This window comes from Bacteroidales bacterium, assembly GCA_014860575.1.
In the GTDB taxonomy this organism is placed as follows: Bacteria; Bacteroidota; Bacteroidia; order Bacteroidales; family JAAYJT01; genus JAAYJT01.
Genome location: JACZJK010000019.1, coordinates 1 through 57671 on the forward strand (window position 1 = coordinate 1; position 57671 = coordinate 57671).

General features: G+C 43.0%; 52 protein-coding genes and 2 tRNA genes (1 of these 54 running past the window's edge). 31 read left to right on the top strand and 23 right to left on the bottom strand.

Features of this window, described 5'->3' with window-relative positions; genetic code table 11:
• The first annotated feature begins 123 nt into the window (after positions 1 to 123).
• Both IH597_04545 and IH597_04550 read left to right on the top strand, forming a co-directional pair.
• The gene (locus IH597_04545) at positions 124 to 1287 is read left to right on the top strand and encodes an IS4 family transposase (protein MBE0661718.1); all 1164 of its coding nucleotides are present in this window, start codon (positions 124 to 126) and stop codon (positions 1285 to 1287) included.
• A 227-nt stretch (positions 1288 to 1514) separates the two neighbouring features.
• A tRNA-Phe gene (locus IH597_04550) sits at positions 1515 to 1587 on the top strand.
• Between the two features lie 80 nt (positions 1588 to 1667).
• Here the strand turns inward: IH597_04550 and IH597_04555 are convergent.
• The 3 genes from IH597_04555 to IH597_04565 all read right to left on the bottom strand — a co-directional run bounded on the left by IH597_04555 (position 1668) and on the right by IH597_04565 (position 6289).
• The gene (locus IH597_04555; GenBank protein ID MBE0661719.1) at positions 1668 to 2378 is read right to left on the bottom strand and encodes a lipoprotein signal peptidase; all 711 of its coding nucleotides are present in this window, start codon (positions 2376 to 2378) and stop codon (positions 1668 to 1670) included.
• 103 nt (positions 2379 to 2481) lie between these two features.
• Positions 2482 to 2865 carry a TraR/DksA family transcriptional regulator gene (locus IH597_04560; protein ID MBE0661720.1) on the bottom strand — a complete coding sequence of 128 codons (384 nt, stop codon included), beginning with the start codon at positions 2863 to 2865 and terminating at the stop codon, positions 2482 to 2484.
• Positions 2866 to 2920: 55 nt separating this feature from the next.
• Complete coding sequence (locus IH597_04565; protein MBE0661721.1) at positions 2921 to 6289, bottom strand: isoleucine--tRNA ligase; 3369 nt, start codon at positions 6287 to 6289, stop codon at positions 2921 to 2923.
• 195 nt (positions 6290 to 6484) lie between these two features.
• On the opposite strand from IH597_04565, the gene IH597_04570 reads away from it, so the two are divergent.
• From IH597_04570 to IH597_04580, 3 genes are all read left to right on the top strand, one after another.
• On the top strand, positions 6485 to 7201 hold the full coding sequence (locus IH597_04570) for a hypothetical protein (protein ID MBE0661722.1): 717 nt from the start codon (positions 6485 to 6487) through the stop codon (positions 7199 to 7201).
• Positions 7202 to 7478: 277 nt separating this feature from the next.
• Positions 7479 to 8534 (top strand): histidine kinase, encoded by a 1056-nt coding sequence (locus IH597_04575; GenBank protein ID MBE0661723.1) that lies wholly within the window; start codon positions 7479 to 7481, stop codon positions 8532 to 8534.
• Positions 8521 to 9276, top strand: a complete 756-nt coding sequence (locus IH597_04580) for a response regulator (protein ID MBE0661724.1) — start codon at positions 8521 to 8523, stop codon at positions 9274 to 9276. Before IH597_04575 ends, IH597_04580 begins: the two co-directional genes overlap by 14 nt.
• A gap of 15 nt (positions 9277 to 9291) precedes the next feature.
• Here the strand turns inward: IH597_04580 and IH597_04585 are convergent, their stop codons facing one another.
• The 7 genes from IH597_04585 to menD form a co-directional block, all read right to left on the bottom strand.
• Positions 9292 to 10320 (bottom strand): AMP-binding protein, encoded by a 1029-nt coding sequence (locus tag IH597_04585; protein ID MBE0661725.1) that lies wholly within the window; start codon positions 10318 to 10320, stop codon positions 9292 to 9294.
• 39 nt (positions 10321 to 10359) lie between these two features.
• Positions 10360 to 10542 (bottom strand): hypothetical protein, encoded by a 183-nt coding sequence (locus IH597_04590; protein ID MBE0661726.1) that lies wholly within the window; start codon positions 10540 to 10542, stop codon positions 10360 to 10362.
• 60 nt (positions 10543 to 10602) lie between these two features.
• On the bottom strand, positions 10603 to 11634 hold the full coding sequence (locus IH597_04595) for an o-succinylbenzoate synthase (protein MBE0661727.1): 1032 nt from the start codon (positions 11632 to 11634) through the stop codon (positions 10603 to 10605).
• Between the two features lie 22 nt (positions 11635 to 11656).
• A complete protein-coding gene (locus IH597_04600; protein MBE0661728.1) occupies positions 11657 to 12550 on the bottom strand; it encodes a 1,4-dihydroxy-2-naphthoate polyprenyltransferase in 894 nt (297 codons plus the stop codon).
• 147 nt (positions 12551 to 12697) lie between these two features.
• A complete protein-coding gene (locus tag IH597_04605) occupies positions 12698 to 13159 on the bottom strand; it encodes a hypothetical protein (GenBank protein ID MBE0661729.1) in 462 nt (153 codons plus the stop codon).
• 109 nt (positions 13160 to 13268) lie between these two features.
• Positions 13269 to 14093 (bottom strand): 1,4-dihydroxy-2-naphthoyl-CoA synthase, encoded by an 825-nt coding sequence (gene menB, locus IH597_04610; protein MBE0661730.1) that lies wholly within the window; start codon positions 14091 to 14093, stop codon positions 13269 to 13271.
• Entirely contained in the window at positions 14090 to 15778 is a 1689-nt protein-coding gene (gene menD, locus IH597_04615) for a 2-succinyl-5-enolpyruvyl-6-hydroxy-3-cyclohexene-1-carboxylic-acid synthase (protein ID MBE0661731.1), read from the bottom strand. The genes menB and menD overlap by 4 nt, the downstream gene beginning before the upstream one ends.
• Positions 15779 to 16107: 329 nt before the next feature.
• On the opposite strand from menD, the gene IH597_04620 reads away from it, so the two are divergent.
• Complete coding sequence (locus IH597_04620; protein ID MBE0661732.1) at positions 16108 to 16554, top strand: nucleoside deaminase; 447 nt, start codon at positions 16108 to 16110, stop codon at positions 16552 to 16554.
• 1 nt (position 16555) lies between these two features.
• Here the strand turns inward: IH597_04620 and IH597_04625 are convergent, their stop codons facing one another.
• From IH597_04625 to purH, 5 genes are all read right to left on the bottom strand, one after another.
• Positions 16556 to 17668, bottom strand: a complete 1113-nt coding sequence (locus IH597_04625) for an AhpC/TSA family protein (GenBank protein MBE0661733.1) — start codon at positions 17666 to 17668, stop codon at positions 16556 to 16558.
• A 37-nt stretch (positions 17669 to 17705) separates the two neighbouring features.
• The gene (gene mreD / locus IH597_04630) at positions 17706 to 18212 is read right to left on the bottom strand and encodes a rod shape-determining protein MreD (protein ID MBE0661734.1); all 507 of its coding nucleotides are present in this window, start codon (positions 18210 to 18212) and stop codon (positions 17706 to 17708) included.
• A complete protein-coding gene (gene mreC, locus IH597_04635) occupies positions 18209 to 19030 on the bottom strand; it encodes a rod shape-determining protein MreC (protein MBE0661735.1) in 822 nt (273 codons plus the stop codon). The genes mreD and mreC overlap by 4 nt, the downstream gene beginning before the upstream one ends.
• A gap of 93 nt (positions 19031 to 19123) precedes the next feature.
• A complete protein-coding gene (locus IH597_04640; GenBank protein MBE0661736.1) occupies positions 19124 to 20146 on the bottom strand; it encodes a rod shape-determining protein in 1023 nt (340 codons plus the stop codon).
• A gap of 210 nt (positions 20147 to 20356) precedes the next feature.
• Positions 20357 to 21874 carry a bifunctional phosphoribosylaminoimidazolecarboxamide formyltransferase/IMP cyclohydrolase gene (gene purH, locus IH597_04645; GenBank protein MBE0661737.1) on the bottom strand — a complete coding sequence of 506 codons (1518 nt, stop codon included), beginning with the start codon at positions 21872 to 21874 and terminating at the stop codon, positions 20357 to 20359.
• A gap of 189 nt (positions 21875 to 22063) precedes the next feature.
• On the opposite strand from purH, the gene IH597_04650 reads away from it, so the two are divergent.
• The 5 genes from IH597_04650 (at position 22064) to IH597_04670 (ending at position 25540) form a co-directional block, all read left to right on the top strand.
• On the top strand, positions 22064 to 23314 hold the full coding sequence (locus IH597_04650; GenBank protein MBE0661738.1) for an ABC transporter permease: 1251 nt from the start codon (positions 22064 to 22066) through the stop codon (positions 23312 to 23314).
• A gap of 35 nt (positions 23315 to 23349) precedes the next feature.
• Positions 23350 to 24489 carry an iron-containing alcohol dehydrogenase gene (locus IH597_04655; protein ID MBE0661739.1) on the top strand — a complete coding sequence of 380 codons (1140 nt, stop codon included), beginning with the start codon at positions 23350 to 23352 and terminating at the stop codon, positions 24487 to 24489.
• Between the two features lie 78 nt (positions 24490 to 24567).
• Entirely contained in the window at positions 24568 to 24873 is a 306-nt protein-coding gene (locus IH597_04660; protein MBE0661740.1) for a hypothetical protein, read from the top strand.
• Positions 24874 to 24946: 73 nt separating this feature from the next.
• Entirely contained in the window at positions 24947 to 25303 is a 357-nt protein-coding gene (locus IH597_04665; GenBank protein MBE0661741.1) for a nucleotidyl transferase AbiEii/AbiGii toxin family protein, read from the top strand.
• 6 nt (positions 25304 to 25309) lie between these two features.
• Positions 25310 to 25540, top strand: a complete 231-nt coding sequence (locus tag IH597_04670) for a hypothetical protein (protein ID MBE0661742.1) — start codon at positions 25310 to 25312, stop codon at positions 25538 to 25540.
• Positions 25541 to 25621: 81 nt separating this feature from the next.
• Here IH597_04670 and IH597_04675 read toward each other — a convergent pair whose 3' ends face one another.
• Entirely contained in the window at positions 25622 to 27754 is a 2133-nt protein-coding gene (locus IH597_04675; GenBank protein ID MBE0661743.1) for an elongation factor G, read from the bottom strand.
• Between the two features lie 451 nt (positions 27755 to 28205).
• Here IH597_04675 and IH597_04680 point away from each other — a divergent pair, with 451 nt between their 5' ends.
• Positions 28206 to 29981: a T9SS type A sorting domain-containing protein gene (locus IH597_04680; GenBank protein ID MBE0661744.1), complete on the top strand. Its 1776-nt coding sequence runs from the start codon at positions 28206 to 28208 to the stop codon at positions 29979 to 29981.
• Positions 29982 to 30143: 162 nt separating this feature from the next.
• Here the strand turns inward: IH597_04680 and IH597_04685 are convergent, their stop codons facing one another.
• Positions 30144 to 30836: a Crp/Fnr family transcriptional regulator gene (locus tag IH597_04685; GenBank protein ID MBE0661745.1), complete on the bottom strand. Its 693-nt coding sequence runs from the start codon at positions 30834 to 30836 to the stop codon at positions 30144 to 30146.
• 199 nt (positions 30837 to 31035) lie between these two features.
• Here IH597_04685 and IH597_04690 point away from each other — a divergent pair, with 199 nt between their 5' ends.
• From IH597_04690 to IH597_04755, 14 genes are all read left to right on the top strand, one after another.
• Complete coding sequence (locus tag IH597_04690) at positions 31036 to 31419, top strand: hypothetical protein (protein MBE0661746.1); 384 nt, start codon at positions 31036 to 31038, stop codon at positions 31417 to 31419.
• Between the two features lie 18 nt (positions 31420 to 31437).
• The gene (locus IH597_04695) at positions 31438 to 32301 is read left to right on the top strand and encodes a hypothetical protein (protein MBE0661747.1); all 864 of its coding nucleotides are present in this window, start codon (positions 31438 to 31440) and stop codon (positions 32299 to 32301) included.
• 37 nt (positions 32302 to 32338) lie between these two features.
• Positions 32339 to 32755 carry a c-type cytochrome gene (locus IH597_04700; GenBank protein MBE0661748.1) on the top strand — a complete coding sequence of 139 codons (417 nt, stop codon included), beginning with the start codon at positions 32339 to 32341 and terminating at the stop codon, positions 32753 to 32755.
• Positions 32756 to 32827: 72 nt separating this feature from the next.
• A complete protein-coding gene (locus IH597_04705; GenBank protein MBE0661749.1) occupies positions 32828 to 33832 on the top strand; it encodes a cytochrome c3 family protein in 1005 nt (334 codons plus the stop codon).
• Entirely contained in the window at positions 33819 to 34505 is a 687-nt protein-coding gene (locus tag IH597_04710) for a cytochrome b/b6 domain-containing protein (protein ID MBE0661750.1), read from the top strand. Before IH597_04705 ends, IH597_04710 begins: the two co-directional genes overlap by 14 nt.
• A gap of 19 nt (positions 34506 to 34524) precedes the next feature.
• Entirely contained in the window at positions 34525 to 35565 is a 1041-nt protein-coding gene (locus IH597_04715) for a cytochrome c3 family protein (GenBank protein MBE0661751.1), read from the top strand.
• A 121-nt stretch (positions 35566 to 35686) separates the two neighbouring features.
• Positions 35687 to 37189: a NapC/NirT family cytochrome c gene (locus IH597_04720; GenBank protein ID MBE0661752.1), complete on the top strand. Its 1503-nt coding sequence runs from the start codon at positions 35687 to 35689 to the stop codon at positions 37187 to 37189.
• Positions 37190 to 37517: 328 nt separating this feature from the next.
• Positions 37518 to 38198 carry a hypothetical protein gene (locus IH597_04725; protein MBE0661753.1) on the top strand — a complete coding sequence of 227 codons (681 nt, stop codon included), beginning with the start codon at positions 37518 to 37520 and terminating at the stop codon, positions 38196 to 38198.
• Between the two features lie 33 nt (positions 38199 to 38231).
• Complete coding sequence (locus tag IH597_04730; protein MBE0661754.1) at positions 38232 to 39101, top strand: 4Fe-4S dicluster domain-containing protein; 870 nt, start codon at positions 38232 to 38234, stop codon at positions 39099 to 39101.
• Entirely contained in the window at positions 39098 to 40327 is a 1230-nt protein-coding gene (nrfD, locus tag IH597_04735) for a polysulfide reductase NrfD (GenBank protein ID MBE0661755.1), read from the top strand. The genes IH597_04730 and nrfD overlap by 4 nt, the downstream gene beginning before the upstream one ends.
• Before the next feature lie 62 nt (positions 40328 to 40389).
• Complete coding sequence (locus IH597_04740; GenBank protein MBE0661756.1) at positions 40390 to 41109, top strand: hypothetical protein; 720 nt, start codon at positions 40390 to 40392, stop codon at positions 41107 to 41109.
• Positions 41110 to 41369: 260 nt separating this feature from the next.
• Positions 41370 to 43034: a hypothetical protein gene (locus IH597_04745; protein ID MBE0661757.1), complete on the top strand. Its 1665-nt coding sequence runs from the start codon at positions 41370 to 41372 to the stop codon at positions 43032 to 43034.
• 3 nt (positions 43035 to 43037) lie between these two features.
• Entirely contained in the window at positions 43038 to 44378 is a 1341-nt protein-coding gene (locus IH597_04750) for a sigma-54-dependent Fis family transcriptional regulator (protein ID MBE0661758.1), read from the top strand.
• Between the two features lie 79 nt (positions 44379 to 44457).
• Positions 44458 to 44994 carry an archaemetzincin family Zn-dependent metalloprotease gene (locus IH597_04755; GenBank protein MBE0661759.1) on the top strand — a complete coding sequence of 179 codons (537 nt, stop codon included), beginning with the start codon at positions 44458 to 44460 and terminating at the stop codon, positions 44992 to 44994.
• Between the two features lie 272 nt (positions 44995 to 45266).
• Here the strand turns inward: IH597_04755 and IH597_04760 are convergent.
• From IH597_04760 to IH597_04775, 4 genes are all read right to left on the bottom strand, one after another.
• Positions 45267 to 45340, bottom strand: a tRNA-Asn gene (locus IH597_04760).
• A gap of 113 nt (positions 45341 to 45453) precedes the next feature.
• Entirely contained in the window at positions 45454 to 46155 is a 702-nt protein-coding gene (gene tsaB / locus IH597_04765; GenBank protein ID MBE0661760.1) for a tRNA (adenosine(37)-N6)-threonylcarbamoyltransferase complex dimerization subunit type 1 TsaB, read from the bottom strand.
• 3 nt (positions 46156 to 46158) lie between these two features.
• Positions 46159 to 47508, bottom strand: a complete 1350-nt coding sequence (locus IH597_04770; GenBank protein ID MBE0661761.1) for an efflux RND transporter periplasmic adaptor subunit — start codon at positions 47506 to 47508, stop codon at positions 46159 to 46161.
• Positions 47509 to 47577: 69 nt separating this feature from the next.
• A complete protein-coding gene (locus tag IH597_04775; GenBank protein ID MBE0661762.1) occupies positions 47578 to 48993 on the bottom strand; it encodes a TolC family protein in 1416 nt (471 codons plus the stop codon).
• Positions 48994 to 49436: 443 nt separating this feature from the next.
• On the opposite strand from IH597_04775, the gene IH597_04780 reads away from it, so the two are divergent.
• The 5 genes from IH597_04780 (at position 49437) to IH597_04800 (ending at position 55556) form a co-directional block, all read left to right on the top strand.
• The gene (locus IH597_04780; GenBank protein MBE0661763.1) at positions 49437 to 50729 is read left to right on the top strand and encodes a NapC/NirT family cytochrome c; all 1293 of its coding nucleotides are present in this window, start codon (positions 49437 to 49439) and stop codon (positions 50727 to 50729) included.
• A gap of 77 nt (positions 50730 to 50806) precedes the next feature.
• Positions 50807 to 51994: a hypothetical protein gene (locus tag IH597_04785; GenBank protein ID MBE0661764.1), complete on the top strand. Its 1188-nt coding sequence runs from the start codon at positions 50807 to 50809 to the stop codon at positions 51992 to 51994.
• A gap of 17 nt (positions 51995 to 52011) precedes the next feature.
• Positions 52012 to 54327 (top strand): T9SS type A sorting domain-containing protein, encoded by a 2316-nt coding sequence (locus IH597_04790; GenBank protein MBE0661765.1) that lies wholly within the window; start codon positions 52012 to 52014, stop codon positions 54325 to 54327.
• A gap of 9 nt (positions 54328 to 54336) precedes the next feature.
• Complete coding sequence (locus tag IH597_04795; GenBank protein ID MBE0661766.1) at positions 54337 to 55020, top strand: DNA alkylation repair protein; 684 nt, start codon at positions 54337 to 54339, stop codon at positions 55018 to 55020.
• Entirely contained in the window at positions 55017 to 55556 is a 540-nt protein-coding gene (locus tag IH597_04800; GenBank protein ID MBE0661767.1) for a GNAT family N-acetyltransferase, read from the top strand. The genes IH597_04795 and IH597_04800 overlap by 4 nt, the downstream gene beginning before the upstream one ends.
• A 278-nt stretch (positions 55557 to 55834) precedes the next feature.
• Here IH597_04800 and IH597_04805 read toward each other — a convergent pair whose 3' ends face one another.
• Entirely contained in the window at positions 55835 to 57199 is a 1365-nt protein-coding gene (locus IH597_04805) for a hypothetical protein (GenBank protein ID MBE0661768.1), read from the bottom strand.
• A gap of 235 nt (positions 57200 to 57434) precedes the next feature.
• Positions 57435 to 57671, bottom strand: partial view of a T9SS type A sorting domain-containing protein gene (locus IH597_04810; GenBank protein MBE0661769.1) — the 3' portion only. The gene runs 1641 nt beyond the window's last position; the window shows 237 of its 1878 coding nt (coding positions 1642-1878); its start codon lies off the right edge, out of view — the gene reads right to left on this strand; its stop codon occupies positions 57435 to 57437.

The window sequence follows — 57671 nt, forward strand, 5'->3', positions numbered from 1 at the left end:
CATTACTGTCCCATTAAAATCTAAAAAAGTTCTTTGATATATTTGAAATTTAGTTTGTTACAGGCGTTTTTCAATTAAACGGATTTCAATTTGCATTTTCGCTATTCTTAAAGAGAATAGCAAATGCATAAGGATAAATACGTTTTCGCTCAATTAGCATTCTTCCTGGATAGGAATAAGTTCAATTACATCGTTCGCAAGTATGACGGTGACAAATATGTGAAACATTTCACTTGTTGGAACCAGATGCTTGCTCTGATGTTCGGACAACTGTCGAATCGTGAGAGTCCTAGAGATTTGATTGTCGCACTTGATGCTCATCACTCCAAATCTTATCATTTAGGCTTGGGCAAGAGTGTTTCTAAATCATCTCTGGCAAGAGCTAATCAAGATAGAGACTATCACATCTTTGAAGAATATGCTTACTATTTGGTAAACCAAGCAAGGCAGAAACGGGTTTCTGACATCTTCAAACTTGATGGTAACATCTATGCTTTTGATTCAACAACAATTGACTTATGCCTTTCCGTATTCTGGTGGGCGAAGTTTCGCAGGAAAAAAGGGGGTATCAAAGTGCATACATTATATGATGTAGAGACACAGATTCCTACATTTTTTCACATCACCGAAGCTTCTGTACACGACTCTACGGCAATGAAAGAAATCCCTTATGAATCAAGCTCATATTACATATTTGACCGTGCGTATAATCACTTCAGGATGTTGTATAAGATTCATCAAATAGGAGCTTTCTTCGTTGTCAGAGCAAAAAAGAATCTCCAATACAAGATAATCAAATGGAAACGAAGATTGCCCAAGAACGTACTTTCAGATGTAATGATTGAATTGACTGGGTTTTATCCTAAGCAATACTATCCAGAACATCTTAGGTTGGTCAGATATTGGGATGAAGAACAAAAGCGTGAGCTTGTATTTTTAACCAATGCAGTTCACATTTCTGCACTTCAAGTTGCTGAACTTTACAAGAACCGCTGGCAAGTCGAGCTCTTCTTTAGATGGCTAAAGCAACATCTGAAAATTAAAAAATTCTGGGGAACTACTGAAAATGCTGTTCGGATTCAAATCTACGTTGCCATGTGCACTTACTGCTTGGTGGCGATCGTCCAAAAAGATATGCAAATTGACAGAAGTACATATGAGGTTTTGCAGATCTTGAGTATATCATTAACCGATAAAACGCATCTTCGTGACCTATTCCATAGAACTAAATTTCAAAATGACAAAGAACGATTTAGGCTTAATGAGCCAAATTTGTTTAATTTTTAATAGCGTCCCAATTTTAATGGGACACTAGTGCACAGATATAGTAAATACGCCGTTCAATCAGCTTGCTCCCGGGGATAAAATGCTAAAACCAGTTCTTTTGTAAACAACTTAGCATATTGCACTCGATTCATCAGCATGTTTTGTCTTCAGAACAAGGAATCATTTGCCGAAATAAAAAAAACATTTTGAAAGTTGAAATTCTTCTTATCTTTGCAGCCTCAACAGGCGGTACCATAGCTCAGCAGGTAGAGCAACGGACTGAAAATCCGTGTGTCACTGGTTCGATTCCAGTTGGTACCACCGCCAATAAAAAACCCCGATAATCCGGGGTTTTTTTATTGCTGTTTTATGCAAATTAGATTCGTGACGATTTTTCAGTTTCAGGTATCATTTTTAAGCGTATCGGGATATGATTCCTTTGGATTCTCTGTGTTTTCCTCAATAATTTGCTCTTGGGTTTCTTCCTGTGATTCACTCATGATAGGTTCTTCCTGGGTTTCCTTAAAAAACTTCCGCTGGAAAATGATCAGGATGAAAACGCCAATTGAAATGGCTGAATCGGCAACGTTAAATACGGGCCTGAAAAAAATAAAGTCCTGTCCGCCCCAGAATGGGAACCAGGAAGGATAGTGCCCCTTGATGATAGGAAAGTAAAACATATCCACAACCCTGCCGTGGAAAATGGCAGCATAACCGCCTTCTTCAGGAAGAAACCGGGCAGCTTCGAAAAAGGTGCTGCTGCTGAATAGTAGTCCGTAAAAAACACTATCAATGATATTACCCACAGCCCCAGCAAAAATTAATGAGATGCTGAAAATTAGCAAAGTGTGCTCACGGCGTTGTGTGAGCCGGTAGAGATATACCAGGATAAGGGTGGCTGCGACAATGCGGAACAATGTAAGAATAAGTTTGCCACTCTCGCCGGCAAACTCCAGCCCGAAGGCCATGCCATAGTTCTCAGTAAAATGGATGATGAACCAATCGCCCAGCACCTTGAATTCCTGTGCAAGGGTCATATTGGTTTTAATCCAGAACTTGGAAATCTGATCGACTAGAAGGATTAAAATTATAAGAATTGCCGGCTTTCTCAATGAAGATACATTTTAGTAGTGTTCACAGTTCACCCATGATCAGTCAAATAGCATGAAGCTGATTGCTTCTGCATTGTTGCTGAATGGGACGACACGGTTCATGTTATTTTTGCGCGCCTTGATTAAGCTTGGCTTCAATGCTAAGGGTAGCGTGAGGTACACTGCGTAGCCGTTCCTTAGCTATCAGCTTTCCGGTAACCCTGCAAACGCCGTAGGTTTTGTTCTGGATACGGATCAAAGCAGCCTCAAGCGATTTAATGAACTTGTCCTGGCGGGCAGCCAAACGACTGTTTTCTTCTTTTGATAACACCTGGTAACCTTCTTCCAGCACCTTAAAGGTGGGCGAAGTATCGTTGGTGTCGTGCTCGTTATTAAAAGTATAGGCTTCAGTGAGCATTTTAAGGTCACGTTCTGCTTTTTCCAATTTGCTAAGGATAATTTGTCTGAACTCCTCAAGTTCTTCATCCGAATAGCGGGTCTTTGTCATTTCTTCCTTCATAATTCATGTCCTCCTCATTGTTTAATGCTTTTCACGAAGCTGTTTAGCTGGTTGATTTGCTTACCAGAATATTTGTTGAAATATCATCAGTTAATTCAACCAACACTTTTTCTTCACTATTTATTGTTTCGCCGAGTGTAAGTTTTTCGGCCAGCGTTTCCGAACAAATATATGCAAAATTGTTTTCAATGGCCGAAACAAGGCCATTCTTTTTCTCAATCGTAAGGTGAATGGTATCAGTGACATCAAAACCATTGTCTTTCCTAAGGTTCTGAATGCGATTGATAAGTTCGCGGGCGATGCCTTCTTCCTGCAATTGCTCGGTAATTGTAATATCGAGCGCCACGGTAAGGTTGCCCATATTGGTTACAACCCAGCCGGGAATGTCTTCTGTAATTATTTCCACATCGCTGAGCAGAAGCTCAATCTCTTCTCCATCAACAGTAATTTTGTGCGAACCCAACGTTTCTATTGCCTGTATTTCCTGCTGGCCGAAACCGTTGAAAAGATTAGCAATGGCTTTCATCAATTTTCCGAACCGTGGGCCCAGGGTCTTGAAATTGGGTTTAATCCTTTTAACCAACAATGTGTTGTCTTCGCCCAGGTATTCAATCTCTTTCACGTTTACCTCACTAATTATAAGCGTTTTCATTGAATCAACATGGTTCCTGAACTGCATGTCAGATATGGGAATCATGATTTTATTCAATGGCTGCCTTACCCGTATATTGGTTCGTTTACGAAGTGAAAGTACCATTGATGAAATTTTCTGGGCCAGTTGCATCCTTTCTTCCAGCTCCTTGTCAATCAAATTAGTGTCTGCCCTCGGGAAATCTGTTAAGTGAACCGACATAGCTTTCTGGCACTTGGTGGCTTGGTTCAGATCCATAAACAGCCTGTCCATGAAGAAAGGTGCAATAGGAGCTGCAAGGCGGGCAACAGTTTCCAGGCAACGATAAAGTGTCTGGTATGCCGAAATTTTATCTTCTGTGTATTCACCTTTCCAGAAACGGCGGCGCGAAAGTCGCACATACCAGTTGCTCAGATGCTCGTCAACAAAATCCTGAATGGCGCGGCCTGCCTTTGTAGGCTCATAATCGTTGAGGCTCTCATCCGTAAACTGAACAAGCGTATTGAGTTCTGATAAAATCCAGCGATCAATTTCCGGGCGGCGCTCATGAGGGATTTCGTCTTCTTTATAGGTGAACCCATCTATGTTAGCATAAAGTGCGAAGAAATTATAGGTGTTGTAAAGTGTGCCGAAAAATTTGCGTTGTACCTCGGCTACACCTTCAATGTCGAATTTCAGGTTGTCCCAGGGCTGCGAATTGGTAAGCATGTACCAGCGGGTGGCATCAGGGCCGTACTTTTCGATGGTAGCAAACGGATCAACAGCGTTACCAAGGCGTTTCGACATTTTATTGCCGAGTTTATCAAGTACCAGTCCGTTGGAAACTACTGTTTTGAATGCTACATTGTCGAACGCCATGGTAGCGATGGCATGCAGTGTGAAAAACCAGCCGCGGGTCTGATCCACACCTTCTGCAATGAAATCGGCAGGGAAATATTCATCCAGCTCTTCGCCGCGTTCAAAAGGAAAGTGAAATTGTGCATATGGCATAGCTCCGGAATCAAACCACACATCAATCAGATCGGCTTCACGACGCATCGGGTTGCCTGATGGAGAAACCAGCACAATGTCATCCACATAAGGTCTGTGAAGATCAAAAGTTTTATAATTTTCATCAGATTGATCATCCGGTTCAAAATTGGCCATCGGATTTAATTGCATAAAACCGGCGGCAATAGCCTTTTCAATTTCTTCTTTAAGTTGCCTTGCCGACCCGATACAAATACGCTCGCTGTTGTCGTCGGTTGACCAGATTGGCAAAGGGGTTCCCCAGAAACGTGAACGGCTGAGGTTCCAATCCACAAGGTTTTCAAGCCAGTTTCCGAAACGGCCAGTGCCGGTGGCTTCTGGTTTCCAATTGATGGTCTTGTTCAACCCGATCATGCGATCTTTAAAAGCAGTTGTTTTAATGAACCATGAATCGAGCGGATAGTAAAGTATGGGTTTATCGGTACGCCAGCAATGCGGGTAGGAGTGTTCGTATTTCTCAGCTTTGAATGCCTGGTTTTCCTTTTTTAGTTTAACAATGATGTCAATGTCAACATTGTCATCTTTGGCGGGGTCAAAATTTGGATCGTATTCCGATTTTACATAACGACCTGCAAATTCTCCCATTTCCTCAATAAAGCGGCCTTGTTTGTCCACCATTGTCAATGAACCAAGTCCGTATTGCTTTCCGGTGCGAAAGTCATCAGCTCCGAAACTGGGCGCAATGTGCACTACGCCGGTTCCGTCTTCGGTGGTAACAAAATCACCGGCAACGATAACAAATGCATCACCGGTTTCGGGTTGGGCATATGGCATGAGTTGCTTGTATCGAATACCTTCAAGTGCCTTGCCTTTGAATTCGGCAGTAATTTCAAACGGGATGTTTTTCTGGCCAGGTTCATAATCATTGAATTTCAGCTCTGTGTTTTTTTCAGGGAAAAAGCGACCAAGCAGGTCTTTGGCTAAAATGACGGTTATGGGCTGGAAAGTGTAAGGATTGTAGGTTTTAACGCTTACATAATCAATTTTCTTCCCGATCGCCAATGCTGTATTACTCGGCAAAGTCCAGGGTGTAGTTGTCCATGCCAATACGAAAACATCGCCAAAAGCATCATTGAAAAGGAATTCGCTTTTCAGGTCGCGGGTCACTTTAAACTGTGCAGTAACGGTGTTGTCTTTTACATCGCGGTAGCAACCAGGCTGGTTCAGCTCATGCGTGCTGAGGCCGGTTCCGGCAGCCGGGGAATATGGCTGAATTGAATAACCTTTGTATATCAGGCCTTTTTCATACAATTTTGAAAGCAGATACCATACCGACTCAATATACTTGTTTTCGAAAGTAATGTAGGGATGATCGAGGTCAACCCAATAACCGATCTTACGGGTGAGGTCGTCCCAAAGGTCTTTGTATTTCATTACTTCCTCGCGGCACTGGTTGTTGTAGTCAGCCACGGAAATTTTTTTACCAATGTCGTCTTTTGTGATTCCCAGGGTTTTTTCCACAGCCATCTCAATGGGCAGGCCATGGGTGTCCCATCCGGCTTTGCGTGCGACATGAAAGCCCTTCATGGTTTTGTAACGGCAGAAAATATCTTTAATGGCGCGTGCCATTACATGGTGAATGCCCGGAATACCATTGGCAGAAGGTGGACCTTCGTAAAACACATAAGGAGGATGGCCTTGGCGAATTTCAAGGCTTTGATCAAAAATATTATGCTCTTCCCAATATTTGAGTATATCCTTGCCAATGTTGGTAAGATCGAGTTGCTTGTATTCCTTGTACCTGAGCTTCATCTGGTATAGCTTTTTACCCTGATTTGTAAATAGTTTGCAAAAGTAGTAAAAAAACCTTTTTGAAAGGGCAAGAGGATACGGCGGGCAATTGCACTAAACAGCTATCCACCGGGTTAAAACACGCATTCGCCGATTTCCGCTTACTGAAAGTTGCCGGATGGTCTTACATTTGCTGAAAATTTAAACGATATAATTATGGAAACGAATAACACAGAACTCAGGCAGAAAACCTGGAAGAACAAAACTGTTGCTTTCGGGATTTTGGTAATGTTAGCGGGTCTTGCCCTGATGCTTCGTAATTTGGGAGTGATGGATCGCTCAGTATCAAATATTATATTTTCATGGCAAATGCTTATCATAGTAATCGGTTTTATCAACACTTTCGGGCATTCCAAAGTATGGGGTTTATTGTTGATGACAGTTGGGGGGGCTTTCCTGATTGCAAAAATCTACGGGGTCCCTTTGAGCTTCTGGCAAGTGGCGTTGCCATCCCTGGTAATACTCGTTGGTGTGGCATTGCTCTTCTCTTCCCTCAACTTTTTTTCAAAACGCAGAACAGTTAGGATTAGCGCAAGCGATGATGTGATTGAAGATGTAGCAGTTTTTGCAGGATCAGAGCGCTCCATCCATTCCGAATCCTTTAAAGGGGGTAAAATACTGGCCATTTTTGGAGGTTCGAAACTAAACATGAGCAAAGTGGTTCTGGCCCCAGGCGTTAATGAGCTTGAAATTGTTTGTGTTTTTGGCGGTGTGTCATTGATTGTTCCGCACGATTGGAACATCAAAGTGGAGGTATTCAACATCTTTGGAGGCTATGAAGACAAACGTAGTGTGAGCCTGGTTGACATGAACAAAACCCTTATTATCAAAGGAGTTACCGTATTTGGTGGTGGAGAAGTGAAAGGTTATTGAGAAACAAGCCCAAAAACCAAAGTCAAAAACTAAAGACACAAGAAACAAGACACGAGAGTTATGGGGTAATGGAGTACTGGACTAATGGAAAATGGAAAATGGAAAAGTGAGAAAGTGAGAAAACGAGAAAATGAGAGCGCTGTTTCAACTGTATTACAATGTATGACAACTGCATGACCATGAATGACAATTGTATGACTATTTTATAGCATCCACACTACATAACAAACCGATTACCGAATACTGAAAACAGATTACTGCCAACTGATTACCTACCATGAGTGCAATTCTTAAAAAGTTTCAGCTTCAGTTTCTATATATAATGATGTGGGTCGTGCTTGCCATATTCCATCTGTTTGTTTTAAACTGGGGTTATAATATCCGGTTTTCATCAGCACTTGCCGATAGCATGGTTTTTAATTTCATGTTTGCTATCCTGGGAGTAGGACTTTGGTTTAGTGTGAAATTCGCACAGTTGCAAAAGAAAAACGTTTTTGAAATTTTATTCCAGCACCTCACTACAAGCACCATCCTGCTGCTCTTATGGATGCTAATTTCCAAAGCGCTACTGGGCGTTATGCTCAAGTCAGATGTATTTTATATCGAATTCCTGGATCGCTCTATAACTATGCGTATTTTCAGTGGCATACTTTTCTATGGTCTGCTTGTGTCAATTTATTATCTGATCGCAAGTTTTCGTGAACTCAATGAGAAGGCCAAAAAAGAAGCCCTACTTACAACCATGTTAAAAGAGGCGGAACTGGATATGCTTCGTTCGCAGATCAGGCCGCATTTTTTGTTTAATAGTTTGAACGCCATAAGTTCATTAACCATCAGCCGGCCGGAACAAGCACAGGAAATGGTGATCAAACTTTCGGAGTTTATGCGCTATTCCCTGAGCCAGCAAGGTGAGATGATGAGCACACTTGAAAAGGAACTTTACCACATCAAGCTTTATCTTGATATTGAGCAGGTGAGGTTCTCTGGCAAGTTGAAAATCAGCCATGAGGTTGATGAAAATGTGCTGGCATGGAAAGTTCCTTCCATGCTCTTGCAACCCCTGGTTGAAAACGCTATTAAATATGGTGTATATGGTTCAGAAGGCCAATCAAATATTAGCCTGAAAGCCTTTGCTGAAAGCAATCATCTGCAAATTTCCATTTGCAATAATTTCGATCCGGATGATACGCCCAGAAAAGGCACCGGAACGGGTCTGAGAAATGTGGCACGAAGGCTCGAAACCATTTATAGCCAAACCGGCTTGATGCAAGTAAAAAACAACGGTTCAGATTTTGAAGTTTTATTAAAAATACCCTCACATGCCAACAATTAGAGCCATTATAGTTGATGATGAAGTACTGGCCCGCGAGCTCGTAAGAAATTACCTGAATGATATTGAAGAAGTTGAGGTTATTGCTGAATGTCAGAATGGGTTCGATGCGTTGAAAGTAATTCATGAACAAAAGCCCGATCTTGTTTGCCTTGATATCCAGATGCCAAAGATTGACGGTTTCGAACTGCTGGATGTGTTGGAAACCAAGCCGGAAATCATTTTTACCACTGCTTTCGACCAGTATGCCCTGAAAGCTTTTGAACAAAATGCTGTGGATTACCTGCTAAAACCCTTTTCAAGGGAAAGGTTAAAACAAGCTGTTGAGAAAGCAAGGGCAAGAATCCTGGCTGCATTAGCCGGGTCAACATCGCAACCTTTGGAATCGCTTCAGCAGCACCTGGATGAAAGCGATAAAACCTTGAACCGTGTAGTGGCCAGGTTGGGTTCAAAAATCATTGTTATTCCGGTTGAGAAAATTTATTACCTCGAAGCGCAGGACGATTATGTGATGATTTATTCGGAGTTGGGCAGGCATTTGAAAGAAAAAACCATGAAATATTTTGAAGCGCACCTGCCGCAGGATGGTTTTATCCGCATACACCGGAAATACATTGCCAATCTTGCATTCATAAGTTCGGTGGAGTTGTATGAGAAAAATACACACCTTGTGCTGATGAAAAATGGCGACAAAATCCGTGCAAGCCAGGAAGGATATAAAAGGCTACGCGGAATATTTTCTTAAGAACCTCTCAGATTATTACCCATTCAATAGTTTTTGAATTTCACTGCGATTGATTTTGCCGGTGGAAGTTTCAGGGAATTTTGCAAGAAAAATTATTTCGCGGGGTTTTTCGTAAGATCCCAGGTTTTCAGCGATGAAACCCGGCAAAGTTTCAAACTCTTCCGGAGTTGTCGTTTCTATCACCAAAACAAGCTTTTCCCCAAGTTTCCCGTCTGGCATTCCAGCAACGATGAAGCGTTCCTTGATTAGGCCTTCCAATTTTTTCTCAACTTGTTCCGGGAAGATTTTAATTCCTCCGCTGTTAATCACGTTGTCAGCCCGGCCCAACCAACGAAATTGTGTTGGACTGATGATTTCGACCAAATCGTTTGTGCTCACATCCTGATCATCGAGATGCGGGGCTTGTATGATCAGGCATTCTCTGCTGTCGGTGCTGATTTTAATTCCGGGCAAAACGCTGAAAAATTCACTTCGCTTGCTTCCATTTAGTTTTCTCAGGGCAATATGGGTAAGGGTTTCGGTCATGCCATAGGTTTCGAAAATCTCGCCTGGCAGTTGCCGTAGTTCATCTTCAAGTTGCCGGCTCACAGGCGCTCCACCAATGATCAGCTTCTTAATTTGACTTAACTTCTTAAATGTTTCAGATTCCTTCAACGTTTCCTGTACCTGCATGGGTGTCATAGCTGCAAAATCTATATTGGATTCTGATGACACTTCCTTCAGCGGATGGGAGGAGGGTTTTACGGCCACCAGGTTGAGGCTAAGAACCAGAGCACGTACCAGCATCATTTTCCCGGCAACGAATTCCAAAGGCATGCATAACAAAGCAGTATCACCTTTCTTTAAGTCAAGAACCTGCCCGGTCAGTTGTGCAGACCGGATCATGGATTGCCGGCTCACCCAGATTTGTTTAGGTTTTCCCGTGGAACCAGAGGTTTGGAGGGCGAAATAATCCAGATCGGATTTCCATTGTTTGATGAAATCTTTTAGTGCAGGTGGAATTTGAAATCCGTCTGGGATTATTTGAATGTTTGATTCATTCATTACTGTTTTCAATGACTTCCAACGACTGAACAGTCCACTTTATGTTAACCATTTTTTCAGATTTTCCTTTGCCTCTTCAGTGGAATATGTCTTTCCTTTTTGCGATTGTTCCAAACCTGTTTCTACCTTATTCAGCAGCACAATCCTGTCCAGCACATCGTCAATTGAAAATTTATCTGGCATTTCATTGATGCTTTGCAGCAGTTTTTCTTTTGTAATCATGTGATTTTTTTTCAAAGTTAGGTCAATTTTATGAATGGTGGATTAATTGTCAATCGAGGTTTAATACCGTTCCGGATCAAATTTTAGTATTCCGTGTTCAATAATTGATTTCGATGGGAAATTATTCACAAACAATTTCCCGGTTCCCAATCCATGATGCATTGGGTTATTCAGGGTGTATGTCCATTGCGCGAGGGCGTTCAGGCCGATGTTGGATTCCAGCGCCGAAGTAATCCACCATCCAATGTTCAAGGTTTTTGCGGCATCAATCCATTCCTGTGTTTTTGCGAACCCCCCCAACATGGATGGCTTAAGCACAAGGTATTGGGGCTTGATGGTTTGCAGGAGATTAAATTTGCTGCGGTCAGAATCCGGTGCGAACAGTTCTTCGTCGAGGGCGATAGGCAAAGGTGTTTTATCACACAGAGCGGCCATTGCCGGCCAGTTTCCTGGTTTGATGGGTTGTTCAATGGAATGCAGCTTGAAATCTGATAAGCGCTTTAGTTTCTCCAACGCTTCCGATGGTTCAAATGCACCGTTGGCATCCACACGCAGTTGAATTGCATCAGCATTGAATTTTTTTCTTATTGCTCTCAACAAATCAATCTCTTCCTCGAAATCCATTGCCCCGATTTTCATTTTTATGCAATCGAAACCTTCGTCAACGCGCTTTCTTATTTGTTGAAGCATATTTTCTTTCGAATCCATCCAGATCAAGCCATTGATCGGTATTCCCATGTTGTCTTCAGTAAATTCTGATTTGTAGAGTAAACCGGAACCGCCCTGCCTTAAATCCTGCCACGCCATTTCAAGTCCGAAGCGGATAGATGGAAAGCGATCCAGTTGTGGGTCAGAAAAAGAAAGAAAATGCGCCGGGTTGGAGCATATTTTGTCCAGCATCGCTTCATAACCCTCGTTAGAGTCAGGACTTAGACCATTGATAATGCTACATTCTCCTGTTCCAATAATATCGGGGTTTGCCGTGTCAAACAGTTTGATAATCCAGGAGGTTTTTTCGGTTAGCACACCGCGGGACGTCCCGGCCGGGTAATTGAAAGTGAGGATATGCTTATGATAACTGGCGCTTAGCATGGCTGAAGGTTCGAAAAAATAATCAGAAAACCAGGCTCAGCCCGAAGATGATTGAAAATGCAAATGTGGTGAGGGCAAGGCGTTTCAGGTAGGGGTCAAGCTCGGCAGGAATGGTATGGTGGAACACATTGTAAACATTCATCCAGAAAAACGGGACCGTTATCAGGAAAAACATCTGGAACGGTGAACGGTAATTGATGATCATGTATAATAGGCCAAAAACAACCGAAGCGCTGATGAGCACAAGATGATAAATACGTGCTGCACGAATTCCATGCCTCACCACCAGTGTATATTTACCCGAGCGGGCATCATTCTCACGGTCGCGCATGTTGTTGAGGTTCAACACTGCTACACTGAGAAATCCAACAGCAGCGGCAGGCAATAGCACTTCGGGCTCAAAACGGTTGGTGATCAGAAAATAGGTTCCCATCACACCCACCAGGCCAAAAAATACGAACACGAATAAATCGCCGTAGCCGTAGTATCCATATGGCTTCCGGCCAACAGTATATTTAATGGCTGATACAATGGCCAATAAACCAAGTGCAAAAAAGAAAATTTTACCTCCTGGAGCGGCTCCCTGCAAGCCCAGAAAAACCAAGGGTATTCCTGCTGCAAGCGACAAGATTGTGAAAATGATAATAGCAACCTTCATCTGGCCGGCGCTGATTTTACCGCTTTGCACAGCCCTTTTGGGCCCTACCCGGTTTTCATTATCCACACCGTGAGTTGAATCGCCATAATCGTTGGCAAGGTTTGAAAGTACCTGCAAGAAAAGAGTCGTGAGCAAAGCAAGAATGAAAACCGGCCAGTTTCTGGCCCCGTCAAAATATGCCAGGAAAGTGCCGAGTGAAACCGTTGAAAGCGCCAGCGGCAAGGTTCTTAACCTGAAAGCAGAAAGCCAGTATTTTATTTTATTTTCCAACAGTGTATTTTTTAACGGTTTGCAGCTACATGAGGGTGGCGATTTCGGAGACGAAAACTGTTTGCCACCACTGTACTTATTACGAACCACAAAACTTCATTTAACCTCTGAACCGCCAATTTCTTGTAGGTGCTGTTATAGGGCGTTTTTCTTCTTGTCAATTCGTTTTAATTCTTTAGTTTCAATGTCATGAAATGTAATTGTCAGATCGTATGCGTTTGTGTCAAAGTATATTTCGTAAAATTTCAGTCCGTAAGTTTTTTCTAACTTTTTTAATTCGTCTGTGTCTTGCTTGAGTGTCCAGCCTGGATAAACAACTGCAAAATTTGCACCCCAAATAAATCCTTCGGGATAGTCAGGTTCGTCTTGTCGGTCAAGGTCGAGAAGTCTATCGTCCATTGAAAAATTCTCTGGAGCAACTTTTACTTTGTAGTCAACTTTGATACAGCCCTTTAAAATAAATTGAACTTCAGAGTCGAAGTCCATACCTGATAAATAACCTATAATTTCATAGTCACGGATGCATTCTAACATTCCGTGTCGGGTTATTGCTTGGTCAAACAAGTCGTATTCCTCTAACTTTTCTTTTATCGTCATTGTCTGTCTTAAAATGCCCTATAACTTTTGTGGAACCTCATCTTTGAATTTTGGATTTTGATCTTTGGATTTGGGTTTTAAAACTTGCGTCTCGTGTCTTGTCTCTTTTTCACGGAAACTTGGGATATTTCTGAAAATCCGGGTCCCGCTTCTCCAGAAATGCATTTTTCCCTTCCTGTGCTTCTTCGGTCAGGTAATACAGCAGGGTCGCGTTGCCAGCCAACTCCTGTATACCGATTTGTCCGTCAAGTTCGGCGTTAAAACTGTATTTCAGCATTCGTATGGCCAGTGGACTGCGTTTCATAATGGTTTTACACCAATCCACAACTTCGTCTTCCAGTTGCGCAAATGGCACAACTTTGTTTACCAATCCCATATCCAGGGCTTCTTTTGAGGAATACTGGCGACACAAGAACCAGATTTCACGGGCTTTTTTCTGGCCGACTATTCTTGCAAGGTATGACGAACCAAAACCTCCGTCAAAACTTCCAACTTTTGGCCCAACCTGCCCGAAAATGGCATTATCAGAGGCTACAGTCATATCGCAAACCACGTGCAGCACATGGCCACCACCGATGGCATAGCCATTCACCATTGCAATTACGGGTTTTGGCAACGAACGGATAAGTTTTTGCAAATCCAGTACATTCAGGCGTGGGATTCCATCTTTTCCGATATATCCGCCGTGGCCTTTTACATTTTGATCGCCGCCACTGCAGAAAGCTTTATCGCCTGCCCCGGTTATGACCACTACTCCAATGTCATTGTTATCGCGGCAGGTTTGCATAGCATCAATCATTTCCTTTACGGTATCGGGTGTAAAAGCATTGTGATACCTTGGGCGGTTGATAGTGATTCGGGCAATTCCGTCAAAGAAATCAAACAGGATTTCTTCGTAATCTTTCAGTTTTGTCCATTCTCGTTTGGTGGTCATGACCTTAAATATTTAAAGTATTCTCTTAACACGGCAGCGCTTGTTTTGTTTGGGGTTTTGATCTCAAGTATCGCTGGTTTCCTGATATTTAAATCCAGGAAAGTTGGCAGGCAGGCTTTCAATCCACTTTCGTCGGAAGCAGCGTAATAATCAAGTCCAAACATACGTGCCAAATGTTGGATTTCGGGGATATATGGGGTTTCGATGAATTGCTCAAATTCGGGCATTGTACCAGGCCCTTCGATGATGCGGAAAATATTTCCCCCGCCATTGTTCATCACAATGATGCGCAGGTTAGGCGTTAGGAGCTGGTTCCATAGGGCATTAGAATCGTACATGAAAGCAACATCCCCAGTGATAAGAACCGTAAGCGCAGGGTTTGCCCAGGCTGCCCCGGCAGCGGTTGACATGCACCCGTCAATGCCACTAACACCTCTGTTGCCAAAACAGTTTGTGCTATTGGGTGGATCGAATAATTGCAGGTATCGCACCGGAGTGCTGTTTCCAGCCTGGATCATCGTTCCTGCAGGAATATATTCCAGGATAATTTCAAATGCCTTGAGATCGGACCAGGTGCATTGACTGAGAAAGCTATTGTGTTTTTCAGTTCTTATTGCATGGCGTTCAGACCATAATGGGTGATAGCTTCCAGACGTCGGTTTTATCAATTGTATTAAATCACCGAAAAACGCACTTGCATTCATTGGAATACTGATACTGAGGCTCCGGAAAGCATCCATATGAAACCCCTCGGGTGATATGTGCCAATGGGCATTGGGTTTTTGCTTTTGCAGCCAGGCCTTCACCTTGCGGGAAACTATATTTCCACCCAGCGTAACAAGCAAGTCCGGTGTAAGATGATTTTCGGGTTCATTCTCAATTCCATCAACAAGCCGGTCAATATGCGGAAAGAATTTTTTATTGCTCAGGTTTGAAGTTGATTCAGTAAAAATCACGACACTTGGGTCTTCGGCTAATTTGGCCAAAAGTAGATTCAATTTATTATCTGGCGGCAATAAGCCTGTTATGATCAGTTTTGATCTGGCTTCATTCCATGACTCTGCAAGCCTTAACAAATCATCTTTTCCGGCTTGTGGTTGAACATTGAGAATTTGCATTAGCGGCACATCCAAAGGAAGGTTCTCATTTTCATTGTATAGCGGCTCACTTAATGGAATGTTGATATGCACTGGGCCGCATATCGGATAAGTAGCAGCATCAATGGCTTCGTTGATCAATCGAGCGTTGAAACGCAGCGTAGTTTCGTTCCAGGGTTCGGAAGGGAGTTGTATACTTTTTCGAATACAATTTGCGTACAATTCATGTTGACGGATGGTCTGCCCGTCGCCCTGGTCAATCCACTCGGGTGGACGGTCGGCAGTGAGGACAATAAGGGGGATTTGCTGGTAATAAGCTTCTGCAATAGCCGGGGCATAATTCAAAGCGGCAGTTCCCGAAGTGCAGGAAATGGCAACCGGCTTGCGTATTTGCTGTGCTATTCCCAAAGCAAAAAATGCTGCCGAGCGTTCATCAACAATGCTCAGGCATTCAATGCCTTCCTGCCTATTTAATGCGGCAATCACTGGTGCATTGCGCGAACCCGGGGAAACAACAGCTGTGCTGACACCTTTGGCAGCCAGTAGTCGTGCCAGTTGAATGAGCGATTCTTTGCCTTTGTAAAGCATCGTAAATTGGAAAATTGAGAAATTGAGAATTGAAAACTTACTGCCAATGCACAAAAGTAGGGAAATTCTTATTCTTCCTTGAAAGACAATTTTGCAGGCGCGAGATTTTTACGGGTCATACGAGGTCATACAGTTGTCATACGATGGTTATGCAGTTGTGATTCGTGGTCACACGGTTGTCATACAATTGTGAAGTAGTAGTCATGCAGTTGTATCAGCGCTTCTCATTTTCTCATCTTCTCACTCTCCCTTTTTCCATTACTCCCTTTCTACTTGTTTCTTGTCTCTTGTCTTTTGATTCTTTAGTTTTGCACTTCAAACCGCAGGCAATGGGATTAACTGTTTTTTCTGATGAAAGCTATATGAAGGAAGCATTAAAAGAGGCTCAGAAAGCTTTTGACCTTGATGAAGTTCCGGTGGGTGCGGTAATCGTTTGCGATAACCGGATCATAGCAAGAGCCCACAACCTTACTGAGCGCCTGAATGATGTAACCGCCCACGCCGAAATGCAGGCCATCACCGCTGCAGCGAATTTCCTTGGCGGGAAATATCTGAAAGACTGCAGCCTTTATGTGACCCTTGAACCATGTGTGATGTGTGCCGGAGCTATATTCTGGGCACAGGTTTCAAAGCTTGTATATGGTGCGAGTGATGAGAAACGGGGCTTCACAAAACTTGATAAAAGAATCATTCACCCCACTACAATAGTGCAGTCAGGTGTGATGGAAGATATAAGCGCGCGCTTACTGAAAGAATTTTTCAGAAACAGGCGATAATCTATTTTCCCTCAGAAAGGGAGCCAAAGATTTCTTCAAGCTTTTCGTGCAGTGCTTCTTCTCTGAGATTGCGGGCAATGATAACCCCGTTTTTGTCGAGTAGCACACTTGAAGGGATCGAATTGACTGCATACAAGGCAGCCGCTTCATTGCTCCATCCTGCAAGGTCGGATACGTGATGCCATGTGAGTTGGTCGTCATGGATAGCTTTGATCCAGCGGTCGCGGTCAGTATCAAGGGATACACCAAGTACATCAAATCCTAAATGACTGAACTTCTGGTAAGCCGCTACAATATTCGGGTTTTCCTGCCTGCAGGGTCCACACCATGATGCCCAGAAATCAACCAAAAGATATTTTCCCTGGAGGGATGAAAGGGCTACTGCATTTCCCGTTGAGTCGTTCATCATGAAATCCGGGGCCTGCTGACCAATTTGCACGTTCTTTAACTTGGTTACCCTGTCGTTCAGGTCGACTACATAGGTTGAGCCACTGATAGCCGGGTCGAATTTTGCAACAATCGCTTCGATATCGCTCAGCTCAAGAATGTAAAGGTTACGCAATGCGATAAAAGCTGAGACAACCGAATTTGAATTTTCATGAATAAAACGAATTACATATTCGTTTTTATCGGTCTCAGTTGTGTCATACTGTTGTCTGTATTCCTCCATCATTTCCGTATTGCCTTCTTTTTCTACTTCAGTATAATTTTTGTATATGGTGGCCAACTTTTCATCATAGCCTTTCATATCATCCTGATAAGTTCGGTAAACATCCTGGCTTTGCGAACCAGTTACAGCTGGGTTGCTTAAATCATCAATAGTACCTTTAAGTTCAATTTCGCCGGGTTCAAGAAAGAAGGAGATTTGATTTTGCTGATTTTCAAGTTTGAGGTAAGCCAACATTGGCAAATCAATCTCACCTGAAAAAGTGAATTCACCATTTACGGCCATCACAGAGTCGAGAGGAATAAACTTGCCTTTTTCGCGCTTAAGTATCTGAACCATACCTGATTCATAGCCTTCAATATCACCTTTAAGCGTATAAGCGTTTTCGTTTGTGCTGCATGCCATTAAGATGGCGGGCAGAAGCATCAGGAACCATTTTTTTTTCATTTTTTCCGGGTTTTAAATATTTAACAATATGGCAATACTAATGTTTGGTGTAAAAAAGATATTGTGCAATGATAATCAATAACATTGTAAAGAGCATGCTGAGGCCTGAGCGCATGAGCGTTTGCAAGATTTCGCTAAAGCGGAAAACTTCAAGAAGGAAGAGGCTTGTGTGATGAATGAATACCAAAAGGAACGCATAGGTAAAAAAAGTCTGTAACCCCATTGATCCCAGCGATGGGTAACTGCCGGGGTCATATTCCTGTTTCTGGGTTAGCAGTCGTAAAACAGCCGGCCTGCTAAAAGCCATGAACACGGTTGCAGCCAGATGCATTCCCGGGGTGTTTGTAAAAATATCTATGGTGTAACCCAATATAAAGGACAATGCCAATAGCGCCCAACCGGGAATTTCGTACGGAAGCATCAAAACAAACAGCACATAAAGATAAGGATTGATATAACCTCCGAAGTGGATATTATTGAGTATAAACACCTGCAACGCAACCAGGATGATAAATCTCAACAGTATTTGAAGGCTCAGGTTCATAGCTGTTTCATTATCGAAAGTTGTTCTGCTCTCATAAGGTTTTTGACCACATACACATGAGAGAGGCGGTTAAAGTCAACCGAAAACTGTAGGTTGACCGTATAAAAATGGTCGCCGCTGGCAATAAAATAATCCGTGATGGTGCCAATCATGATGTCTTTTGGAAACATCAGCGAAAACCCGCTTGTAACAATGGTATCGCCGGTTTGCAGATGTGCATGTGATGGAACATCCCTGAAAATACCATACCTGCTATTGCCCCCATCCCACGAAAGTGAGCCCTGGTAGTTGCTGTTTTTTAAACGCCCGTTGATTTTGGTGTTCTTGTTCAGAACCGACATCAGCCATGCGAAATTATCTGAAACATTGATCACAATACCCACAACACCTTCGGGCGATATAACAGCCATGTCAAGGCCAATCCCTTGCTTGCGGCCTTTGTCAATCATAATGTAATTGTTACGTTTGTTGGTGGAATTGCTGATCACCTTGGCTGAAATATAATCAAACTGCAAGGGAGCAAGCGAATCGTTTGATGTTAATGGTTCAAGCTGGCTGTGAACTTCTGATTGCTGAAGCCTTTCTCTTAAACTCGCATTTTCTTCAGCGAGTTGCAAATTTACCTGCTTAAGTGAGAAGTATTCCGAGATGCCCATATTCCAGGTGTACAGAGTTCCCGTTAATTTGTTTGCGCTGTTGATAAAGATATACCGCTGGTAAAAAGAGTGGTTGATAATCATTGAAAATGCAACAACCTCCATTGTCAGAAAAATGAAGAAGAACTTGTATCTCAGAAGGAATGCAAAAAGATTTTGCATAGTTGTGGCAGGTGATAATTGATTTTATCAGGTTTCAGGGACAATCTGTAAAAACATTCATCATGATTGTTCGCTAAATCCCATATCCAATGTCTACTTAATAAGAAAGTTGAATTTGTTAAAATTCTTCAACGCTATACCCGTTCCTCTGGCAACAGCCCTCAAAGGATCTTCCGCAACATGCACGGGAAGCTTTGTTTTTGCGGCAATCCTTTTATCCAGCCCTCTTAGCAATGATCCGCCACCAGCAAGATAAATACCGGTTTTAAAGATGTCGGCGGCCAATTCAGGCGGGGTCATTTCCAGTGCGTTTAATACAGCCGCTTCAATCTTGGAAATTGATTTATCGAGGCAATGCGCAATTTCAGCATAGTTTACAATGATTTCTTTGGGGATGCCCGTGAGCAAATCGCGTCCGTGAACAGCATAATCAGGTGGAGGATTTTCAATTTCGGTCATGGCAGCGCCCACCTCAATTTTAATCATTTCCGAAGTGCGCTCTCCGATCACAATATTGTGCTGCTTGCGCATGTATTCTTCAATGTCGGCATTGAACTCATCGCCTGCAATGCGTATGGATTTATTGTTAACAATCCCACCCAATGCGATCACGGCAATCTCGCTGGTTCCACCCCCAATATCAATTACCATATTGCCATTGGGTTCCATTACGTCAATTCCGATTCCAATTGCAGCGGCCATAGGTTCGTGTATAAGCCTTACTTCTTTTGCCCCGGCTTGCTCAGCGGAATCTTTCACTGCCCGTTCTTCCACTTCTGTAATACCTGAAGGGATGCAGATTACCATTTTCAATGCCGGAGGGAACAAGGTTTTTTTATGGTTGATCATTTTGATCATTTCCCTGAGCATGTGCTCGGCTGATTGAAAATCGGCGATCACACCATCGCGTAAAGGCCTGATGGTTCTGATGTTATCATGGGTTTTACCATGCATCATCTGGGCTTTCTTGCCAACAGCTATGATCCGGTTGGTGCTTCGCTCAATGGCTACAATGGATGGCTCGTCAACCACCACCTTGTCGTTGTAAATGATAACTGTATTGGCTGTGCCAAGGTCTATGGCTATTTCGCGTGTAAGAAATGAAAATAATCCCATGTTTTGTCTCTCTGTAAAATTATCCTGGTTGTTATCCTAATTGTTCAGTTCAAAGTTCAAGGTTCGGCGTTCGGTGTTGTGGGTTCAAAGTTCACCAATCAACCTTCCATTACTCCATCACTCCCTCTTCTCATTTTCTCATCTTCTCCCTTTCTCTCAGTCCCTGAGTCTCCCGCTCTCCCCTTCTCCCACTCTCCCCATCCTGCCCAACTAGTGCTTAAAATGCCTTATTCCCGTAAACACCATCGCCACTTCATTCGCATTGCAGAAATCAATTGTTTCCTGGTCGCGAACCGAGCCTCCAGGTTGTATCACTGCCCGAATTCCTGCCTTGTACGCCAGTTCAACCGAATCAGCGAAAGGGAAGAACGCATCCGAAGCCATCACCGCGCCATTGAGGTCGAACCCAAAATGAACCGCCTTTTCTATTGCTTGTTTCAAGGCGTCCACCCGCGAAGTCTGGCCTGTTCCGCTGCCCAGCAATTGCCGGTTTTTAGCCAACACAATGGCGTTGGATTTGGTATGCTTCACCAGATGGTTGGCCCAGAGCAGATCAGCAAGTTCTTCGTCTGATGGCTGGCGATTAGTCATAACCTTTAAATTTTCCCGACTTTCCTGTTTCAGGTCTTTGTTCTGCCAAAGTACTCCATTCATTACCGACCTGAACTGTTCAGCTTGAAAATCAAACGATTTCTGTTGCAAAATTATTCTATTTTTCCTTGATTTGAGTATTTCAAGTGCATTATCTTCAAAACCGGGCGCCAGAACAATCTCGAAAAACAAATGATCCATTTCCCTTGCCGTGCTTTCATCAATCACGCGGTTTGTGATGATCACACCGCCAAAAGCTGAGATTTGGTCGCCGGCCAATGCGTCATTCCATGCTTCTAACAGCGTTTCTCTTGTTGCAACTCCACAGGCATTGGTATGTTTAAGGATCGCAAAAGTGGGTTCTGTAAATTCCTGGATCAAAGCTATGGCAGCATCAAGGTCAACAAGGTTGTTGTAGGAAATGGCTTTGCCGTGAAGCTGTGTGAACACTTCATCCAGTTGCCCGTAAAAGATGCCTTGTTGGTGAGGGTTCTCACCATAGCGCATAATGTTTTTTGTCTGAACGCTAAGCTTGAATGCATCAACACCCTTATCTGCATTGAAATAATTGAAAATGGCTGTATCATAGTGCGAACTCACATTGAAAGCAAGGGCAGCAAAATGGCGGCGGTCTTCCAGGGAGCTTTCCCCGTTCTTTTCTTCCAGCAAAGCAAGCAAATTGCTGTAAAGCCCGCGGCTCGGAACAATGAGCACATCGTTGAAATTCTTTGCGGCAGCGCGGATCAACGAAATACCCCCAATATCAATTTTTTCAATGATCTCTTTTTCATCGCCTGTGTGGCGAAGTGTTTCCTCAAAAGGGTATAGGTCAACAATCACCAGGTCAAGTTCCGGGATTGCATATTCAGCAAGTTGTTGCAGGTCTGATTCATGGCTGCGCCGGGCAAGTATGCCGCCAAACACTTTTGGGTGCAGGGTTTTGACCCGCCCGCCAAGAATAGAAGGGTAACCGGTTAGCTCATCAATGCCGGTGACTGTTACGCCACATTCTTCAAGAAATTGCTGTGTGCCTCCGGTAGAAAAGATTTTAACACCCAGTTCGTTTAGTCTTTCAACAACAGGCTTCAAACCATCTTTATAATACACTGAGATTAACGCTGATTTTATTTTTTTCATGAATGGTATTTGAAAATGGATAAATGATTAATGAAAGTTGAGGTTTTATTGGGGTTTTCTGGTTCTGGAAACCGATTGCAAGTTTATTAAAATATGCAGTGCAAGCCCTAAGCCGGATGTGATTTTTTATAGTATTTTTACTTTTTCTTTAACAGCAAGAAATTGTTTTAACCCACACATCAACTGATCATGCTCTTTTTTAAGTTAATAGGCGAGAGTTTTATATTTGCGATCCAGGCCATTGTTGTGAATAAAACCCGCACGCTACTTACGCTGCTGGGTATCACCATTGGCATTTTCTGCATTATTTCGGTTTTCACAGTTTTTGATTCCATTGAGCGAACCATACGAACCAGCGTAGAATCATTGGGCAGCAATGTAGTTTTTGTGCAAAAGTGGCCCTGGGCGATGGGTGGCCGCGATTATCCCTGGTGGAAATACATGCGCAGGCCCGAACCTAAAATTCATGAACTGGATGAGCTTGTAAGGCGCAGCCAGACTACCGAGGCGGCAGCTTTTTTTGTAGGTGCAACGCGTGAAGTCAGTTACCTGGCCAGCACCATGGAGGGTGCAAGCATTGTGGGTGTGTCGCACGACTATGATGCGGTATTCCCTGTTGAAATTGTAAACGGGCGTTATTTTACGCATGGTGAGTCAGCATCAGGCCGCAATGTTGCCATCATTGGTGATGATATCCGCAAAAACCTGTTTGGTGAGCTCGAACCTGTGGGCCGGCAGGTGATGGTCTGGGGCCGCAAACTGGAAGTGATTGGCGTGCTAAAGCGCCAGGGTCAGAATACATTCGGCGGTTCATCCGATAACCAGGTGATAGTGCCGGTGAATTTTGCACGCAGTTTTATTGATCTTAACAGCAATAATGTCGGTACCACCATTGTGGTGAAAGCCATGCCCAATGTTTCGAACGAGGAAATGAAGGATGAACTGACCGGTGTAATGCGCTCGGTAAGGCGGCTTAAACCGGCGGCAGAAGACGATTTCTCAATCAATGAAACCAGCCTGATTACCCAGGGTTTTGATGCGCTTTTCAATGTAATTTCCGTGGTGGGCTGGATCATTGGCGGATTTTCGCTACTGGTGGGCGGCTTTGGGATCGCCAATATCATGTTTGTTTCTGTAAAGGAGCGGACCGGTATTATCGGCATTCAAAAATCGGTGGGAGCCAAAAACTTTGTGGTGCTTTTCCAGTTTTTGTTCGAAGCCATTTTCCTTTCGGTTTTTGGTGGCATCATCGGTTTGATTATCATTTTTATAGGAACCCTTGTGTTTTCGTATGCCCTTGATATGGAGCTGGTGCTTACAGCCAGCAATATCTTCCTGGGTGTTTTTGTATCGGCGATTATTGGCCTGCTTTCCGGTTTTATCCCTGCCTGGTCGGCTTCAAGATTAGATCCGGTGGAGGCGATGCGGACGGCGATTTAGCCTGAAAAATTCAAGCGTAACAAAGGAATATAACAATGGAAAACTTCACAATCTTCAACCCCACAACTCTGCATTTCGGCAAGGATGTAATACTTAAGCTGCCAGATACTCTCAAAGCTTATGGCAAAAAGGTATTGCTTGTTTATGGTAAAAATTCCATTAAAAACAACGGGATATATGATCAGGTAATGGAGCAGCTGAATGCAGCCGGCGCAGAGGTTTTCGAATACTTCGGCATCAAATCAAACCCCATTGTCGAAGATGTGGATGCCGCAGCAAAACTTGGCCGTGAAAACAATGTGGATGTGATTGTGGCCGTAGGCGGGGGCAGCGTGATTGATTCGGCCAAGGTGATCGGCATTGCTATTCCGGTGCAGCACAGCGCATGGGATTTTTTAGCCGGAAAAGCCAAGCCGCAAAAAGCCGTGCCGCTGATTGCCGTGCTTACGCTTGCAGCCACCGGCACTGAAATGAATATGTTTGCCGTGGTTCAAAACAATGCTGAAGGCCGTAAATTGGGTTATGGCCACAAGCTCATGTATCCGGCACATTCATTCCTCGATCCGGCTTACACCATTTCCGTTCCCGCTGATTATACTGCTTATGGGATTGCCGATCTGATTGCCCATTGCCTTGAGAATTACTTTGGTAAAGGCAAAGCAACACTTACCGACCGCTTCATATTTTCAATCATTTCAGATGCCGTTGAGATCGCACCCAAGGTATTGGCTGAGCCGGATAATTATGAAAACCGCGCCGCAATCATGTATGCCGCCACTGCGGCTTTAAATGGCTTGACTTCATTTGGTAAGGGCATGGGCGATTGGGGCGTGCACAGCGTTGGCCATGTGTTTTCGCTGCTTTACGACGTTCCTCATGGCGCAAGTCTTACCATCGTTTACCCGGCCTGGATGAAGTTTAATAAAAATGAGCTTGAAGCAGAAATAGCACATCTCGGAAAATCTGTATTCGGAACACAAAACGCCGATGAAGCCATTGCAGCGTTTGAAAAGTTCTTCAGCAGCATTGGCTGCCCGGTAAGCCTGGCTGATGCAGGCATAGGTTCAGATAAAAAGCAGGAAATCCTTGAATCAATGAAATACAACAAGGTTCAGGGAAACCATCAGAAATTTACTCACGGACAAATGGAGGAGTTGCTGGATTTGATGTACTAAGATTAATGTCCTCATATAAAAATCAAAATATTCAAAAAAACTATTGAGTATCTTTGTTTGCTATTAATCCTAACATTCGTGTGCGACACCAATAATCAAGTGCTTTACAGGCAATTATCCTGGGACTATAATATCAGCCCTGAGGAAATTGCATTGGTGATAAAAGGTGAAAAGGAAATGGCTGGCCACTACAATCGTCAGACAATTTTTAAGAAAGCATTGGAAACTTACCCTTGGTTTACGATCATTCAACTTTTCGAACCCGGCGATATCAGCCTGTTGTTAACTGACGAGTTAATCTCAAGTCTAAGAATGCCCTCTTTGAGAAAACAGTATGAATTCATTAAAAAACGATTACAGGAAACTTTACCAACAGCAGGATAAATTTCTTAGTTGGTGGAGAACGCTACAATTGCCTTTTTACCTTACTGGTGGAACCGCTTTGGGATGATTCTATCTGAACCACAGATTTAGTGAAGACCTTGATTTCTTTGTTAATTCCGATCCCAATTTCAATCAGTACATCAGCTTAATCAAGACGGAAATTGTTAAAGCATTTGATGTAAATCTTAATGATTCGCTTTTTACTGATGATTTTGTCCGTGTTTTCACGCATTCAGAATCAACGAGTCTTAAGATTGAGTTTGTGAATGAAGTAGCTTACAGGGCTAGGAACCCCACTGATATTTATTTTGGCCTGGTAGATGATCCTTTAAACATCCTGACCAATAAAATCACAGCAATTATTGGCAGGGACGAACCGAAGGATGTCTTCGATATCATCTATATCGCATCAAATTACTCATTCAAATAGAATGAGGTGTTCTATCATGCTAAACAAAAAGCAGTCATTAATGAAATTGATGTTGAAGAAAGGTTAGTCACCTTTCCCTTCCAATCATTGGTAAATGTTGACTGGTTGATGTATCCTATTGATACGGCATCGCTTATAGTTAAATTGAAAAGAATTGCAGATGACTTTCTGCTTGGTTCGCAGAATACTCTGGGCTTGGGCAAGATGGATATAGCTGATGCAAAGCCACATCTATAGTGGCGGACTTTTGATGATGAAAAAGGGCTGGCAGAGTTATAAATCTGCCAGCCCTTCATTATTAGAAATATTTTGAGTTTTCTAATCCTCGTCGCCTTCCTGTTCTTCGTAAGCTTTGAGCAGCGCGGTTTGAACATCGGGCGGTACCTGTTGGTACTCGGCAAACTTAAGTCCGTAGGTGGCACGGCCACTTGTAATTGAACTTAACGATGTTGAATAGCGGTTCATTTCAGCCAGTGGAACACGGGCTTTTATTTTCTGGTAGTTTCCTTCACTTTCCATGCCCATGATCACGGCGCGTCGTCCCTGAAGATCGGTCATTACATCACCCATTTTTTCTTCCGGAACCATTACTTCTACATCGTAAATAGGTTCAAGAATTTTTGGACCTGCATTTTTAAAAGCTTCCCTGAAAGCATTTCGTCCGGCAAGTTTAAAGGAAATTTCATTCGAGTCAACCGGGTGCATTTTGCCGTCATAAATGTAAACGGAAATATCGCGGGCATAAGAGCCGGTGAGCGGGCCTTGTTCAATTTTTTCCATGATCCCTTTCAGGATAGCAGGCATAAAACGGGTATCAATGGCTCCACCAACAATACAGTTGTTGAATATCAGCTTACCACCCCACGGAAGTTCATGTTCTTCGGTACCACGAACCGGGAATTCGGTTGGTTTTTGCATATCCTCGGTGTAAGGTTGGATAAGCATATGTACCTCGCCAAACTGACCGGCACCACCTGATTGCTTCTTGTGACGGTACATGGATTTAGCCTGTTTGGTAATGGTTTCGCGGTAGGCAATTTTGGGGGCAATAAAATCAATTGGAATTTTATCAATGGTTTCGATATGCCATTTTGCAATGTTTAAATGTAATTCGCCCTGGCCTTCGATGATCAATTGCCTCAGTTCTTTTGATTGCTGAGCAATAAGCGTAGGATCAACCTTATGCATCTCATTGAGAATGGTTCCCAGCTTTTCGTCGTCAGTTGAAGCCTTTGCCTTCATTGCCATCCTGATTTTTGGTTCGGGATACACAATTGGTTCAACAAGATCGTCAGAATTCTTAGGGGAATTGAGGGTTTGGTTCGTACGAACACTTTTTAATTTGATGGCAGCGCCTATATCGCCGGCTACAATTTTTTCAACTTTCTCGCGGTTCTTACCGGCCACGACAAATAACTGTGTGAGCCTTTCCTTGTTGCCCGATTTCCCGTTAACCATGTCCGAACCTTCTGAAATCTCGCCGCCATAAACCTTAAAGTAAGAAACCTCGCCAAGGTGTGGCTCAATGGATGTTTTGAAAATAAAGGCAGTAGGGGCGTCGGCAGGGTTGCATTTCAGCTCCTTGCCACCAATGGTTTTTACAGCTGGAACTTCATTAGGGGCAGGCAAAGTAGTAACAATGAAATCCATGAGCAGGTCAATGCCCTTGAATGGTTTGGCAGCCACGCACAACACCGGGAACAGACCGCGGTTGGTAATACCAAGTTTTAATCCTTTCTGGATTTCAGCTTCTGTGAGTGTTCCGTTTTCGAAAAAGACTTCCATCAAAGCTTCATCGTTTTCGGCAGCGCTTTCAATCAGTGCAGCCTGCAGTTCTTCTGCTTTATCTTTTTCTGAAGCTGGAATATCGAGTACTTCTGCTTTTCCGCTATCGCTGTACTTTATCATCTTCATCTTCATCAGGTCAATGATGGAGTCGAAACTGAGGCCTTCATTTACGGGATATTGAAGTACTGTAACACTGTTGCCAAATTGCTGTTTGAGCTGGCGCAATGTTTCGTCAAAATTTGATTTCTCGTGTTCAAGGTGATTGATTGCAAATACAACAGGGGTATTATTTTTAACGGTATGTCTCCAATGAATTTCGGTTCCGACTTCAATTCCATTTTGTCCGTTTACAAGCATGATGGCCGAATCACAAACACGCAGGGCTGCTACAACTTCTCCAACAAAATCGTCGAAACCAGGATTATCAATCAGATTTATTTTGTGACCTTTATACTCTGTGTAGAGCACAGTTGAAGAAACTGAGTTCTGGCGCTCCAGTTCAATTTCCCGATAATCTGAAACAGTGTTTTTATCGTCAACCGAACCGCGGCGGTTAATCAGGCCACCATGGAAAAGCATGGATTCCGAGAGTGTGGTTTTTCCCGACTTGGCGCTCCCGATAAGGGCGACATTTCTTACTTCATTGGTTTTATATACCTTCATTGTTATATAGGGTTAGAGATGAATGAATAAACCGAAAAGGGCTGCAAAAGTATTAAAATGTGCTGAAACAGCAAAGTTTAGATACTTTTATTCGAACTAATAACTTACCCTAACGCGGTATTAGGGACCAGGAGCCAATTGCCAAACATTTGTAGACTAGAATCATGAATAAGGGTTAAATTATTCTTTTTCTTTTATGCCTGATAATTTTACATTCTTTACATCAGATGTGTTAAGACTTTTTACGAAATGCTGGAAATGGTTCGACAAAGCTTTGCTTCTTTACAACCTCTTATTGTTTTTGTGTAAAATAAAACTCTGCTTGCATGTATGCATTCACTCCGATCGGAATAGAATATAAATTTAAATACATTCACTTATTTCGTTGAGATATAGAAAATAATTTATGTTTGCATGCCGAACAATTAACCCATCATAATACTTATTGGCCATGAGAACGAAATGTGAAATTAATTACATTTTTATACTGATTTTTGTTTTCAGTGCATGTTTTACAAAAGTTTATTCACAGGTTTTATCAAACAATGCAACAATCGTTGTTCCGGAAAATGCCTTCCTTTCGGTAACGGGTGATTTAATCAACAGATCGTCCGGTGATTTAAATTTGAACGGTGTAATCAAACTCAAAGGCAACTGGATTAATTACAATGATGGTCTTGAAGTTGGGGGTGAGATTAGGTTTGTTTCAAACCCAGGACAAGAAATCAATGGTCCGGAAACTACTACTTTTAAAGATGTAACTATTATAGCCGGAAGCAAAGTCATTTTAGGGGAATGTATTTTCGGATGCAAATATGTTACGATCACGGGGATTTTTACGAATGAAAATGGTGAATCAGGTTTTATATTGAAGCCCGGAGCATCGCTTTTACATCAAAGCCCGGAGGTTGCAGCAAGCATTGAGCAGGAATTTATAGGAGATGAATGGGCCTGGCACATGCTATCGTCCCCGGTATCTGCGCAAAACATTGAAGCTGGATTTGACGATGGCGGTTTTTATGCCTGGCACGAGCCTGCTCAAACATGGGTAAATTATAGTAACACGATCGTTTGGCCAACCTGGGGTGATGTGAACAATCCCGTAAGTACTTTTAATATCGGCAAAGGTTACATGACGGCATATCCTTATAATGGTGATAGAGCATCGCCACAAACAAAAACTTTCATGGGGCACATGAACCAGGGACAGGTCAGTTTTAACCTGCAGCGTCTTGCTCATCCCAATGATGCGTATGAAGGTTTTAACCTGTTGGGCAATCCTTATCCATCATCCATTGACTGGAAAGCAGAAAGTGGATGGGGCGGACGAGACAACCTTCAAACTCCCGACTCAACATCCAACCCTGCGGGCTATAACATGTGGGTTTGGAATGACGTAGTTGGAAATTACGGCGCTCACAACAGCGCTTCCATTTCCGATTATTTTCATAATGGGGTTAGCCGCTATATACCACCCATGCAGGCATTCTGGGTAAGGGCCGAAAATCATGGGTCTTCCATGACAATGGACAACAATGTGCGCTTACATACAAATCAGGAATGGTTGAAATCGCATAAAGAAACCCCTGATGTTCTTCAACTTGCCGTAAACAGCGATGTTAACCGCTATAGTGATGAAATAATAATTGAGTTCGGCCACCAAACCGACCGCGGCGGAGCCCAGAAAATGTTCAGCATGTATCAGGAAGCCCCTGGATTGTATTCAAAAAAATATAGCGAAAACTGGAGCATCAATTTTCTTACAAGTATCAGCGAACATCCGGTTGTACCGCTTGGGTTCAGGGCCGGTGCGAATGCTTTCTACACCATTTCATCATCAGGGACAGGATTTTTTGAAGAAGTAACCCTCGAAGACCTTCATAGCGGAATCCTGCATGATCTTTCGCAATACAGCAGTTATCATTTCAGTGCCGAACCAGGCGACCCACAAGACCGATTCCTTCTGCACTTCATGACAGTTGGTACGGACATTCATTCCCTGGTAAAAGCTTCGGTTTATTACAACAATTCCATTTTGCATGTTTTTAACCCATGGAACGAAAACATATCCGTTCAGTTGTTTGACGCTAGTGGCCGCTTTATCAGCCGGTTTAATGCTCCTTCAAAAGGGCTGCACCGCTTTGGTTTCAAACCCCAGCCAGGAATATACCTTGTTAGAATGATGGGCGAAAAGAAAGTTTATACCGACAAAATTATTGTCTTATAAATTATTGTTTCCCTTGATAGAATCAACAATGAAGGTCAAAGTCCAACAACTGTTTGACAACTGTTTGACCATTGTATTACAACTGTATTACTGCATCCGCTATCAAACCCACTAGCCCGTGCTTTCGGCGGACAAGTCATTGTATCACTGTATCACACACAATCAGCCATTCTTGCTGATAGCTTCCAGCTTAGCCAGGCTCAGGATTTCGAGACGGTTACCTTCGAGGGTTATTATGTTTTCGTCTTTGAATTTTTTCATAACCCTGATGGCGCTTTCCTTTGTCATTCCTGAAAGATCGGCGAGGTCCTGACGGGAGATGGTGAGATCAAAAGGATTGTCTTTGTAGATATTTGCCTGGAGATAAATCAGCATATCGGCCATTCGGCCAAAAACATGCTTTTGTGAATAACTTGATATTTTTTTTAAAAGGTCAATTGCCTGAATACTGACTTTGTTGATGTACTCAGTTGCAAATTCCGGGTTTGACCTCATTAGTTCCTGCATGATGCTTGCATCAATTAGACAGGCCGAAGTTTCTTCACTAGCTACGGCAGTGAAATGGTGCCGCTGGTCAACAAAAGCTCCGGGTTCGAAAATATAGTTGATTGGCCTTATCAGACCCAGAATCACATTATGACTGTTTTCGTGCTCAATGTAAAGCTTAACAAGACCAGAGGTTATACAAATAAAATTGTTGCAGGGTGTTCCCTGTTTAAAGATTATCTCACCTGGATTATAGTGAATGCTAACGCGTTGACAATCTACTCTCTGGATCTCTTCAACCCCCAGGGCATTGAAAACATCAGACCGGCTTCGGCAGGCCATGCAATTTGTGCTAATTAACTTACCCATAGATACAGAAACTTAAGAAAGCTAATAATCAATAAATGCAATATTAACGAAAAATTGTTTTGTATGTTCGCTTTCATTGATTTAAATCAATATTATCGTGTAATGTATCAATGCAATTAACTGCATCTATCAATCGCAAAAATGTGCCTAATATGTGGATAATTAGTTCTTTTGTAGCGTAATGTAAACCATTGGGATTATGAATCGTTCAGACATTAAACATTTTGTATCATCAGCGTTTATACTGCTGGTTTTACTGCTTGCCTTGGGTTCCTGCGAGTATGAATTTATTGAAATTGATCAGCCTGATCCAAATGTGACTGTCAAGTTTTCAGAAAGTATTCTACCCATCTTTGAAAGCAACAGTTGTACTGGCTGCCACAAGCTTGGGGCTACCGCTCCTGACCTGACGGCTGCAAATGCATATAATTCAATTGTACCAGACCGTGTTAATCTGTCTGATCCGGAATCAAGCAAGATTTATACAGTTCCCGGCCCTTCATCAGCTCATCCCGCAAGGTATAATCTTGCGCAGGCCGCGCTGGTTCTAACCTGGATTAAACAAGGTGCAGAGAATAATTAATATAAAAAGCACACGCAAATGAAAAGAAGTATTCTCATCAGCATTTCATTAATTATTGGGATTTGCCTTTTTGCACAGGAAGAAAAGGAAAAGGACAGGCCTGTTAGAGCTCCTTTTAACAGTGGGATTTTAATTGATAACCAAACCACTGCCATTCCATCGGTTAAAACCCTGGAATACCATATCCAGCATAAGTTTGGTCAAATTGATAACGGCTTTTCTGACCTGTTCGGACTTTATGCGCCTGGTGCAAATATTCGTATGGCGTTGAATTATGTTCCCCTGAAAAATTTACAGGTTGCCTACGGACTAAGCCGTGTAAGAATGTACAGCGATTTCTCGGTCAAATACACTATACTGGAACAAACCCGACAGAACACTGTTCCGGTTGCAGTTGGTGTTTTTGCCAATATGGCCATTGATGGGCGCAATGATGAAGCATTTGGAAAGAACTATAAATTTTCGAACCGGTTCTCCTATTTTACACAACTCATTGTTGGGCGCAAGTTCAATGAATGGCTATCAGTGCAGGCCAATGCAAGTTTTACTCATTATAATATTACTGAACCTGGTATTGACCACGATAAAGTATCCGTTGGTTTTAATGGACGTGCTAATTTTTCACCACAGTCGTCCATTCTGTTTCAGTATGATATCCCATTGCAGATACAAGGAATTGCCGAACATCGTGATTTTCTGAACCCTGCCAAACCAAACCTGGGTATTGGTTGGGAAATAAGGACCAGTACACACGCTTTCCATATTTATCTTTCCTCTACCGATGCTATGATCTCACAGCACAGCATGTTGTATAATCAAAACGACTGGACAAAGGGTGATTTGATGATTGGGTTTTCAATAACCCGTATGTGGAGTTTTTAATAAATTCAATTAATGTTAAATTTAAAACGATCGAAAAATGAAAAAGAGAATTTTTAGCCTTACCATAATTGCCATAGGGGCTTTTGCCATGATGGCATTTATATTACCACAGGATCAGAAAATTGGTGGTCCCTGGGAAATTCCCAAGGAATACAAAGAAAAGGTAAATCCTCATAAAGGAGATGCCTCACTCGAAAAGCTTGGGCGCGCTACGTACAGCAGGCATTGCCGCTCATGCCATGGCAATACCGGACTGGGTGATGGCCCGATGACAAAAAACCTGAAAACCTTTCCTGGCGATTTTTCTGATGCAACATTTCAGAAACATACCGATGGAGACATTTATTACATGTCGTTCATAGGCCGGGATGAAATGCCCAATTTTGAAAGCAAAATTACCGATGAAGAAGAAAGATGGGCTGTTGTGAACTACATACGCAGTATGAAGAAATAACGTCTATACCCGGAAAGAAACTATAGGCTTGTTTCTTTCCGGATTTACTTTATCAACTATACTCACTCAGCAATGATGTCAGCATTCTCAAGAAGCACTATCCGATCACTTACCAGGTGGCTCTTTCTTTTAGCCCCGGTAATGGTTGCATGGTTGCTTTCGGGTGTGCGGGCTACTGAAGGAACCGAACCAAATCTGGATCCAGATACACAAAAATGTCTTGAGTGCCACGGTGAAATGAGATATACCCTGGTTGATCCCGTTACCGGAGACGAAGTATCAATGAAGATTTATGATGAAATAAGGATAGATGCCTGGGAATATACAAATGCCACACATGGCAGTTTTGCCTGCACTGATTGCCATTCAATGGATTATGAGATACACCCGCACCCTATTGATGTAAAGTTTGAATTTAAATATGCCTGCATTGATTGCCATGGTTCTGATGAGCAATATGCAGATTTTAACTTCCAAACTATCGAAGAGGAGTTTCAGCTCAGCGTACACGGCGATCATTTCATCGAAAACTTTAGTTGCTGGAGTTGTCATAATCCGCATACCTATAAAAATACCGCCCGCCTTGGGGGAGCTATTACTGATATTGTAGCCTACAACAATTCCATGTGCCTGGATTGTCATGGCGATATCAGCCATTATGATGTGTTGATTGAAAGGCAACTTACCAATATGCTTTCAAAGCACGATTGGTTGCCTAACCAAAGCCTGCATTTTCGTAAGGTGAGGTGCATTGACTGTCATGCATCAACGCACAAGGACATACTGGTGGCACATCATGTTCTGCCTGCCGATCAGGCTGTTCGAAATTGTGTGGATTGCCACTCCACCAACTCCATACTTATGGCTTCGCTCTACAAGCACCAGATTCAGGAGCGGAGAAGTAAATATGGGTTTTTCAATCCTTCAATCACCAGTGAAGCATATATAATTGGTGCGAACCGTAATTACTACTTCAATGTGATCAGCGCAGTTATTTTTGGATTGGTGTTGCTGGGAATTGCCATTCATGCTACCCTCAGGTACATAAATTACAGGAGGAAACATGGGAAATCCTAAGAGACTTTACCTTTATCCCCTATGGCTCAGGATATGGCATCATGTGAATGCCCTGCTCATGATTGTGCTTATCACCACAGGATTAAGCATGCAGTATTCGGATCCGGCTTATCCGCTCATTAGATTCGATCTTGCGGTTAGCTATCACAACGTTGCGGGAGTCTATCTAACTGCATCCTACTTTATTTTTCTTGTGGGTGTTTTATTCACATCAATTGGCCGCTATTACATAGTTAAAACCGAAGGGTTGCTGACTTCATTTGTAAGACAATTGAAGTATTATTTATTTGGAATTTTCAGAGGCGAAACCAGTCCGTTTAAGGTTACTGAAAAGCAGAAATTTAATCCTATCCAGCTTATTACCTACAACGTGACGATGCATGCCATCATTCCTGTAACCTTTATCACCGGTTGGGCGTTGATTTATCCGGAAACTATCGTTTTGAATGTATTTGGCTACAGCGGCATCATGCTTACCAGTCTGGTGCATTCAATAGCAGGTTTCTTTATTTCTATTTTCCTCATCATTCATCTTTATGTCATTACCATTGGTCCAAGTACCATTACCAATTTGAAAAGTATTTTATATGGCTATCATGAAGAACATGAAACTCATCATGAAGAACATGAAAGCGTGGAGAATAATAATCAGGAAAGTCAGGAAAGCAAATAACAACAAAACAACAACTATTATGAAAATTAAATTCACATTCTTAACAATTGCAACCATCGTGGTATTCGTATTAGGGAATATGTTTATCACCAGTTGTACGAAAGAAGGCCCGGAAGGTAAACCCGGACTTGATGGAATTGATGGCAAGGATGGAGCAGAAAGCTGTAGTTCGTGCCATAATTTTGCAGAGCATCTGCTTGCTAAGATCCAGCAGTACTCCAACTCTGTGCATGCACAGGGGGCCAATATTACACGCAACACTGAAGGCTGTTCCCATTGTCATACGAGCATGGGTTTCAGGAACTATCTGGCCGATGGTACTTTGGGTGTAATCAATGATCCAACACCGATCAATTGTCGCACCTGCCATCCTATTCACGAATCTTATACATTTGAAGATTATTCATTGCGAACATCCACTGCTGTTGATTTGATCGTGGGCGATGCAACCTACGATTATGGTAGCTCCAATTTGTGTGCAAATTGCCATCAGGCACGTTCGGTTAGCCCATATCCGGTAGCCGGGGGAGATGATGTTACCATTACCAATGCCCGTTATGGCCCGCATTATGGCCCACAGTCCAATATGCTGGCAGGCAAGGGCCCTTACCAGATACCTGGAAGCATGGCATACCTGAATTCAGCTCATACCAATCTTGTAACAAATGGTTGTGTAACTTGCCATATGGGACCGGCAACCGGCACATTTGGCGGCGGACACCAAATGAATGTACACTATACCACAGCTTCCGGAGGCACATCTTATCAATACACAGGATGCCTGGAATCAGGTTGCCATAATTCTGCCGCTGACGTTACCGCTATGATCAATCCCAATCGCACTGAAATCCAGGGATTGCTCACACAGTTGAAAGAGAAATTGCAGGAGAATGGACTGCTGAATGATGCTGAACTGGTGCCTGTTCCACTCACGATGACTCAGATGGAAGCCGCTGCTGTAATGAATTACAAATTTGTTTATGGCGATCATAGTTATGGTGCGCATAACTACCGGTTCACAAAGGCTTTACTTGTTAACACACTCGAATCGTTAAATTAAGTCATGCCATCTTAATCAGAGAGCATTAACTGATATTTTTGAGAGGTTGCCTGACTTAGTACAGGCAACCTCTTTTTTTATAGACTTGATTATATCTTTCAACATTAAAAGATTGTAAATCATGAAACTTCCATCATCTGTACGAAACTGGACTTCGATTGCAGGCGCCTCACTGGCAGTAATCAGCATAGTAACTATTGCCTTCCTGTTTTTTATTTCCATGGTGTTTGATGCAGGAAGTTCGTACCTGGGCATATTCATCTGGATAATTTTACCTGTTTTCCTTGTCATCGGTTTGGTACTTATTCCAACAGGAATGTGGATCACACACCGTAAACAACTGAAGAGCCACTCTCAACAGACGGCCCTAAAATGGCCGGTTATTGATTTTAATTCGTCAACGGTTCGTAATGCAACCATTGTTTTTATTACCGGCACACTTGTGTTCTTAATGCTGACCGGAATAGGAAGTTATGAGGCATTTCATTACACCGAATCGGTGGAGTTTTGTGGTACAGTTTGTCATAAGGTTATGGAACCTGAATATGTAGCCTACCATGAATCTTCGCACGAAAGGGTAAAGTGTGTAGAATGCCATGTGGGATCAGGTGCAGATTGGTATGTTAAAAGCAAACTATCAGGATTGTACCAGATTTATTCAGTTATGTTTGATAAATATCCCCGGCCTATTCCAACACCATTGCATAACCTTCGCCCGGCGAGAGAAACCTGTGAAGAATGCCATTGGACTGAAAAGTTTTATGAACCCATGCTTCGTCTGAAACGATCCTATCTTTCGGACTATGATAATACGGAATGGGATATCAACCTGATGATGAAAACCAGCGCTACATATAGCGCTTTGGGTTTACAGGAAGGTATTCACTGGCACATCAATCCCGATGTACATATTGAATACCAAACCGATCCTGATGACCCCAATATTATTCCCTGGGTTCGCTATACGAACCTTAAAACCGGGGAAGTTCAGATATACAAGGACTCTGAATATCAATTCAACAATAGCAATTTTAGTGAGAATGGGCTGAAAACAATGGACTGTATAGATTGTCATAATCGTCCTTCACACAATTACCAGGTTCCACAGAATTTTATTGATGATGCCATCACGGCTGGAGAAATTTCGAGGGAACTGCCTGATATTAAATACCTGGCAATGGAAATACTCGGGCAGGATTACCCTAGCAGAGACAGCGCATTCATAGCAATCAGTGTAAAGGTGACAGAGTATTACGAATCAATGTATGATTATATGCTTGAATCCCACAAAGATGAGATTGAATGGGCCATCCTGGCAATACAGATGGGATATCGCCGTAATATTTTCCCCGAAATGAAAGTGAAGTGGAACCAATATCCCAATCATCTTGGTCATCTTGAAACAAATGGTTGCTATCGCTGCCATAGCGACCGGCACATTACAGAGGCAGGCAAAGTAATTACCCGCGAATGCACCACCTGCCATAATATCCTGGCACAGGGCGAACCCGGAAATATGGAATATTCAGGCACATTTGAATCACTGGAATTCAAACATCCCATTGAGATTGGTGACGCCTGGCAAACAACTTTTTGTTCAGATTGCCATTTTCAATTGTACTAATGTTTTGGAACGCTCAAGAAGAGATACTTAGCCGGTTTTTAATTGATGTTCTCTAGTCCTTTTCGTCCTGAGAAATCAAACTTATATCTTATGTGTTGAATTTAACAACACGTGCATAAAATATCAACACACATAATAACAAGCTGTTATTTAGCTTCTTATGCCATTTCTTAAAATTTAGTGTTGAATATATAAACATAAGGCTGTTGAAGAATTGATCACAAAATCTCCTATATTACTGTATTACAGTTATATATAAGTTTTGGCACGGCAATTGAAATAGAGTGCGAGCAAAACAAAAGAGAAATAACCCCTTAAACTTAAAAAAATGGAAGCACTAATTTTAGCAGCAATCGTACTCATAGTAATAGGAGTAGATATTACAATTCAGTACATGAATAGCAAAAAAAAAACAGTTCTCGAATCTAACTCTCAGTTACAAGAGGTTTTTGATGAACAAACCGTCAGAATCCCCAAAGGGATTTATTTCGACAAAACACATACCTGGGCGTTTATGAACAGAAATGGAAAAGTAGAAGTTGGGATCAACGATTTCCTGCAAAACATTACCGGAACTCCCAGTCGTATAGAGATGAAACAGACAGGTGACTCTGTTAGAAAAGGTGACCACTTGCTCACCCTTGTCCAGGATGGAAAGCGCCTGAACATCTATTCACCTGTTTCCGGGATCGTAAAAGCCTCCAATGAGAAACTGATTAACCAGCCCTCTTTGCTCAACTCAGCGCCTTATGCTGAAGGTTGGGTTTATCATATTGAACCGGTTAACTGGTTCAGGGAAACACAGTTTATGTTGATGGCCGACCAAACAGCCAACTGGATGAAAAAAGAATTTTCACGACTGAAAGATGTTTTGGCCAATGCTTATGCTGTAAATAAACTTGTCCCTGTTATGCAGGATGGCGGTGCATTGAAAAGCCATTTGCTTGAAAACGCCGAGCCAGAGGTGTGGGAAGAGTTTCAAACAAACTTCATTGACACCATTAAGTAAGGATCTAAAAACTGAACTAAATCAAAATCAAGAATGAGCTTAAATAGAAGAACATTTTTTAAGTTCTGGGGTGTAGCGGGTGCGGCACTGGCCTTTGGCAAAAGCCTCGAAGCAGCTCCGGCAAGCGACGATGGTGTTGAGTTGATGGGAGTACTTTATGATGCCAGCAGATGTGTTGGATGTCAAACCTGTGAGTTTGCATGTGCTGACTCGCACAATATGGAATTCCCTGAGGACGGGCCCAGCACTGATATTAAGAGAAGTTTGGACCCAACCAAACGAACCGTGGTGAACTGGTACAATTTGCCCGATGGCAGCGAGGGATACAGCAAGAAACAGTGCATGCATTGCAACGAACCGGCATGTTTTACTGCCTGCCTGACGCAAGCATTATATAAAACCAAAGAAGGCCCGGTAGTGTGGCGCGAAGACAAATGTATGGGATGCCGTTTCTGCATGATCTCATGCCCCTTCGAAATACCCAAGGCTGAATACGACAACAACAACCCACGCATTGTGAAGTGCAATATGTGCTACCACAAGTGGGCAGATAGCGAAAGACCAGCCTGTGTTAACGATTGCCCATACGATGCTTTGATGTTTGGCACACGTCGCGAATTGCTTGATGAAGCCCGCAAGCGCATGCTCGAAAACCCTGATACTTATCATCCTCACATTTATGGCGAAAAAGAAGCTGGCGGAACAAGCTGGTTGGTAATTTCACCTGTTCCTGTTGAACAGATTGGTTTTAACAACAAAATCCAACTGAAATCCTACCCAACCCTTACCAAAGGATTTGTATCATCCATTGCGCCAGTTGATTTATTGCTCCCCGCTTTTTTGCTCGGACTGTATGAAGCCACAAAAGTACGTACCCAAAACACTGAGGAGGAAGAACTTTGAACCAGACCACAGCAATTCAATACGCAGACAACAAAGGCAATAATACCTGGAAGTTCTTTATAAACGAACTGAAGCCTAAAACAAAAATTTTCACCGCTTTCAACATCATCACTTTGCCAATTATTCTTTTGGGCCTTGGTATTATTGTTTACAGGTTTATGTATGGCCTGGGCTCAGTTACCAACCTTACACAGGAAATGCCCTGGGGTATATGGAAGGCTTTTAACGTGGTTGTGGGCGTTGCTATGGCCGGTGGAGCTTATGTGCTTGTTTTTATCACCCATGTGCTACACCTTAAAAAGTACAACCCTATCCTAAAGGTAGCTGTATTAAATGGCCTGCTGGCTTATATATTCTATTCATTTGCCCTGATCCTTGAGTTGGGTCGCCCACTTGATATTTTTAATGTGATTATTGGAAATGATTATGGCGTCAGCTCTATCCTGTTCCTGGTAGCATGGCATTTTATGCTCTATATCCTATGCCTTATGCTTGAGTTTTCGCCTTCGGTTGCCGAATGGCTTAACGCACGCAAAACATACAAATTCCTGGCAGGCATCACTTTGGTGGCCGTTGTGTTTGGGATCACACTTTCGGTGCTGCACCAGGCCGGTATCGGCGGCCTCTTTATGCTGGCCAAAGGCAAGGTTCACCCCTTGTGGTACAACCAATATATGCCATTGATGTTTGTGATTCAAAGTGTTTTTGGCGGACTTGCACTTGTGATTGCTTTAGTTACCCTTTGCTGGAAGATATTTGCCTATCAGCTTGACGAAACCTACCGCAAAGCCAAAGATCCAATATTAGTAGGACTGGCAGGCATCTGTGCCCTAAGCATGTTCTCCTACTTCTTTATGCATGTAATCATTTTCGCCCACGAAAAAAACTGGGTATATATGGGAACCGGCTGGGGCTGGTGGTATCTCCTCGAAATGATTCCTTTTGTGGTGGTGCCCATGTTTATGTTCCTCTATGGCTTCAAACTCAAAAACATCAGACTGATCAATATCGCTGCAGTGCTCACACTGGTTGGTATTATTCTGAACCGAATGAACACCTCCCTGATCGCCTACAATATTGATGCCCCCATAAGATATGTACCTACAATCTGGGAAATTATTGTATCGATATCGGTTATACTGATTCAGATATGGGTTTTCCGATGGATCGTTTTAAGAATGCCCGTGCTGCGCAAATCACCTGATTGGGCCAAAGGAGCACATTAAAAAAATATTCCTATTAAACAATTGAAATAAATACAAAAAATAACCTTTAAAAAAATAATAAAATGGACGGCTTTAGCTATTACAACATTTTCGAGACCAAGGGAATAGAGTACCTTATCACTGTAGCCTTCTTCTTATTGCTGGTGCCTTTTTGGATAGCACTGAACAGACAAGCAAAAGCTACTAAAAAACTAAATGAAGCATTGGGCATTCTCTCAGCCAACTTGCTAAAAATTCCACAAGGATTGTTCTATAGTAAAAACCACACCTGGACTTTCCTCGAAAGAGGCGGTGCTGCACGCATTGGTTTGGATGACTTGCTGCTGAATATCATAGGCGAAGTAAAGGTTAACAACCTGAAATCGCCCGGAGATAAAATCAAAAAAGGTGATGTGATTGCCGAAATCGGACAGAACGGCAAAAACCTGAAAATTGTATCCCCCGTTTCTGGCGAGGTTCTTAAATCGAACCATATCTTGCACGAAACACCTGAAATGTTGAATGATGACCCTTATGGACAAGGATGGATATACAAAGTGAAGCCTACCAACTGGATGGCCGAAACACAAGCCTGCTACATGGCCGAAGATGCCATTAACTGGTCAAGACGCGAAGTGGAACGTTTTAAGGATTTCATGGCTGAAAGCATGAAAGCACATTCTTCCGAACCTTCGATGGTTATCATGCAGGATGGTGGAGAAATCAGCAGAAATGCCCTGGCAGAAATGCCCAGCGAAATTTGGAAGGATTTCGAAAAGAACTTTATGACTGCCACGACTTAACTTAATTACAGTTGGGGATTTGCCCCTGATACGAACCCTGCTTTTCGCCGGCCAAGCTATCACCATAGCCTGGTTCGGCGAAAAATGTTATTGGGAGAACACACTTTTTTGTATCTTGCATGTGTTATTAAGTCAATTGAAAACCAATCAATAAGCTTTTCAAAATGTTGATTATCATTTTATTATGATGCCAAGACCACAAACACCAGGAAACTGACCACAGCCCCTGATACGCTGTAAACGCTAATCAAAAACAAAACATGACCAGTACAAGCGAAACTAAAAAAGATAAAAAAACCGGCCTCTCTTTTTTCAAGAAATATGAAAAAATCAGGTCCTCCATCTATGGGCAGGTCATTTACTCCATCCTTATTTTATCCATCTTTCTCTTTTTGTTGTTTGGTATTATATTCCGATCAGTAAATGAGCGCTTTATGGAAAGGGTGATTTACCAAAACGGCTACAATGTCGGGCATTTTGTACAAGGGGCATTGTATCATTCAATGCTTGAAAATGACAAAGCCGTGCTTCAAAACACCCTGGATGTGATCAACCGCTTGCCCAATATTGATGAGGTAAATATGTACAACGAATTTGATAGCCTGGTATATACCACCCAGGCAGAAGATTCATTGTCCGGGCTAGTTGATTTCAAGGGGTACTTTAGTGAGCCAAAAGAAATTGATGAAAAGTCCTATGTGGTACTTGACTCAACCAATGGATTTGGATTGTTTAGCAAATACCAGCGGGAAAGGCATTTGCTGATCCGTTCGCCCATTTTAAACGAACCCTCTTGTATGCAATGCCACTGGGTTCACAAGGAAACAGATGTGGTGCTGGGATCACTCATTATAAAAATTCCGCTTAATGAACTGGACTCGGCCCTGCGCGAATCATCGGTGGACTTTTTCATTCTGGCAACCATTATGACAGTGCTGCTGCTGGTCTTTCTGGTGCTGTTTACCACGAAGAACATCAGAAAACCATTTAATGCCATTGTTTTGGCAAGTGAGGCGGTTGCCAGCGGCGATAAAAAAATGCGTCTCAATGTTGAGCCAAACCAATTGTCGGATATTCGTACCGTTTCCATCGCCTTTAACAATATGCTGGACAATTTGGAAAGAGCCAATCTTGAATTGCAAAACTGGTCGCAACAACTGGAGCATAAGGTGCAGAAAAAAACAGAGGAATTAGGCGCGGTCCAAAATGAATTGATCAATATTGAGCGCATTGCATCCCTCGGCAAGCTGTCCATGTCAGTAGCACACGAAATTAACAATCCACTTACTGGCATACTCACCTATACCAAATTGGTGCAAAAGCAACTCAACAACCAGGAAGTGCCTCCACCAAAAATGGACTCGATGATGAAACACCTGAAAATTATCGAAACAGAAACCAAAAGGTGTGGGGATATTGTAAAAGGATTACTCGACTTTTCTCGCAAAGACCAAAAGAATTTTGAAGCCAAGAACTTACACGAAGTGCTTCGCGACACTTTCAACATCATGTCGCACCCCATGAAGATTGCCAATATTGAATTCATTTCGCACTTTGTTGCCGAACAAGACCTGATTTTTTGCAGTCCCAATCAAATAAAACAAGCTTGTATCGCCTTGCTGGTCAACAGCAAAGAAGCGATCAACGAAAATGGTGAAATAGTTATCAAAACCGACAATCCCGACCCAGACCATGTTAGTATTATAATTTCGGATAATGGCACGGGCATTCCGGAAGCAGACCTGCCGCATATTTTTGAACCTTTCTTTTCGAGCAAACAAAAAACAGGTGGTTCGGGCTTAGGCCTTTCTATCGTTCACGGCATTGTAAACAGCCACAAAGGTAAAATTGACGTGCAGTCGGTGCAGGGACAATCCACAACAATGACATTCACATTACCTTTGATAAAAAACAAGGAGAGTTAAAAAATGGCAAAGCAAATTTCCCTACTCATTGTTGATGATGAGGAATCCGTAAGGGATTCTTTGTTCAACTGGTTCATTGAGGACGATTACTATGTTGAATGTGCCGAAGATGCCAAACAGGCACTTTCGATAATCGAAACCAAACACTTTGATATAATTATTTCCGACATTAAAATGCCCGGCATGGATGGCATGGAGATGCACAGAAGAATCAAAGCACTGAACAAAAAATCCATCGTCATCATCATGACAGCTTTCGCAACAGTTGATACAGCTGTGCAAGCGCTCAAAGATGGTGCCTTTGACTATATTACCAAACCCTTTGATCCAGACGAGCTTTCGCATCTGATCAAGAATGCCGCCAGGCAAATCTCGCTTGAGCAGGAAAACCTGGCACTGAAAGAAAAGTTCACCGAACTTGAAAATGTAGATGATATCGTAGGTGACAGCGAGCCTATGAAACAGGTCTTGAAAGAAGTGAGGAGCGTGGCTCAATCCAATTCCTCAGTAGTTATTACCGGCGTAAGCGGAACAGGAAAGGAGCTGATAGCAAGGGCTATACACTCCAATTCGCCGCGGAAATATTTCCCACTCGTAAGTGTGCATTGCGGGGCCTTATCCGAAAGTCTGCTCGAAAGCGAATTGTTCGGGCACGAAAAAGGAGCTTTTACAGGTGCCATGTACAACCGCAAGGGCCGTTTTGAAATGGCCGACGGCGGCACCATTTTCCTGGATGAGATTGCTACCATTTCAGCCAAAATGCAAATTGAGCTGTTGCGTGTGCTCGAAACAAAGAAATTTGTACGTGTGGGCGGCAACAAGGAAATAAGTTCCGATTTCCGGGTCATATGCGCCACCAACCGCGACTTGAAGAGCATGGTTGAAAAAGGCACCTTCCGCGAAGACCTGTATTACCGACTCAATGTGGTAAACATCAATGTGCCACCACTGCGTGAACGGCCAAGCGATATTCCGCTATTGGTTAACTTCTTCATCAAGAAGTATTGTGTAGCCATGAACAAAGCGCCCATTAGCATTGACGAACAAGCACTGATGCGTATGAAGGAATTCGATTATCCTGGCAATGTGCGCGAACTCGAAAATATGATCGAGCGGGCAATTGTTATCGGCGATGGCAAAAAAATCAGGCTCAGCGACCTGCCCCTGGCCAAAGACAGCGTGATCAGCGGCTATGAAAGCCTCGAAGACCTTGAGAAAGCGCACATAATCCAAATTCTAAATAAATATGGGTGGAACATTTCGCAATCGGCAAAAGCACTGAAGGTGGACCGGGTTACCCTGTACAACAAAATCAAAAAATTTGACCTGAAACAACCGGAATGACTTCTTTCAGGTCGGCAAATCAAATCAGCCTGACAACCCATCTTGTGAAGGAAAGGCTTGATATTGTGGTCAGTAGAATATGCATACAATCACATTAATCGCATACGGACAATTTGATATGGAATTTTTGGAGCGCATAGCTGCTGAAATTGCTACTGAACTGAATTATCCGCTGAGCCTGATCCAAGGCCATTTGGATATGGGCGATTATTATGACCCACGCCGAAGGCAATACGACGGCAACAAACTGATCAAAGTGGTTGATACCATGGCACCTCCCGAAGCTTCAAAAGTAATGGGATTGTTCACTGTTGATTTGTTTATCCCCATCCTCACCTACATATTTGGCCAGGCGTTCCTGAATGGACGCACAGGCATTGCCTCATTACACAGGCTGAAAAATGAGTATTACGGCATGAAACCAAATAATTTCCTGCTTTTCGAACGTTTCAAAAAAGAAATCATACACGAACTGGGACACACCCTGAGCCTGAAGCATTGCTACTTCCCCCCCTGTGTGATGCAATCAAGTACCTATGTGGAGGATATTGACCAAAAAGAGCCCGGCTTTTGTCTGCACTGCCTTAGCTCCATAAAAAAAGAGCCTGAAAAATAAATGCAGGGTCTATAATGCACTGGCTTTAACCTTGGTTTTTATGGTTATTTCCATTGTAAACTCAAGGTTATCGTTGGTGGTGGTTCCGTCTGATTCCACGGTAAACTCATTACTTGACTCCAATATGGATTGCATATTGGCGAATTGACCATTGGCACCAAGTGTCGTGACATGCAGCATGTTTGCCGGAATCAAATTAGGCAATGATCTTTAACTTGTTCAACAATTGTTAACGAAAAAAGGGTTCCAACGATTTGCTGTAACCCTTTCTGCTCCCCCTGCTGGACTTGAACCAGCGACCCTCTGATTAACAGTCAGATGCTCTAACCAACTGAGCTAAGGAGGAATTTGTTTCGGGCTGCAAAAGTAAATTTTATTTGAATACTACACAACATGAATGTGCATTTTTTTGTGTAGGTATAACATCATGTTGTAATCACTGACTTTGCTCTCTGAATATTACCTCAACCCTTTCACAACCGGCTTTCCGGCAACAAAATCCTTAAGATAGAAAGGTTCGAAATAGGCCACATCTTCAAACTTTGCTGACTTAAAGTAATTGGCTGCCAGGCTTGCCATGTGGCTGGCTGAATTGATGAAACCCGGAACAAAATTCCAATCAGATCTATGGTTGAGTGTATCCAGGCATTTTTCAGCTCCATCGCCAAAATAGTAAACCGGACGATTACCAGTCAGTCCAGGGAAAGCTTCGTCATTCACAAAAATTGCATCCACGGGGCTAATAGCCTCCAGTTTCAGATCATAAATAGCAGCAAATACTTCCATTCGACGGGCATCTATCATTGGGCAAAGCAATGCGTTTTCAGGAAGTCCAGGGTGCTCGTTTACAAAACCAGAGGCCATACACAACAAGGTATCAGGGGCTATTACAGGAATATCCAGCGCATAACACAATCCTTTTGCAGTTGAAACACCGATGCGTAGCCCTGTATAAGATCCGGGGCCTTTGCTCACGGCAACAGCATTGAGATCGGAAAATTGAAATCCTGAAAATGCAAGTAGCTCGTTTATAAGAATGTTAAGAATAGTTGAATGTGCATTTTTCTTATCAGAATGTCTGATTTCAATCAGTGCACCGTTTTTTATAAGAGCAACTGAGCAGGCGGTTGTAGCGGTTTCGATGCAAAGGATGAGCGGCATTTTTTACTTAGCTTTATAAAGATCACTGCGTTCAACCTTTTTTACGGCATCACCATCCTTGAGGGTTGTTGATACGGCACGGTAAGGCCCGGTAATCACCTCGCTGTCCTCATCCAATCCTTCCAGTATCTGAATATACATATTGTCCTGAATGCCTGTTTTTACTTTTGTAAGCTGCGCTATATTGTCTTTGAAAAGGAAAACGTATTCAATGAGTTCATCAGGTGAACCGTTTGCTGCTTGTTCGGTTTCTTCCTTATTTTCCGAAACACGATTCCGTGTATTTAAGGTATCGGTACGTGTTGTCACGGCCTGGATCGGAACTGTTAAGACATCAATTTCTGATTTGGTTTGAATGTCAACAGTGGCTGACATACCCGGGCGAAAAGGGGTATAGTCAAGCATGCCCTCACGCATCAGGTCGGTATAGCTATCGGAAAGGATACGGATGCGAACGTCGAAATTGGTTACCTGGTCGGCGCTCACACCTGTTAAATTTGCTGACGTTGCAATACTGGTTACAACACCTTTGAACTTCCGGTTCAGATAAGCATCTACCTCAACAAGCGCGGTATCATTCAGGTTCACCCTTACAATATCCATTTCGGCAACACTCACAATTACCTCCATGCTTGAGAGGCGGGCAATGCGCATGATCTCGGTCCCGGCAAACTGTGAGGTTCCTACCACGCGTTCGCCTTTTTCAATGGAGAGTTTTGAAATGGTTCCCTCAATGGGTGAAAACAAAGATGTTTTAGTGAGGTTTTCACGGGCTTCATTAACCGAAGCTTCTGCGCTTTTCACACTGTATTCGGCAGCAACAACACTTTGTTCGGCTGCTTCAACTTCCGCCTGGGCTACCAGATAACTTGCCCGTGCACCGTCGTAATCAGCCTGCGAAACAGCACTTTGTTCAAGCAACGAACTTGTGCGGGTATAAGAAACCTCTGCATTGATGAATTGCGCCCTTGTTTGAGCCAATCGTGCTTTGGCATTTGATAGGTTGGCTTTTTGCATGTTCAGCGATGCAACAATCCGGTCATAATTTGAAAGATAAATTTCAGGATTGATCTTTGCAAGGAATTGCCCTTTTTTCACATAATCGCCTTCTTTTACTTCCAGTTCTACAACTTCTCCTGAAAGATCAGGCGAAAGTTTTACTTCCACTTCGGGTTGGATCTTCCCACTGGCAGCAACAATTTCAATGATGGTGCGCTTTTCGGCTTTTTCAGTTGTAACGCTTATGCCCGGCTGTTCTCCAATCCAGCCTTGCTTTTTCGCAACAGCAAGCACGATCACCAATAGCACGACGAGGCCAATCAAGACCTTGAGCATGGTTTTTCTTTTTTTCATTGGGGGTAATTTTCGCCAAATTTATCAATAATACTTTAAAGGCTTTAATATGTATCGGTAAAAAGCTTATCAAAGTTTGATTGGGATGCCCATGTAAAAATCAAGCACCTTGGTTTTGAATAAATAGTCATATTTGGCTTGCAGCATTTCACTTTGAGCCCGCTGCAACTCGTTCTTTGAATTGTTATAATCCAGCGAAGTCAGCATACCCACGTTGAATCGTTGTTCGGCGTACTTGAAGGATTCTTCGGTTGCTTCAACCTTTTTACCCGATGCGGTATATTTTTTAAGTGAAGATGAAGCATCGGCCCAGGCTTGCTGTATGGTTTTATTTAATTGCAGCTTGGCGCTTTCATGTTCATATTGGGCATTTTCGATGGATATCCTTGCGCGGCTGACGTTAGTTCGTGCAAATCCACCATTAAAGAGTGGGATACGGAGGGCAAAGTTAATGGTCCGGTTATTATTATCACTGAACTGATTGCTGAACGGTTTGGTTTCAAAAGTTTCATAACGCTGAACTGAGGTGTAAACGGGGTTCATTTCGCTGTCATAACCAATGGCCACTTCTTCAAAAAAAGGATTTCTGCCAATTGTTTGGGCTCCGCTAAAACCGGTTCCCCACGATAAATCCATACTAAGCGTAGGACTATGGCTACCGCGTGCAACGGCCAGCCCTTTTGATGCGCTTTCCACTTTGAGCTCTGCACTTCTGATATTGGGCCGTTTTACCACAGCATTGTCATAAATCTGCTCTGGTGTCATGGTCATGCTTTGGGTTTCATCTAATTCTATTTCGGGTTTTACAATTTCAAACCCTTCAGCTGAAGGAAAATCAAGCATGTGGGCCAAAATCAGATACGACATATCAAGATTATTGCGCGCCTCAATTTCCTGAAGTTCTTCTGCAGCCAGCTGGGCCTCCAGCATAAGCAGATCGCCCCTTGCCAATGTGCCGGCTTCAACAAGTTTTCCCATTCTTGTCACCTGCTGTTGCGTGATGTCAAGCTGGTTAGTGGCAATCTCAAGTAATTCCTGGGCAAATAATATTTGAAGATAAGCAGTGGCAATATTCAAAGCGATGTCGTCCATGAAATTATCCGCATCAAGCTTGCTGGCCAATAGATCCAACTGGTTTTGCCGCACAGTGTTCATTTTCTGAAAGCCACTAAATACAGTAAAAGAAGAGGAGCCATAGAAGTTGTTCGACTGCACCCGGGCAGTGGCAAATTGATTGGTAAAACGGTCAATGGTCTGACCCCAGTTATATCCATGCGATACATAAGCATTCAGATTGGGCAGCAAATTCATTTTACTTTGCGCCAGATTGATTTCCGCATTTTCCACCCCAAGCATGAATTGCTTGATTTGGATATTGTTTTTAAAAGCATGATCAATACAGTCTTCAAGAGTCCACGTTTTTTGGGCTGAAATTGAAAAGCCCGATAATGCAAAAATTAAAAATACAAGTGCGATCTTTTTCATTTTAATGGGTTTTATTGAAAAGCAATATTAGGTAATCAGTATAATTTTAAGCTGGCGTTAACGAAATATTGTGCCAACCTTATACGGTTCTGCAAAACAATAATTTACACACGTTTCTTTAGGACATTATGTTCATTAACGCTCAGCAACAGTTCATTATTGGACACCACCCAGTCTTTATTCCTGTGCCTATTCGACAACATTTTGCTGAAAATGTTACAGCTTACAGTTGTAATTTGTAACCGTTCTAAATCACGCCCTGGCCAATCGTTTACGGCAATGTTGTTGTAATTTAGCATCAATTATGTTTGCTTCCCGGTGTAAACTAAACTCCGGCAAAAATATTTATTTAATGCCAACCAATCATGAGATTACAAAAAACAATTCATCTACGCTTTCTTGTTGGCCTAGCCATAGTATTTACAATCGTAATTTCTGCCGCGATGCTTAAAGGCAAGGAGAATGACCAAAAAGCGTATAAGTACGATGATTTCAAAACGCCGGAATATTGCGGCACGGCTTGCCACAACGATATTTACCGGCAGTGGAAGCAAAGCATGATGGCGCAGGCTTTCACGCATCACTGGGACGAAATCGAATATTTTGAGCTGGCGATTCCGCATGCAAAGCTCGAACCAAAAGTGGCCGAAGTCGAAGCAGCTTGTAATGGTTGTCATACACCTATGGCTTACCTCACCGGCGACATTCCTCCGCAAAGACCTGATAAAAACACACGTGCAAACGAAGCGGTTTCCTGTGAGGTCTGCCACTTGATTTCCGGTTTCACAGGCGATATTCCTTACAATTTCAATTACATTATTGAACCCGGGTTCACAAAATACAGTGGCCGTAAAGGAGGGGTTCAATCTCCCAACCACGAAATAAAAATCAGTGAATTACATCGCAGTGGCGATTTTTGCGGTATCTGCCACAATGAGAAAAGCCCTTTTGATGTATGGGTGAAATCAACCCACCTTGAATGGAAGGAAGGCCCTTATTATAAAGAAGGTGTGCAATGCCAGGATTGCCACATGCCGAAAGCCGAAGGCAAAATTGCACTCATGGGAAACACTTACGGGGATGCACGCCAACATTTATTTCATGGTGCACACGATCCGGGAAAAGTGCGGGGAACCGTTGAACTGCGCATCCATTCTGATATAGCTGAAGCAGAACCTGGCGAACCCGTAAAGTTTACCATCGTACTCTTCAACCAGAAAACAGGACATAAATTCCCGACCGGCTCAGTGGAAGACCGACTATTGTGGATGCATGTTGAGGCTACCGATACCAAAGGCAATGTGTATCATTTGCCTGTTGACCGCAAAGGTTTTGAAGGTGAGGATTACACCATCGCCTCTGATGTTCTTGCTTATCAGGATATGGGTGTTCCGCTTGGGAAAGAAAATTTCCCTGGTTTACAACGCGATGGCATTCCACTGGGCAACCGCATTTTCCGGATGGCTTATTTTGACCCTCAGGGCCGTATGACCATTCAGCAGTGGAATACAGCATCCCTCGGTGTTGATTACCGGTTCGAACCCAGGGGCAGTATCATCGAAACCTGTACCTTTACAATTCCGCTCAATGCAGCGCCCGGAAAAATGACTGTCAAAGCTTCACTTAACTATCAATTACTTGTGAAACCCGTTGCCGATTTCTTAAAAGTTCCTGATGAAGAATCAGCTATTATGCTGGTGAATGAGCATAGTACTCGAGTGGAGGTGTTGTTGTGAACATCCTTTTCAATTCAATAATTTACAGGATTTAATAATCATATCTTCCAAACATTCAGCAACAAAATTTTAACATCATGAAACGTTTAGTAACCACAATTTGCCTGTTTGCTTTAGTATTTGCGATCACAAACCAGGCTGGGGCTATTCCAGCTTTTGCGCGCAAGTATCAGCTTAGCTGCCAAACCTGTCATAATCCTGCTCCACGGCTCAAACCTTTCGGAGATGAATTTGCTGGCAACGGATTTAAAATGCTTGACCAGGAAGCGCCACGCTATTTTATTCCAACCGGCGACCCTGAACTTAACCTGCTGCGCGATCTGCCATTGGCTATACGTCTTGAAGGGTTTCTAAGTTTCAAGGAACAAGCAGAACAAAAATTTGATTTTGCAGCGCCTTATCTTGTAAAAATCATGAGTGGCGGGGAGCTTACCAATAGCATTGCATATTATTTCTATTTTTACTTCGACGAAAGGGGAGAAGTAGCCGGGGTTGAAGATGCATTTATTATGTTTAACGATCTGCTGGGTCTTGATCTCGATATGTATGTTGGCCAATTCCAGGTTGCCGATCCACTCTTTAAAGGTGAACTGCGGCTAACTCTGAGCGATTACGAAATCTATCGTTTAAGACCAGGATTATCCCGAACCAATCTTGCCTACGACAAAGGAATTATGGCAACCCTCGGCCTTGAAACGGGAACTGAAATAGTTGTTTCAGTCGTTAATGGCAATGGCCTGACGCGCGCTGACCGTAACAGGGTTTTTGACTACGATAAATACAAGAATTTTTCAGGAAGAATTTCGCAGGATATTGGTGAAAAACTCAGGTTGGGTGCTTTTGCATATTATGGCAAAGAGGTCCCTGAATTGTTTTCCGGTCCGGTGAATAATATTTTTTACTTTGGCCCTGACATGACTTTGTCTTTTGGCGAGAAACTCGAGTTTAATTTACAATACCTTTTCAGAAGCGACAGTGATTTGCAAATTTCGGAAGAAACACCCACCGTTCAATTTACTAAAACCCAAGGTGGTTTTGCCGAAGTAATATACATGCCTAAGGGTATTGAGAGTAAATGGTATTTTGCAGGCTTGCTCAACTATATTGAGTCCGATCTCAGTGAATTTGATTATCGCTCGGCAACAATCCATGCCGGCTATCTTGTAAAAAGAAATATCAGGTTGGCTGCGGAATACACCTTGCTCGAAAAACAAAGCGGCTCATTGAAGAACCAGTTTTCAGTTGGCTTCTCAACAGCATTATAATGACTAATTTCATTTAAATGAAGCACAGTATTTTATTTTTATTTATCTTCTTCGTGGTCTGGCCCTTTCCAGCCCATTGCAATGTAAAAGGAGATTTTGATGTGACCCATTATGAAATCCGGCTTGATGTGCTGGATTTTACCACAAAGGTTATTCATGGGCAAACCACCGTAACTTTTGTGTCAAATATTGCGAACCTCAATTCAATAGAACTTGAGTTAAGGCAATTGGGCATTGATTCTGTATTTTTTGAGAGCCAAAAAATATCATCTTTTAGCCACAGTGCCGATAACCTGGCGATCACTTTCCCAAACCCCGTCGCGCAAGACGATACAGTTGCGGTAACTGTTTTCTATCATGGGATTCCGTTCAGCGAATCCTGGGGCGGTTTCCATTTCAGCGGACAATACGCGTTTAACCTTGGCGTCGGATTTGAAACCTACCCGCCTAACCTCGGCAAGGCATGGTTTCCGTGTGCTGACGATTTTTACGACCGCGCCTTGTTTGATTTCCATATCCGGATCACCGATAACAAGCAGGCCTCCTGCGGTGGATTGCTGCAGGAAATCACTTCTCATGGAGATGGTACACACACATTTCACTGGAAAATGGATTATAACATCCCCACCTATCTCGCTTCTGTGGCTATTGGGGATTATGTTGCGGTTACAGATACCTTCAATGGCATGGAACGCGATATTCCCATCATCATTTATGTTCGACCCGCTGATGAATGGAAAGTAGCCGGTTCTTTTGCGAACCTGCAAACCATCATGGCGAACCTCGAAGCCAGGTTCGGGCCTTATCCGTTTGAACGCATCGGATATTCAGGGACAGCGCTTGGCGCTATGGAACATGCCGGAAATGTAGCCTATCCGAGCAACTACATTGATAACACATTGACTTATGAATGGTTATACACCCATGAAATTTCTCACATGTGGTTCGGGAATAGGGTAACCTGTGCCGGGCCTGGCGAAATGTGGCTGAATGAAGGCTGGGCAGTCTGGAATGAACTCTTGTTTCGCGAAGACCTGTACGGGCCTGAAACATCTTTGATAACACAGCGAAGCAAACACCGCCAGATCTTGCAATACCTGCACACATCCCAGGGTGATGGCGGCTACCATGCGCTTTACAATATTCCACCGGCTTATGTGTATGGCAATACCGTTTATCAAAAAGGCGGGTTGGTGGTTCACACCCTACGGAATTACCTGGGCGATGATCTTTTTTTTCCGGCGGTTCAATTTTACCTTGATACCTTTGCTTACCATCATGCCTCAAGCTTTGATTTGCGTGATGTGCTTTCGCAGCACAGCGGGCTTGATCTTACCGGTTTTTTTGATTCCTGGGTGTTCGAACCCGGATTCCCACATTATTCAATTGATTCATTTAATCTTACGACCCAGGGTGCAGAAGTTTTTGTGCGGCAGCGTGGGAAAGGCCGCGATTTTCTGGGTGATGCCAATATTGTTGAGATCACTTTTATGGATCAGAACCGGCAAATCTTTTCTGATACATTGAAATTTGACGGACAAACAGGCAGCAAGGTTTTCAATATTCCTTTTGAACCTGTGATTGCCATGATGGATTATAACGAAAAAATCTGCGATGCCACCACCGACCGTGCCCATACTATCGTCAATACAGGAACAATTGAGTTTGCCGATACTTTCAGCAAATTGCTCGTATCTTCCGTTGAGGATACTGCTTTTGTACGGATCACACATAACTGGGTTCCTCCCGATCCACTGCAGGATTCTCTTCCCGGGCTCACCCTTTCGCCTTACCGACACTGGCATGTTGATGGGATTATTCCCGAGGGGTTTGACTCAGAGATTCATTTCTTTTACCAAAGCACAGCCTATATTGACAATGATTTGATCATCAATGCTGCCGATTCGCTTGTGATCCTTTACCGGCCCACCATAGCCGACGACTGGCAATCGGTTCCTTTTACCCGTTACGGGCCATGGAGTGTTGGCTGGATCATGCTGGATACATTGAGGCTGGGAGAATACACCCTTGCCATCTGGGATGCAATGTATGTTGGCAACAAGGAAATAGAACATTATGGAAATCAACTTAATTGCTACCCGAACCCTTCGAATGGGAAGGTAAACATCAGTTGGCAGGCTGCCAATGCCGGCAGATTGCAGATTACCGATCTCCAGGGAAAAGTGGTTGATGAATTCAAGACTCCGTTAGCCGAAGGGGTTTTGAACTGGGATGCCGCCAATCGCAAGCCGGGAATTTATCTGGCAACGTTGTACTCACGAAACAATGAACCTATCATCAGTACTAAAGTGGTGATCAGATCAGGTGAATAAATTACAATTATGCACACGTACCTTCATCCGTTAACCGGGCTTTATAAAGTAATCGCTAATCCAGCCGACGCAGCATTTATGAAAAAATATATGCTGAACCAGTTTGAATATTTTGGTATCCGATCCCCACAACAGAAAGAAATCAGGAAAATATTTTTTGAAACCTTTGGCCTTCCCGACCCGGCTGAAGTTCCTGAAATGGTGAAAGAACTCTGGATTCAACCTGAAAGAGAATACCAGTATTTTGCCATTGACCTGAGTGAAAAGGTTCTGAAAAAAATGGGTGAAGATGCCATTGAAACCATTGAGTTCATGGTTGTGAACAAGCCGTGGTGGGATACGGTGGACTGGATTGCCAGCCACCATGCAGGCACATATTTTAAACTTTTTCCCAATAAGATTCCTGAAATAACTGCTGCCTGGATGGATTCGGGAAATATGTGGCTGCAGCGCACGGCCTTGCTATTCCAGTTAAAGTACAAAAAGACCACCGATGAAGATTTGATGTTTGAATATATACGGCGTTTGAGCGGGAGCAAGGAGTTTTTTATCCGCAAGGCCATTGGCTGGGCATTGCGAGAATATTCAAAAACTGCACCTGAAAGTGTGATCAGATTTGTTGAAAGCACTGAACTCTCAGGACTCAGCCGCCGGGAAGCGTTGAAAGTGATTGAAAGAAACAAATCAAAATGAGCAGCATCAACAGCATCCCGGTTCGCACATGGTACCTTGAAACGAAAACACCACCGCAGGGTCCGCCACCAGCATTCGATCTGGAAGTGAATATTGTGCATGCTGTGAAACCAACAATTTCATTCTATCAGTTTCTTTACAAAGAAGTGGGCAAGGGTTTATCATGGTATAACCGCCTGCTGATTTTTGATGATGAATTGCTGAAAATCATCCATGACGATAAGGTTGAAATATATGTGCTTTGGGTAAACGGCGTTCCTGCTGGCTTTTGCGAACTCGATTTCCGCAAAGCCAATGAAGTTGAAATTGCCTATTTCGGCATCATACCTGAATTCCGCGGACGTGGTTTAGGGCCTCGTTTCCTGCAATGGAATCTACACAAAGCCTGGTCGCACAGCCCTTTACGTGTGTGGCTTCACACCTGCGAACTCGACGGCAAAGCCGCCATGCCTATGTACCTCAAGGCAGGATTTGAGCAATATGATGAAAGGATGGAAAACCAACACATTATGACTGGCGACAGAGAATCATTGTAACTGGAGTTATTCAAGATTCCTGATTCATGATTCCAGATTGGGCATCAGCCGATAATGATCTTGAATCCTCTCCGAAAAGTCTTTGAACCTCTCAAGAGGCTATCTAATTAGGTTGATCTTGTCATCCTGAACGAAGTGAAGGATCTAGATGTAGCTGTAAATTAGATTCTTCGCTGCGCTCAGAATGACAAAAAAAACACTCCACTCGGTAGTTTGAGACCTTTCGAAACGGACTCAATCTTGAATCTTAAATTTGGAATTTTGAATTGTAATAAATTCTAAAACAGATAGTTTAATCCAATGTACAGCCCGCCCCCACCATCACGTTTTTCAAACGGGCGGCCGTAATCTACAGCAACAATAAAATTCTCGTTTAATACAATCCGTAAACCTGCACCAAGTGTAGCATGGATGGTTTCTTCATCGGTGAGGAAGAAATCTTCTTCAACGGATGTGGTTGATTTTGATGGAATATCAAACTCAGGTATTTCGAAATCAACTTTTTTCAGCACTGTGCCGGCATCTGCAAAAAGGTTCAGGCCCAGGTATAGGTTTTGTCCGAACACAACGGTACGATAAAACTTCCAGCGAAACTCGGCATTACCAAATGCAAAAGCATCTCCAACCACCCGGTTACGCAACATACCGCGAACTGTTTTTGATCCGCCCAGCCCATCGGTGTTCGAAGAGTTGCTGAAAGAATTGATCATGTAAGGTTGCATGTAAAAAGGCACTGTTCCAGCAATGGTTCCCTGGTAATTTAAACGATAAGCAAACGAAAGTTTCTCTTTCACCAACGTGAAGTATTGGCGGTATGTGGCTGAAATTTTTGCATAACCAAAATCGCCATTGCCTAAAAATCCGGGGGCGGCAAATAGCACTACTTCGCTCCAGAGGCCTTTCATGGGGTTGGGTTCAAAATCGCGGGTATCGTAAACCAAACCCAATTTGATGTTGTTCGACCAGCCGCCATCTTTTTCATCTTCGCCAATGATGCCCCACTCCACGTATTTATCATACAAACCGGGAACATCGGGCAATTTATCTTCTTCATCCTTGCCTTTGTTCAATGCCTCGATGTCTACTGGTGCCACTGCATTGTGCAGGATACCGAAACCTGCCACCCAACGGAGTTCTTTACCCACCAGCGCTCCCTGGAAATCGGTCATAATGCGAAACATCTTTCTTTCATGGCGGTAAAACATCCGGGAAATGTAATCCGGATCAGTATCATCTTCCCAGTTTGTGTTGTACACGGCATCATAGCCGTTAAATCCGTAGAAGTCAAGGGCTTTATCTGTCAGATAGCTAAAATCGGAAGTTACCCGGATGTTTGGGATCAGATATTCCGAATCATAGAAAAAGCGGTTGATACCACTGCCTTTTGTATAGCGGGAAACTTCGCCGTAAAGCGAATGCATATACTTGGGATAGGAAGTTCCATCGCCGAAGTAGTAGAAATTCACCAGGGCGCCATACTGGAATCCGAGATCGGAATTGTATGAGATTGCCGGAAGTGCGCCAAAGGTCCAGCCGGTTTTGATTTTTTCATCTTCCTGGGCCTGCACCTTAATGGTGAAGAATAGCGCCGCAACAACAAGCATGAAGCAGCACACAATACTTGTAAGTGTTGATTTTTTCATCGGGGTGAAATAAGTTTAAATTTGGGCGGAAAGATAGTATAAATTTTAATGCAATGATATTTCTGGAAATAGCATGCGCAATTTTCCGGAACACTACTGCGCGGCATTGCATTAGCCGATTAGCCGGGAATCACAAATAATAGTGAAGGTCGGCATACGAGTTTCCGCTTAGCCAGGTTCAAATAGGAATTTAAGTATTTTGTATTGTGACCTATTGGGCCAAAGTATTTAACATTCACAATTTGACAACTTTCTTTACAATCATTTGATTATCAAAATAAATTCTGGCGAAATAAATCCCCGCCTGAAGTAGGCTGATGTCGAATTCCGTGCTGTGGAGTACGAGGTGCTGCGTGAGTGATTCGAGTACTTTCCCATACATGTCAATTATTTCAACTCCTTTAACCGACACTTTGCACTGTTCTGTTTGAACTTTAAATCTGTAGGAGGTGGGATTGGGATAGATTTTAAT

Coding starts and splice junctions, on each gene's coding strand:
- purH (MBE0661737.1), bottom strand. CDS start 21,874: ATGAAAAAAATAAAATCAGCGTTAATCTCAGTGTATTATAAAGATGGT.
- IH597_04575 (MBE0661723.1), top strand. CDS start 7,479: ATGAGTGCAATTCTTAAAAAGTTTCAGCTTCAGTTTCTATATATAATG.
- IH597_04770 (MBE0661761.1), bottom strand. CDS start 47,508: ATGAAAAAAAGAAAAACCATGCTCAAGGTCTTGATTGGCCTCGTCGTG.
- IH597_04780 (MBE0661763.1), top strand. CDS start 49,437: ATGCTTAAAGGCAAGGAGAATGACCAAAAAGCGTATAAGTACGATGAT.
- IH597_04570 (MBE0661722.1), top strand. CDS start 6,485: ATGGAAACGAATAACACAGAACTCAGGCAGAAAACCTGGAAGAACAAA.
- IH597_04640 (MBE0661736.1), bottom strand. CDS start 20,146: ATGGGATTATTTTCATTTCTTACACGCGAAATAGCCATAGACCTTGGC.
- IH597_04625 (MBE0661733.1), bottom strand. CDS start 17,668: ATGAAAAAAAAATGGTTCCTGATGCTTCTGCCCGCCATCTTAATGGCA.
- IH597_04650 (MBE0661738.1), top strand. CDS start 22,064: ATGCTCTTTTTTAAGTTAATAGGCGAGAGTTTTATATTTGCGATCCAG.
- IH597_04690 (MBE0661746.1), top strand. CDS start 31,036: ATGAATCGTTCAGACATTAAACATTTTGTATCATCAGCGTTTATACTG.
- IH597_04805 (MBE0661768.1), bottom strand. CDS start 57,199: ATGAAAAAATCAACACTTACAAGTATTGTGTGCTGCTTCATGCTTGTT.
- IH597_04730 (MBE0661754.1), top strand. CDS start 38,232: ATGAGCTTAAATAGAAGAACATTTTTTAAGTTCTGGGGTGTAGCGGGT.
- IH597_04560 (MBE0661720.1), bottom strand. CDS start 2,865: ATGACAAAGACCCGCTATTCGGATGAAGAACTTGAGGAGTTCAGACAA.
- IH597_04740 (MBE0661756.1), top strand. CDS start 40,390: ATGGACGGCTTTAGCTATTACAACATTTTCGAGACCAAGGGAATAGAG.
- IH597_04705 (MBE0661749.1), top strand. CDS start 32,828: ATGATGTCAGCATTCTCAAGAAGCACTATCCGATCACTTACCAGGTGG.
- IH597_04790 (MBE0661765.1), top strand. CDS start 52,012: ATGAAGCACAGTATTTTATTTTTATTTATCTTCTTCGTGGTCTGGCCC.
- IH597_04710 (MBE0661750.1), top strand. CDS start 33,819: ATGGGAAATCCTAAGAGACTTTACCTTTATCCCCTATGGCTCAGGATA.
- tsaB (MBE0661760.1), bottom strand. CDS start 46,155: ATGCCGCTCATCCTTTGCATCGAAACCGCTACAACCGCCTGCTCAGTT.
- menB (MBE0661730.1), bottom strand. CDS start 14,093: ATGACCACCAAACGAGAATGGACAAAACTGAAAGATTACGAAGAAATC.
- IH597_04580 (MBE0661724.1), top strand. CDS start 8,521: ATGCCAACAATTAGAGCCATTATAGTTGATGATGAAGTACTGGCCCGC.
- mreD (MBE0661734.1), bottom strand. CDS start 18,212: ATGAACCTGAGCCTTCAAATACTGTTGAGATTTATCATCCTGGTTGCG.
- IH597_04565 (MBE0661721.1), bottom strand. CDS start 6,289: ATGAAGCTCAGGTACAAGGAATACAAGCAACTCGATCTTACCAACATT.
- IH597_04795 (MBE0661766.1), top strand. CDS start 54,337: ATGCACACGTACCTTCATCCGTTAACCGGGCTTTATAAAGTAATCGCT.
- IH597_04680 (MBE0661744.1), top strand. CDS start 28,206: ATGAGAACGAAATGTGAAATTAATTACATTTTTATACTGATTTTTGTT.
- IH597_04750 (MBE0661758.1), top strand. CDS start 43,038: ATGGCAAAGCAAATTTCCCTACTCATTGTTGATGATGAGGAATCCGTA.
- menD (MBE0661731.1), bottom strand. CDS start 15,778: ATGCTTTACAAAGGCAAAGAATCGCTCATTCAACTGGCACGACTACTG.
- IH597_04605 (MBE0661729.1), bottom strand. CDS start 13,159: ATGACGATAAAAGAAAAGTTAGAGGAATACGACTTGTTTGACCAAGCA.
- IH597_04700 (MBE0661748.1), top strand. CDS start 32,339: ATGAAAAAGAGAATTTTTAGCCTTACCATAATTGCCATAGGGGCTTTT.
- IH597_04675 (MBE0661743.1), bottom strand. CDS start 27,754: ATGAAGGTATATAAAACCAATGAAGTAAGAAATGTCGCCCTTATCGGG.
- IH597_04775 (MBE0661762.1), bottom strand. CDS start 48,993: ATGAAAAAGATCGCACTTGTATTTTTAATTTTTGCATTATCGGGCTTT.
- IH597_04725 (MBE0661753.1), top strand. CDS start 37,518: ATGGAAGCACTAATTTTAGCAGCAATCGTACTCATAGTAATAGGAGTA.
- IH597_04545 (MBE0661718.1), top strand. CDS start 124: ATGCATAAGGATAAATACGTTTTCGCTCAATTAGCATTCTTCCTGGAT.
- IH597_04655 (MBE0661739.1), top strand. CDS start 23,350: ATGGAAAACTTCACAATCTTCAACCCCACAACTCTGCATTTCGGCAAG.
- IH597_04800 (MBE0661767.1), top strand. CDS start 55,017: ATGAGCAGCATCAACAGCATCCCGGTTCGCACATGGTACCTTGAAACG.
- IH597_04590 (MBE0661726.1), bottom strand. CDS start 10,542: ATGATTACAAAAGAAAAACTGCTGCAAAGCATCAATGAAATGCCAGAT.
- IH597_04745 (MBE0661757.1), top strand. CDS start 41,370: ATGACCAGTACAAGCGAAACTAAAAAAGATAAAAAAACCGGCCTCTCT.
- mreC (MBE0661735.1), bottom strand. CDS start 19,030: ATGCAAAATCTTTTTGCATTCCTTCTGAGATACAAGTTCTTCTTCATT.
- IH597_04695 (MBE0661747.1), top strand. CDS start 31,438: ATGAAAAGAAGTATTCTCATCAGCATTTCATTAATTATTGGGATTTGC.
- IH597_04755 (MBE0661759.1), top strand. CDS start 44,458: ATGCATACAATCACATTAATCGCATACGGACAATTTGATATGGAATTT.
- IH597_04620 (MBE0661732.1), top strand. CDS start 16,108: ATGGGATTAACTGTTTTTTCTGATGAAAGCTATATGAAGGAAGCATTA.
- IH597_04720 (MBE0661752.1), top strand. CDS start 35,687: ATGAAACTTCCATCATCTGTACGAAACTGGACTTCGATTGCAGGCGCC.
- IH597_04595 (MBE0661727.1), bottom strand. CDS start 11,634: ATGCTAAGCGCCAGTTATCATAAGCATATCCTCACTTTCAATTACCCG.
- IH597_04685 (MBE0661745.1), bottom strand. CDS start 30,836: ATGGGTAAGTTAATTAGCACAAATTGCATGGCCTGCCGAAGCCGGTCT.
- IH597_04715 (MBE0661751.1), top strand. CDS start 34,525: ATGAAAATTAAATTCACATTCTTAACAATTGCAACCATCGTGGTATTC.
- IH597_04785 (MBE0661764.1), top strand. CDS start 50,807: ATGAAACGTTTAGTAACCACAATTTGCCTGTTTGCTTTAGTATTTGCG.
- IH597_04585 (MBE0661725.1), bottom strand. CDS start 10,320: ATGAATGAATCAAACATTCAAATAATCCCAGACGGATTTCAAATTCCA.